Genomic DNA, 57,671 nt, shown 5'->3' on the forward strand with positions numbered 1-57,671 from the left:
ATGAGTATATTAGTTATTATAACAATAAAAGGATAAGATTGAACTTAAATGGAATGAGCCCGGTTGAATACCGGGCACAAGTCTTAAATAATTAATAAGTTTGTCCAACTTTTTGGGGGCAGTCCAAAAGAATGTGGACTGCACAAAAAATATTGGCCACCTCAGTTACCTGATCAAGTGGGTTAATTTAGTATTGTTGGTTTAAACCTCGCAGATTTTAAAAACCTGCGAGGTCTGATTTATTAATCTTTAGTCAATTCGCCGCGTAACGATTCTTCCATCAGTTTACAGCTTTCTTCAACTGATAAACCTATGCCCATTACAAACATCAGCTTGGTTACGGTAGCTTCGAAAGTTAAATCATAACCACTTAAAACGCCCATTTTTAACAGTTCTCTACTGGTTTCGTAGCGGCCAAGCTGTACCGAGCCTTTTTTGCACTGCGAAATGTCGATAATGATTTTTCCATTTAAAATGGCCTGATGCAAGCTATCTAAAAACCATTGTGCTGTAGTGGTGTTGCCAGAGCCAAAAGTTTCCAAAATAATGGCATCTACTTTAGAGTCGGTAATGGCCTGAACAGCCTGCGGGGTAATTCCCGGATACAATTTAAGTACACCTATATTCGAATTAAAATTGGTATGCAATTTTAATTCACCCCCTTTAGCTTTCAAGATATAATTTCTGTGGAACTGCAGGTGCACCCCAGCCTCGGCAAGTACCGGGTAATTTGGCGAACGGAAAGCTTCAAACTTTTCGCTATTGTATTTTATAGATCGGTTACCCCTAAATAATTGTGCATCAAAATAAATGCAAACCTCCGGGAATAATGCTTTGCCATCTTCTTTGGTTGCGGCAATTTCCAATGCAGTAATCAAATTTTCTTTGGCATCGGTCCTGATTTCTCCGATAGGCAGCTGCGATCCGGTTAAAACAACAGGTTTATCCAGGTTTTCGAGCATAAAACTCAGTGCCGAAGCAGTGAAGGCCATGGTATCAGATCCATGCAAAATCACAAAACCATCGTATTGATCATATTTATGGTAAATAAGCTCGGCCAATGTTTTCCATATTTCAGGATCCATGTTTGATGAATCCAACACCGGATTAAAAGAGTGTACATCTAACTGGTAATCTAATCGGCCCAGTTCCGGAACGTTTTCTTGTATCTGCTCGAAATTAAACGGAACCAACATCCCGTTTGTAGGATCGTTAACCATACCGATGGTGCCACCGGTATAGATTATAAGTATTTTGGTCATTTGGTTTAGTGAAGGTTGCTCAATACAAAGAAACTAAAAATTTACAAATGACCAGGCGATATTTTCAAATTAACAACAAAAAAGCTAAAAAACATTAATATTTTACCAAAATAACAAAATTATAGCCAGTATTTTGCAATACAAGAAATTAACACACAGATATTATACTGGAGATGCCTCAGCAGATTTCTCCATTACGCTCAGCTTCAGTTGAAATGACAAATGGCCGAAACCGAACTAATGACTTCAGACTTAGAACTTCGCACTCAATTCTAAACTCCAAATATCTTTTTCGAATTTCCGGTAGTTATTGCTGCTATTTCTTCAATAGAAATGCTGTAAATATCAGATAGTTTTTGTGCGATATAAATCAGGTAACTGCTCTCATTGGGTTTACCACGAAAAGGAACAGGGGCCAAATAAGGAGAATCTGTTTCTAAAACCAGGTTAGTTAAAGGAACATCTGCCAATACCAGATCCAGGCCTGCTTTTTTATAGGTTACCACACCGCCAATGCCAAGGTAGAAATTCAGATCAATAGCCTGTTTTGCCTGGGCTAAATTTCCGGTGAAACAATGAAATATCCCCCTTAATTTCTCGTCTCTTTCACTTTCCAACAGCTCAAAAACTTCATCAAAAGCTTCCCTGCAATGAATTACAATCGGCAAACCCAACGCTTTTGCCCAGCCAATCTGTTTACGAAAAGCATCTTGCTGGATTTCAAGAGTGGTTTTATCCCAGTACAAATCGATCCCGATTTCACCAATGGCATAAATTTTCCGCCCGGCAATGCTTTTATATATTTCGTCCAACAGCGCCAGGTAATCTTCCTTTACATCGCAGGGATGCAGGCCCGCCATTGCAAAACAGTTTTCAGGATATTTCGCCACCAGGTCATCAATCATGGCGATTGATTTTACGTCAACATTAGGCAAAAACAAGCGGTTCACATTGTTTTCAAAACAACGTTCCATTAACTGAGCCTGTTTCTCGGCATCCTGCTCGTAATATAAATGGGTATGGGTATCTGTGAAAAGCATTTTTTGATGTATGATGGATGATGGACTTTAAATGCGTCCTTCGACAGGCTCAGGATGACAAATTGGTTATAACTTATGCTTTTAGTACTACTTTTTCTTTTTAGCTGTGCTTTTCTTAGGCGTTTTAACTTCTGACTCCGGACTTCCGACTGCGGACTCTAGACTTCCGACTTGGGACTGAGGATTCCATTCCATTTCCTTTTTCAAAAACTTTCCGGTTAGGCTAATCGGGTTCTGGATCAAACCTTCGGGTGTACCTTCAAACAAAATCCGTCCGCCGCCAGCGCCACCTTCTTCCCCTAAATCGATTACCCAATCGGCAACTTTAACCACATCTAAATTATGTTCGATCACCAAAATGGTATTCCCCTTATCAACCAGCTCTTGTAATACACCCAAAAGCACGTTAATATCTTCGAAATGAAGCCCGGTAGTTGGTTCATCCAAAATATAAAAGGTTTTTCCGGTATCTTTTTTGGAAAGTTCGGTAGCCAGTTTTACACGTTGTGCCTCGCCACCCGATAAAGTAACTGACGATTGTCCCAAAGTGATATAACCTAAACCAACATCTTTTAAGGTTTTGATCTTTCTATAAATGATCGGGATATTTTCGAAAAAAGCACAGGCATCTTCAATACTCATATCCAACACGTCGCTGATTGATTTTCCACGGAAACGCACTTCTAAAGTCTCCCTGTTGTACCTTCTTCCGCCACACTCTTCGCAAGGTACCTGAACATCAGGCAAGAAGTTCATTTCAATTACCTTTAAGCCTGCTCCCTGACAGGTTTCGCAGCGGCCACCCTTTACGTTGAAAGAGAAACGGCCGGGTTTGTAACCACGGATTTTTGCTTCAGGCAACTGAACAAATAAATTCCTGATATCGGAGAAAACTCCGGTATAGGTAGAAGGATTGGAACGTGGTGTTCTGCCAATCGGTGCCTGATCTATCTCGATTACCTTATCGATCTCTTTTAAGCCATTGATTTTTTCGTAAGGCAAAGGTGTTTTTTTGGCCCTGAAGAAATGGTGATTTAAGATCGGGTATAAAGTTTCGGTAATTAAGCTCGATTTACCACTCCCCGAAACGCCGGTTACGGCAATAAATTTACCCAAAGGAAAATCTACCGAAACCTCTTTTAAATTATGTCCGGTGGCTTTAATCAGCGATAGTTTATGCCCATTGCCTTTTCTTCTGGTTTTTGGTATTTCTATGCCTTTTTTACCGTTCAGATAATCAGCGGTCAGGGTATTCGATTTCAGGATCTGTGCAGCTGTTCCTTCGGCAACAACCGTACCGCCATGAATACCGGCACCTGGCCCTACATCAATTACCCAATCGGCCTCCAAAATCATATCCTTATCATGTTCTACCACTAGAACGGTATTTCCAAGATCCCGCAGGTTTTTAAGGGCATTGATCAACCGTTCATTATCGCGCTGGTGCAAACCGATACTTGGCTCATCGAGAATGTACATCACGTTCATCAGCTGCGAACCGATCTGTGTGGCTAAACGGATGCGCTGTGCCTCGCCTCCCGAAAGCGTACGTGCAGTCCGGTCTAAAGTTAAATAGGTTAAACCCACATCGGTTAGAAAGCCGATCCTCGCTTTAATCTCTTTTAAAATTTCTTTGGCAATAATATTCTGACGGTCAGACAAACGTTCATCAACTTTTTCGAACCATTGATGAAGATTGTTAATATCCATCGATGAAAGCTCGAAAATGTTCTTGCCGTCGACTTTAAAATGCAAACTTTCTTTTTTCAACCGGGCGCCATGGCATTCCGGACAGGTTTTCAGCTTTCTGAACTCGTCCATATCGTCAGATGCCGATTCGCTTCGCTTCTCGTTCTGCTCTTCGAGCATTTTAATTATCCCATCGAAAGTGATATTATAATTCTGGACGTTCCATTTATTGTATTCAACTTCAACCTTAATCAGATCTGGCGAACCATTTAAAATGATGTCGATCACTTCATCGCTTAATTTTTCAATTGGTGTAGAAAGCGAGAAACTGTATTTCTTGGCCAGCGCTTTTAGTACCTGGAACATCCAGATATCGCGGTACTCGCCCAATGGCGCCAAACCACCATTTAAAATACTCAGTTTCGGGTTTGGGATCACTGATTCTTTATCGACCACGAAAATATAGCCTAAACCGTCGCAACGTTCACAGGCACCATAAGGCGAGTTGAAAGAAAAACTGTTGGGCTGAGGCTCATCATAAGAAATACCCGTGGTTGGGCACATCAAAAATTTACTGAAATGTGCCACATTATTATCCTTATCGCTGATTTTGATAACGCCTTTGCCCATTTTCATCGCAGTTTGCAATGAATCAAGCAGGCGTTTCTTATCTTTTACATCGATAATCAGGCGATCGATCACCACTTCAATATCGTGGATTTTATACCGGTCTACCTGCATTTTAGCCGTAATATCCTTAATCTCTCCATCTACGCGAACTTTTACATACCCCTGTTTACGGATCTGCTCAAAAAGTTCCCGGTAATGCCCCTTCCTGCCTTTGACAACCGGTGCAAGGATATTTACGGCAAGCCCATCAAATTTGTTAAAAATATTCTGCAGGATCTGATCTTCGCTCATGCGTTCCATTTTCTCGCCGGTGTTGTAAGAATAAGCATCAGCAACACGCGCATAAAGCAAACGCATAAAATCATAAATTTCGGTAATGGTTCCCACGGTAGAACGCGGGTTTTTACTGGTCGTTTTCTGCTCAATGGCAATAACCGGACTTAAACCGGAAACTTTATCTACATCGGGACGTTCCATTCCGCCCATAAACTGACGGCTATAGGCGCTGAAGGTTTCCATATAACGGCGCTGTCCCTCCGCATAAATGGTATCAAAAGCCAGGGAAGATTTACCGCTTCCGCTCAGCCCCGTAATGACCACCATTTCGTTACGCGGAAAACGAACGTCTATATTCTTTAAATTATGTACCCTCGCACCGTATACTTCAACATCCTTTTGCTCACCGAGGTCGATAGATTTATTGCTCATATTTATTAAAAATTGTGGATGGAACCAAGCTTTAGAAAAGACCGGATTTCAATCCGCAAAAATGCTAAAAATTTTATCAAAAAGAAAGTCTAATGCAATCTGTATTAAGGATTAAATGTCATAATATAAAAGCCATCTTCCGAAATAAAGTTTTGGCTTTTTCCAATAGCCTAAACGTTGTGAAACAGGTAATGGTTTTGTATTTTTAGAGAATGTATTTTTTTGAAAATCGCTTGATGGATGAATATAAATTTATCTTTTGGTGATCAAAAGATAAGATAATTGTCCTAAGTGGTTAATTATATATAAAAATGATTGGCTTATAATCTCAAAGTACAATAATGAATGAAAAAAATGTCGGACACAACTTGCCCGACATACATTTTAATTTTCCTTGAATTAGTTATAGACTAAAATTATCATTTAACCACTTCTTAATATTCGCATGACTTCTTATTGTTCCCGGAAGTTTGTCACGCAGTACATTCTCTAATTTGTTTAGGGTAGCCTGACTAGTCCATCCTTTGTCATCCATATACCTATTGAGAAAAGGAAGGACTTCATATCCTTCATGTCTATCAAGAAGTACATTGTCGGGGAAACCCGTAATTTTAGCATTGTCGTTTTCCGCAGAAGCCGTCCAAGAGTACGTGAGTTTTAAATCACTCTTTTTAAAATTTGCCATGTTATTGTTTTAAATTGATATGCTCGAAAATATCCTCTCTTAACAATAAAACTCTACGGGAAACCGGAATATAAGAATTATTCTGAGTTGATTCTCTTACACTTAAATCGGTCTTCTTCACTTAGATACAGGATGAATGACGACATCTAGATTCATTAACCATTTAACAGATCTCTCGGCTCCGTTATTCTCCGCTCGAGATGACGATGCAACGATGAACCACTCTAATCAATGAGCCCGTAAACAATTGAACCAATGACCAATGAACAACCTTACCACACTATTGTTGTTCCATTCTCGGTGGGATGACCGGTGCAAACCAACACCCTGCCCCTTTCTAATTCATCATCAGTAAGCACTTCATTATAATCCATCCTCACGCCACCTTTCGTGCAATTGGCTGCACAGGTACTGCACACCCCCCCACGGCAGCTATACGGAAGTTTGATTTTATTTTCGAGCGCAACATCCAGAATTCTCTTTGGCCAAGGAATATCAAGGTGATACGTTTCGCCTTGAAAATGCAGTACAACCGAATAGTTATTTTTATCGACAACTTTTTCAGAGCTATCATCTTCATCAACCTCATCTTCGGGCAATACAAAAGTTTCTCTTTTGATCTGTTTAATATCAAACCCCATGCCCAATAAGGTAATGCGGCATAAATCCATATAAATTATTGGCCCACAGCTATAAAATAGCGCATCATTCCGATTGAAATGCAAATGTTCCTTAATTAATTTTTCAATATAGAACTTGTTCAGCCTGGCCGTCATCAGGTTTTTGCTGTTGCTAAAAACCCAGACAATTTTTAGCCTTTCGGGATATTTTAGCTGCCATTCGATCAACTCATCATAAAACAGGGTTTCTTCTTTCGATCTGTTACTGTATATCAATGTAATCAACGATTTTTTCTCACGCACCAAAGCCGTTTTCATAATGGAGAACAAAGGCGTAATACCTACCCCGGCGGCAAAAAGAAAAAGATCGCGTTCTAAATTTTCTTCCGGGATATAGCTGAATAGTCCTTGTGGCTCCTGGGCAAAAAGAATATCGTTCACCGAAGTCTTATGATGCAAAAACCTCGAAATTTCACCATTCTCTACGCGCTTTACGGTAATAGCCAAAGGTTCGTCCACATCAGGCGAACTGTTAAACGAATACGATCTTCTGATCTCTTGGTGCGCACCCTGAAAAACCAACGACAGAAACTGCCCCGCCAAATACCTGGGATATTGCCCATCTATTTCCTCAAATTGAAAGGTAATGTTATCGCCAGGCTGGTTGATGATTTTATTGATCCGCAGTTTGAACATAATACAAAGAAAGGAAATTGGTTTATTAGTTCAGTTGTTCATTGGTCATTTGTTCATTGGTTAGCATGGTGTAGAATTTCACGCACATTAAACTAAAAATTGCCAACTGGAAATTGTTCATTGGTTCATTGGTCATTTGTTTATTGGTAACCGCAAATTGCCAACTGGAACCGTTAGCTAGCGTGGTGCAAAAAATGAATCTGGGAAATCACTTTTCCAAAAAAAAGCGTCCCGATTATGAAACCGGGACGCTTTACCAAATGCTTGTCTTTATCTTAATTTTATTATCCGCCGTTATAGGCCAATAATACTCTCGGTTTGTTGTAACCGTAACGTTTCGGATGCTCCATAATCTGTTTCATCGAAATTACCTTGTAAACATAGCCACCGGTTTCGCGGTTCAGCTTCATTTTGTAGTAATTGTCCTGATTTTGATTATTGATCTGCTTGCGCAGGCGTCCGTCGCCAACATTGTAGGCCGCAGCCACCAATGTCCAGCTTTCTAAACCCTTATACATTTCCTTAATGTATTTGCAGGCTGCAATGGTTGATTTGCGCAGGTTATAACGCTCATCAACATTTCCATTCACTCTTAATCCATAGGTACGGGCTGTTCCCGGCATAAACTGCCAGATTCCGGCTGCACCTTTTGGCGAAGTCCCTTCAGTCATTCCAGATTCGACCAAAGCCAAATACTTGAAATCGTTCGGAATACCATAAGCGGCAAGTATCGGTTCGATAATCGGGAACCATTTTGCTGCTTTTTGGTGCAAAAGATTGGTTTGTGTGTTCTTGTAAGTGTGTGCGGCCAAGATTTTTCTCATTTTTCTTTCCACCCTTTTATCGCCTAAAGGCAGGGTTTCGTCCGCGAAATTTAACTGGGCCATTAAAGTAAGAGGTTTCGCAACGTCTTCAACTTTTGTGCTATCAGTTTTTGTTATTGTAGAGCTTAATTTTTCTTCCTTAAAAAGACTTTTTTTCGTTAAGGGCATTTGGTAAGTGAACACTTTTGCCAAGATAAATAGTGTTGCCACTACTGAAAATGGTACGATGTGTTTCTTTAACATTCTCCTCCTTTTTTTGGTGAAACTTAAATAAAAACGTCGGCAAAGCTAAAAAATAATAAGCACACTATCAAATAGTTACAAAAATAAGCGTAAAAAACAGCCTCTAAAGTGCTTTAAACGCAGATTTTAAATTTTGATTTTTGATCATATTTTATTATTTTAGAGGCTATTTTTTTATCCAATTTTTCCGGTTTTAAAATTGTTATGTTCAGCATTTTTTCATAAATTTGCAGCCCGCATTTTTAATGCGTTAAAAGCGTATCATGATAAATAAAAACAACAGGAACAGTCGGGATGACAAGTCCAAACCAGGCAGTCGGAGAACGGAAGGCAAAAGTAGCTCAGCCGGATCCGACAGAAAAAGATCAGGCGACAAAGACAATAAATTCAAAAAATCATCCGATTCAAAAGAAGACTTCAGACCCAGAAGCACAGACGGTAAAGATTTCAGATCAAAATCGTTCGGAGATAAAAAAGATTTCAAACCAAGATCAGGCGGTCGTGATTTCAAATCAAAAGATTCGGAACCACAGGGTTTCAAATTTGGTGATCGTGAGTTCAAATCAAAAGATTCTGCAGATGACCGTGGTTTTAAATCGAGAGATTACAAATCAAAAAGCGGTGGCAGGGATTTTAAAGCAAGAGAAAGTGGCAGAGATTATAAACCAAGAACAGGAGAACGCGATTTCAGATCTAAGGATGGAGATTCGCGCGATTTTAAACCGAGAGAGGGCGGTTATAAAGATTACAAATCAAGGGGAAAATCAGACTTCAGGCCAAGTGCAGGAAGTTCTAGAGATGTAAAACCCAGGGAGCAAAAGGATGGCGATACCCGTCCGTTCAGAAAACGCGAGGAGCTGAAACAGCGGGATACAGAATTTAACCGCCCGCAGCGCACAGTTGTTGCGCCAGCCCGTAAAACCAATGAAGATAAAGGCTTAATCCGCCTAAACCGATATATTTCAAATGCAGGGATCTGCTCACGCCGTAAGGCTGATGAACTGATTACTGCAGGTATTATTACCGTAAATGGTGAAGCTGTAACTGAACTGGGCTATAAAGTAGACCCGGCGAAAGACCTGGTACGCTACAACGGTGAACTATTGAAACGGGAGAAAAAGGTTTACGTTTTATTGAATAAACCAAAAGATTACATCACCACTACCGACGATCCGCAGGAACGCCGTACGGTAATGCAATTGGTTGATAAAGCGAGCCGCGAACGCATTTATCCGGTGGGCCGTTTAGATCGAAATACGACCGGTTTATTACTGATGACGAATGATGGTGATTTAGCTGATAAATTATCACACCCTAAAAACGGAATTACCAAAATCTATAATGTTGAATTAAACAAGGCTTTATCACAGGGCGATTTAAATAAAATTGCCTTTGGTTTAGAGCTTGAAGACGGCCTGATCAAACCCGATAACATTTCATATGTAGCCGGTGGAACGAAAAAAGAAATCGGCATCCAGATCCATAGTGGAAAAAACAGGATTGTACGTCGTATTTTCGAACATTTGGGATATAATGTAGAAAAATTAGACCGCGTAGTGTACGGCAATTTAACCAAAAAAGACCTGCCACGTGGCAGATGGCGTTATCTTGAAGAACATGAACTGGTTCAGATTAAGCATTTAATTAAATAAGACATGAAAGCAGCCAATTGGCTGCTTTTTTTATTGAACATAGAAGAGGTTGTCATTCTGAACGCAGTAAAGAATCCTTATTCAATGAGAGTCAAACACCTAACTTCTAGTGACCAAAGATCAATTTAGTCATCAACCATCTGCGCAAATCAAGAAAAGATTCTTCACTGCGTTCAGAAGGACAGTTATCTCTTTTACATTAAAATTTTCTCATATTTGTTAAAATCAAGATCATCTTTTCATGAAAAAAATCAGTTCCTTGTTTATACTCACCATACTATCCGGTTTAACATTTGCACAAAAAAACAATTACAACCTTATTATTGGCACTTACACTGCACCCGGAAAAAGCGAGGGGATTTATACCTATAACTTTAATTCTGCAACAGCTGCTACAACACTAAAAAGCATTACCAAAAACACCGCAAATCCGAGTTATGTAACCGTTTCCCCTGATCAGAAATTCATCTATGCGGTTAATGAAACAGGAGCAACAAGTACCGTTAGCGCGTTTAAATATGATGCAGCCAGCGGCAATTTAACTTTTCTGAATAAGGTTGATAGCCACGGTGCCGATCCATGTTTTATTACAGTAGATACCAAAAATGTAATCGTGGCCAATTATAGCGGAGGCAGCCTGGCTGTATTCCCGCGCAAAGCCGACGGTTCTTTAACCGAAGCCATCCAGGTAATCAAACATACCGGGAAAAGCATTGATCCTAAAGGCCGGCAGGAAAGCGCCCATGTACACATGGCCATATTTACACCAGATCATAAGTATTTAATTGTTAACGACCTTGGTGAAGATCAAACTTATATTTATAACTACAACCCGGCGGCAAAAGAAAAAATATTAACCGTAAAATCGGTTCTTAAAACCCATGCAGGTACTGGTCCGAGACACATTACCTTTAGTCCGAATGGAAAATTCGCCTATTTAGCGCACGAATTTAATGGCAGCATTACCGCTTTTGCCTATACCAATGGCAACTTAACAAAGCTACAGGAAATCGGTACCACACCGGAAAATTTCACCGGCAGAATTGATGGAGCAGACATCCATATTTCTGCCGATGGCAAATTCTTATACGAAACGAACCGTGGTGATGCAAACAGCATCTCTGCTTTCTCAATTTTACCTGACGGGAAACTCAAATTCATAGAAACGGTAAGCACATTGGGTAAAGGCCCCAGAAACTTCAGTATTGACCCAACAGGCAAGTTTTTATTGATCGGACATCAGTACAGCAATGATGTGGTTATTTTTAACCGCGATAAAACAACAGGAAAATTAACCGACAGTGGCAAAAGGATTGAAGTTGGGGCTCCGGTTTGTTTAGTTTTTAATTAAGCACCAAAATAAAGCCATGGAAAATTTCGATTGGACCACATTCACAATCAGAATTGCCATTAAAGCAAAACTTGATGAGATCTACAATGCCTGGACACAGGCCAGCGAAATTGAAAAATGGTTTTTAAGTGATGCTTCATTCTCTGATGAAAATGATGTTCTGTTGAGCAAAACACAAAATATACTTAGAGGCGACCGGTATAAATGGACCTGGTACCTTTATGATGATATAGAGAATGGCACCATCACCAAAGCGAACGGTAAAGATCAGCTCCAGTTCACTTTTGCAGGCGATTGCCTGGTTGATATTAAACTCCGGGAAGAATTCGAATACATTGTGGTAGAACTTACCCAAAAAAACATCCCTGAAGATGAGAATTCTAAAAGAAATATCCGCTTAGGCTGCCACAACGGGTGGAGTTTCTACCTGGTCAATTTAAAGTCTGTTTACGAAGGTGGCTTTGATTTAAGAAACAAGGATAACCGTTTTAAACCCATGTTGAATAATTAGAAAGTAATAGGTTGATTTTTAGTTACGAACTAGTTAAATTGCATGATAGATACTGAAATAAATTCAGTACGACGGATTAATAAAACAAATTCGTTAGGAAAAACTAGGATTTGATCGTCACCCTGAACTTGTTTCAGGGTCTAACATGAAAGTACTTATCATAACAAAAAGATGGAACGAGGTGGCTGTGTTTACATTTTAACCAATTATACCCATACCGTCCTTTACATTGGCGTTACCTCAGAATTATATTTCAGAATAGTAGAACACAAAGAGAAAGAGCATCCGAATTCATTTACCGCCAAGTACAATTGCAGTAAACTTGTTTATTACGAACAATTTGATTCTATAGAAGAAGCCATCGCAAAAGAAAAGCAATTAAAAAACTGGAAAAGAGCCTGGAAGATAAATCTTATTAACAAAAACAATCCTTACTGGAGTGATCTGTTTGACACTTTACAGGATGATTAAGTTTTTTGTGATTAGTACTAATGACAGTCATGATAGATGCTGAAATAAATTCAGCATGACGGAAATGAATCGGGTAAGCTCATTACATCAAAGTAAAAGTCCCTCAAGATCGTCGCCCTGAACTTGTTTCAGGGTCTGATGACAAAGAAAATCAAATGATAGTTGCCGACCACGTTAAATATTAAACCATTAAAAAAACAATAAAAACGGCTAATAAAATAAATTCAGCGTGACGACATGGCAAATACTTAAACAAAAAAGTTCCCGATTTTCATCGGGAACTTTTTAAATATATTTATCAATTGCATTAAGCAGGTTCTGCTACCCTTGCTACATTACGGTAAGGGAATTCGTTAAAGATGTGTCTGCGGGCGAAACGACCCGGCGAATCAGCATTTACCAGCTTAATGTAAATTGCTCTTGGCACATCAAAATATTCGTAAGCACTTCCATCAAAAAACTGGATATTTAAAACAGATTGTTTGTATTCGAAATCCTGGATATTAGACAAAGTTGTGGTTTGTGTATAAGCTTCGATATGCTGTTCGCGTGTTTCAGGTGCAATGCTCACTAAGAAATGGTAAGCTTCTATAATCTCCTTACTTCTTGCTTCTGCTTCCAGCTTCTCTTCTTCCTGCTGAAATTTATCGGGATGACAATCTTTCATCAGCGTACGGTATACCGATTTAAGCTCTTTTAATTCAGCATTTTTATCTACGTTCAAAAGCTTTCTATAATCAACTATTTTCTTCATTGGGCTAACCTTTTTAATTTAGGTGAAACTATTTTAGAATTTTCAATCTGCCAAAACCGTTTCGAGCCGCAAAGATACGATTTATAATCATTTGATTTTGAGAAAGTTTTGTTTTGACAAATATTATCAAAACAGAAGAAATATTAACCACAGATGCGTACAGGTCAATACAGATTTCCCACATCTGTATTCATCCTTTTTATCTGTGGTTAAATTATTTGGCCGAAGTGCAACCTTAAAGAAATATTAATACTTAGCCTGTAAAGAGTTTTCGATTACCTCTTTGTAATAATTGATATAAGCTGGCAAAATCTTTTTCAAATCAAAATCCTGTGCCCTGGTAAAGGCATTTTCTTTAAAACGGTTCAACGTTTCGTCGTCCTTTAAAATTTCGATCGCATGGGCTGCCATTGCATCAACATCACCAACATTACTCATGTAACCACAAAACCCATCTACATTAAGTTCAGGCAGTCCACCGGCATTAGTGGTAATAATCGGTACTTTGCAAGCCATGGCTTCTAATGCAGCCAAGCCGAAACTTTCCGACTCTGAAGGCATCAGGAAGAGATCTGAAACAGACAATATTTCTTCTACTGCATCCTGTTTACCCAAAAACCTTACATTTTCGCAGATATTAAGCGAGCGGCAAAGCTGTTCGTTATAAACACGTTCCGGGCCATCGCCAACCATTAACAGTTTAGAAGGAATTACGGCCTGTACTTTTTCGAAAATCCTGATCACATCTTCCGTACGTTTTACTTTCCGGAAGTTACTGGTATGGATTAAAATACGTTCGTTATTGGGCGCAATTGCTTTTTTGAAATGATCTTTCGCCTGTAAACTAAAACGGCTGAAATCAATAAAATTAGGAATTACCTTAATTTCCTTTGTAATTTCAAAATGGCGGTAGGTATCTTCTTTTAAATCTTCCGAAACGGTTGTTACACCATCACTTTGGTTGATCGAAAAAGTTACCACAGGTTTATAGGTCGGATCTTTACCCACCAAAGTAATATCGGTACCGTGAAGGGTAGTTACCACCGGGATATGAATACCGTAACTGGCCAAAATTTGCTTCGCCATAAAAGCAGCAGAAGCATGTGGAATGGCATAATGAACATGCAATACATCCAGTTGTTCAAAGCGGACCACATCAACCACTTTGCTGGCCAATGCCGATTCGTAAGGAGCGTAATCAAAAAGCGGGTAATTCCTTACCGAAACTTCATGGTAAAAAAGATTTTCAGAAAAGAAATCGAGCCTTGCCGGCTGACTGTAAGTGATAAAGTGAACCTGGTGCCTTTCATTAGCAAGTGCTTTACCAAGTTCTGTTGCAACTACTCCACTACCGCCAAAAGTGGGGTAGCAAACAATTCCTATCTTCATTATAATCGTATTGTTGTTACCGCAAATGTAGCCGATTTTAATCTATTATGCGTGTCGGTTTAATGTAATAACATTCGCTTATCACTTTCCCCTTTACAATCGATACAATAAAGGGCATTTTATTCAGAAAAGCAGGTTCATGCCCTCTTTTTTAAAAGCGAAAAACAGGGACAGAAAATTGGGCAAACCGGGAGTAAAAAATGAAATTATTTAAGGCTGCGCATTTCTTCTTTTATGACAAGAAAAAGTTCATTAGGCCTTTGGGTACCGATAAAATACTCCAAGCCATCGCGATCGGTTAAAACAACCGCATCCTTACCAGATGAATAAAAACGGATAGTGCCTTTGGTGTGCAGGTTGTAAACCGGGTTATTAAAAAAATAGCGGCTGTAGGTAGCCTTGCGTACATCCACAATGCTGTTTAAATCTATCTTAACACGCTTGGTGGTCCACAGTCCATCTAAAATCATGCTGCCGTTATCCACTACAATTTTATACTGGATCAAAAAAAGCAACAGCATCGAAACGCCGATAATACCGAAACCCACCACGAGAAAAAGATCCTGCGTATTATCACGGTCGCGTTCGTAAACATACGCCGCAAAACAGAATGCAGCCATAATCAACCGGATGAAAATGCGGACATAATCGCGGCCAATGTACTGTTTTTCGATATAGGCGTACTTGCTTTCCACTTATTTAATTTTGAGTTCGAATATAGCAACTTTTTTGGTTGCAGTTGTTAATTTATATCGGTTATCCTGCCGCATCCCTACAATCCAGATGATTTCGCCATTTCCATTAACCAGAATCGGTGTAGTGGCTTTCAAATGTAAGGGAACTTTTTCATCAATAAAATAATCACTCACTTTCTTCAGGCTCCGCATTCCTAACGGAATAAACTTATCGCCATTTTGCCAATTTCTCAGTGTTAATGGAAAAATCAACTTATCGGCATTTACAAAAGCTTTATCCAGCTCTGTCGCAAACTTTATTTCTTCAGTAAAGGTTAAAAATATTTCATGATTGGCAAAAACAATACTTTTGTTCGTTGGATGGATAAACTGGTTTGCCGTAACAAGTTTGTTTTTTTTAACAATTACCAGGTCATTCCGGTTAATAATGGCCTGATGTGTGGCACTAAAAAAATGTGTTCCCGACAGGGCCTTTAAGCTATCCAAAATTTCCTGTATGAGGTTTTCGTTAAAACCAAAAGGCTTAAGCAGTTCGTAAAGCAATAACTTTTGTGGGTTTAGCCGCGCAATTTCCGCTAAAGGAATATAAACACCATCTCCACGCCGATCAAAAATTTCGCTGGCCAGTTTCTGAACCTGTATATTTAAAAAAGCCTCCAGTTCGGCAAAGCGTGAAATATTTTCGGCAAAAGTTTTTTCGAGGTTAGGGTTGATTTCCTGTAAATGCGGCACCACCTGTAACCTGATCTTATTCCTTGTATAATGGGTACTGGTATTCGAGCTGTCTTCCACAAAATCAATATTGTTGGCTGCTACCAATTCCTCAATCTGCTGCCGGTTTAAAAATAACAATGGCCTGATCAACCGATCACGTTTGGGTAAAATGCCATGTAATCCGCTAATTCCCGTACCACGGCTAAGGTTGATCAATACGGTTTCAACTGCATCATTCTGGTGCTGCGCCAGGGCAATATAATCGTAATGCTCTTTATCCCTGATTTCTTCGAACCAGTTATAACGGAGATCCCGCGCGGCCATCTGTGTGGAAATTTTATTCTCTGCCGCATATTTTTTAGTATCAAAATGCGTTACGTAAAATGGTAAATCCAGTTTTTTGGCCAGTAGTGCAACAAAACTTTCGTCACGTTGTGCCTCGCCTGCCCTTAAATTAAAGTTACAATGTGCAACACCAACATCAACACCTATTGCTTTAAACAAATGCAACATTAATACAGAGTCTTTTCCTCCGCTTACGGCCAAAAGAATCCGGTTGCCTTGCAAAAACAGCTGTTCTTGTTCAATAAAATCGCGAAATTGCTGCAAGGGTAACATCCATCAAAAATATTTAATTTTAACTGGTATTCCGAACGTTCGGAACAAAAAACTAACTTTGTAGTGTGCAAAAACTATTTGTCTTTTTATTTCTCTTAATCAGTCCAGTATTTTTATTCGGTCAGCAACCTGCTTCGAAAATTAAAATTGTTTCGTACCGGCATATCTCTGGCGATACAAAGAAGAAAGCAACCTATCTTAATTTTGTAGTTTTTCAACAGGATAATGCTACCCTTGCCTGCGATAGCGCTGTATTTTATAGCGAACGTAACTATTTTGAGGCTTTTAAAAATGTGCACATCAACCAGCTTACCACCGATATTTATTCCGATCAGCTCGAATATGATGGAAATAAAAAACAGGCACATTTAACAGGGAACGTAAAAATGGTTGACCCTACTTCGGTTTTAACCACTAATATACTTGATTACAACACCCTTACCAAGATAGGAACTTATACCAGTGGCGGCAAGATTGTAAATAAGGATGTAACGCTTACCAGTAAAAACGGTTATTATTTCAGTCAGAGAAATGTTGCTTATTTTAGATATGATGTTGTGGTGGTTACACCCCAATCGGTCATCAAATCGGATACCATGAGTTACAATACCGAAGATAAATGGACCTACTTTTATGGACCAACCAATATCAAGGGTAAAGACGACAACCTATACACCGAAAATGGCCAGTACAACACCATGACAGAAGATGCCTTTTTTGGCAAAAAAAATCTTTATACGCAAGGTACACGATCTTTAAAGGGAGATAGTTTATATTATTATGGTAAACTGGGGGTTGGTAAAGCGGTTAAAAACATTGTTTTTTCCGATACGAAAGATAAGTTGAAAATGTTCGGCGATTTAGGCTATTATTACAAACAGGATCAGCGGACTTTGGTTACCCGAAATGCCTATCTGGGAATAGGTACGGAAGACTCCATAATGGTGAAGAATAAAAAAAGACCGGACAGTTTATGGATGGGAGCCGATACACTGGAAACGCAAATGGTGCTGCAAAAAAACCTAAAGTTAATCCCTAAAATCTCGATCAAAGCTGATAACCAGGTTGGGGAGGATGATGAAGATGGCGGAAAGAAAGGAAAAGGTGAGCCAAAATATAAACCCGAAGCTGAATCAATCCAAAAAGAAAACCGGAATAAGCGTAATACGAGAAACAGTAAGGCCGATAAGAAAAAAGGCAATGCCGAAACGGAAGAGCCGCTTAACCCGAAAGATAAAAACATTGACAGTTTAAAAACGAAAATAGATTCGCTGAGCAAAGGGCTGCCCAAAATTAGTACTGATAGTTTGCAAAAAGGCAATATTTTAAAGGGAAAGGCCGATTCTATCATTAAAAACCTGCCCGCACTCAAAACAGATAGTTTACAGAAAAAAATAGCAAATAAAGTTGGTACTGTTATAAAAGACGTTTCAAAAACGAAGGCCGATAGTTTGCAAAAAAAGATTGCCGAAAAAACTTTTCCCATTGTAAAGGATATTTCAAAAGCCAAAGTCGACAGCCTGCAAAAGAAAATAACAAAATCTGGTGCTAATAAAGATAGCTTAACAAAAGTTTTGGGGAACTTAAAACCCGATGGTTTAAAGACTGATACTACTAAGTTTAATCCGGCTGATACCGTTCAAACGCGTATTATTAAAGCATACCATGGCGTTAAAATTTTCAAAACAAATATTCAGGCCAAAACCGACAGCCTTTTTTACACCAGTGCCGATTCTACCCTGCGCTGTTACAGCAACCCGATTATATGGTCGGAAGGTTCACAACAGGTTGGCGATACCATTTATGTACAGTTCAAAAACAAAAAGCTGAATAATTTACAGGCCATCAGAAATGCTTTTTTGGTAAATACCCCAGCCGATTCGCTCAGGTTTAACCAGATAAAAGGTCGATTGATGACAGGTTTCTTTTCTAACGGAAAATTGAAAACCCTCTATGTTGATGGTAATGCCGAAAGTATCTATTACACCCAAGACGACAGCACTAAGGTTTATAAGGAAATGAACCAAACCTTAAGTAGCAGGATAAAATTCATTTTTAAGAACAAGGAAAACGCAATTGAGGATATTGTATACATTAAAGGCGTAGAAGGGGCCTTAAATCCTGAAAATGAAATTGCGAAAGACCATGCTTTAAAAGGCTTTTCATGGAAACCCAGCGAACGGCCAAAATCTAAGAAAGATGCTGTTGGCTCAGCGGGTAAGCCTAAGTCTAAAATAAAGGCTAAAACAGTTGCCGGCAAAGCGGTAGCGGGTACAAAAACAACTGTTACACCGGCTAATCCAGCATCAACTGTTCCTGTTACCAAGCCCAAAATTACGATTGGCAAAGACAGCTTGAACCTGGATAAAAAACTGCCTTCAACTAAACCGGCAGATACCGCTAACTTCGGCATTAAACCGATTTTACCTAAAAAAGATACCACTCAGGTGAAAAAACCGGTTGCTAAAACGTAGTTTGTTCTTAGAGTTGTCTTTACGAACTGAAGAAAGGGTTTTGCGCAGGAGTGAAGCACCCGCGAAGCGAGCTTGAATGCCATTAAAGCAATAAGCTACAAATGAAAAATCTTTTTGATGATAAATTACATGATAGATTGCTTCGGCTCGTTGATATGCCACCTTGCAATGACGAAACACAACACAACAATCTGATATTCAAATATTAATACCAAAAATTCACACTAAATAAATTGCAAGATAGATTTCTCCAATGTGGATATGATGCTTAACAATTACTATTAAGCTATTTTTCTCCTAAGCCTTCAAAAACTCAATCATTTTTTTCAGCGCAATTGCCCTGTGGCTGATTGTATTCTTCAGCGCCATATCCATTTCTGCAAAGGTAACATCGTAACCATCGGGCTGAAAGATTGGATCGTAGCCGAAACCCTTTGATCCGGCAATTTCTTCCCTGATTGTGCCCTCAATTACACCCTCAAAAATATGGTTCTGCCCGTCTTGCATTAACGAGATTACGGTTTTAAACCTGGCTTTTCTGTTATTGTTTCCCTGCAGGTTTTTCAAAACAAGCCTGATGTTTTCTGCGCTATCCCTGCTTCCCGAATACCTTGCCGAATAAACGCCCGGTTCGTTATTTAAAGCCTCTACTTCCATGCCACTATCATCAGCAAAACAATCCAAATTGAAATGCGCTACGACATAACTGCTTTTCAGACTAGCATTCCCCTCGAATGTATCGGCTGTTTCGGGTATATCCGCAAAGCAGCCAATGTCCTGTAAATTCAATACTTCATATTCACCTGCGAGAGCGGCACGTATTTCTTCTGTTTTATGTTGGTTATTGCTGGCAAAAACAAGTTTTTTCATTTGGGTGTAAGGTGTGAAAGATTATCCGTTTTTTTATTACCGGCTTATTTAATTTTCTGAAGATGTCCCCAAAGCGTTTTCTTGGCTGTTATATCACTATCGAGATGGTGGAGATTCGGTGCAAAGATAATTTTTGTGTTTTCGTGGATAATAATCTCGTTCTGCCAGGTAAGGTTTAGTTTTAACGCTGCAATCTCTACCCCGAAAGATAACATGATAACAGGTTTAAAAAAACGGTTCAGTTCCACATAATCTGTCCCCTTATAATTTGCGTAGTTCAATACTGCAAAATCGGGTGTTCCCAGGTCAATGGCCTTAACAATTTTCCGTAGCAGCTCCCTACCCTGTTCGGTACTTACATCATGCTGTTGATCGTTCACTAAAATCAGCACTGATTTCTTATTCCCACCTAAAAATTTAAATACTTTTTCAGGCATCGGCTCCTCTGCAATATGCGGAATTTCAGTTGTTTGTGGGTAAACTTTTGGCGACTGTGTTGATTTAATTTCAGGAATCCGGGCAATTTCTGCACTTAAAACAGCTTCCTTTTCTTCTGCAACAGCAATATTTCCGGCAGCAAAAACGGGCTCTGCATTACCCAAAGGCCGCTTTTGCACACTTTCATCTTTCACCACAAAAACCTCATCGGTAAAAAATAAACGTAAAGCATTCGCATTGTTGGTAACCTGGTTTTCCATTCGTATTTTTGCTGGATAATAATTTCTGTTAAAATTAGTTAAATATCTTATAATAGCGCCGCTAATTGTTACTTTTATCCCTTAAAATTTATAGAGTACTCTGTGTGAGGAAAGCTTATTGCTTATTTGTTTTCAGCTTTATATACGGCATTTCATTTGCACAGAATGTTGCTGTGGTTAATGGTAAATCAATAAGTACCAAAGAGTTTATGTGGGCATATAAAAAAAGCCACAACGGAAACATGAGTACTGCATACGATACTTTACAAACTTATTTAAACTTATATATAAATTTTAAACTTAAGGTTTTGGATGCCCGCGATATGGGATTGGATAAAAGTGCCAGTTACCAGGAAGAGATCAAAACTTATGAGGATGCTTTAAATGCGCATAAAAAAGTTGGGGTAAGCAACAAAGACCGTGATTTTTTATTGAATGAATACCGGGAAGGTGTGTTAATGTTCAATGTCTCGGAACAGAAAATCTGGAGCAGGGCACAGGAAGATGAGCAGGCCATAAATGATTTTTACAACAAAAATCAGAAAAATTATAGCAAACCTTTAAATGAAGTTAGGGGTGAAGTAATTGCTGATTACCAGCAAAATTTGGAAGAAAACTGGCTGAAAAGCCTTAAACAGAAATATCAGGTAAGGATTAACGAAAATGAACTTAAAAAACTCGCCAGGTTATAACCAAATGGATAGAGTTGACCATAAGTATTAAATTTGCAAAATATAACAAATAGAATGAAGAAAGTTTTTTTAGTAGCAACCGCTTTAATTAGCCTGTTTTTAAACAGTTATGCCCAAAATAAGCATACTGTAGATAAAGTTGCTGCTGTTGTAGGAAACAATATTATCCTGCTGTCAGATTTAAATCAACAATACACACAATATCTTTATCAGGGTAACCCTCCCAATGATGAGATCAAATGTAAAATTTTACAACAGACCTTAACCCAGAAATTACTTAAACAACAAGCCGAAATCGATTCGGTAATGGTTGAAGATGGAGCGGTTGACGATGAGGTGAACAAACGCATGCGTTACAGTATGCAGCGGGCAGGTGGTCAGGAACGTTTAGAGCAATTCCTGAACAAATCGGTTCTTCAGTATAAAGATGAAATCAGACCATCGGTAAAAGATGAACTGATTGCGCAGAAAATGCAGCAAAAAATTACCGAGAACATCAATGTTACCCCTATGGAGGTAGAAAAATACTTCAAATCATTGGGCGATAGTATTCCAGAATTCAATACCGAGGTTGAAGTTGGTGAGATCATTTTAAACCCTCAGTTAACCAGGGCCGAAAAACAGAAATTCCGCGATAAAATAGAAGCACTCCGTTTGAGGGTTAAAGCCGGAGAAGATATGGGCGTATTGGCAAAAACCTATTCGGAAGACCCGGGTTCTGCATCTGATGGCGGCGACTACGGTTTTATCGACAGAAATACCATGGTAAAGGAATTTACCGCATGGGCGTTTAAATTAAAAGCAGGAGAAATCTCACCGGTTTTCGAAACAGATTATGGTTTCCACTTTTTACAGGTACTGGAGCGTCGTGGCGAACAGGTACACGTAAGGCACATCTTAATTATGCCTAAAACCACCCCTGAAAGTTTAACCCGTTTAAAACTTCATGCAGATAGTATCTATAATAACATTATTGGCAAAAAATTAAGCTTTGCTGCCGCTGCTAACTTATATTCAGACAACAAAGAAACCAAGTACAATGGTGGTATGATGCTGAATGCCGAAAATGTTCAGGCAAGAAGTACCTTTATCCCGGTTGATAAATTGGATCCATCGGTATTTTTGGTAATCGACAGCATGAAAATTGGTGGTGTTTCCAAACCTGGCTTATTTACTGCAGCCGATGGAAAACAGGGTTACCGTATTTTATATTTAAAATCGAAAATACCTCCTCATAAGGCAAATATGAAACAGGATTTCCCAAAAATCAGGGATGCTGCACAAAGTGATAAAATTAATCGTACTTTAAGCGAATGGTTTGAGAAACGCCGCGAAAATACTTACATCAAAATCGACGACGAGTTCAATAACTGTGACGAATTAAAAATCTGGACAAAAACCACAGCCGCAAAATAACGCCAATGCAGTATAAGAACGAAGTAGAAGCTGTTGATGCACTTCACCAATCTTTCAACAATATTAAAGCCGAAATAAGTAAGGCCGTAGTTGGACAGGACGACATCATAAAATCTGTTTTAATCGCCATTTTTAGTAACGGACACTGTTTGTTGGTTGGCGTACCCGGATTAGCTAAAACTTTACTTGTACAAACTGTGGCTGCCGTTCTGGATCTCGATTTCAACAGGATCCAGTTTACGCCCGATTTAATGCCAAGCGACATTATCGGTGCCGAAATTTTAGGAGAAGACAGGCACTTTAAGTTTATAAAAGGGCCTGTTTTTTCTAATATTATCCTTGCGGACGAGATTAACCGTACTCCTCCAAAAACCCAGGCAGCCCTGTTGGAGGCCATGCAGGAGAAATCGGTAACCGCAGCCGGACAAACGCATACCCTGCCAAAGCCATTTTTTGTGCTGGCTACACAAAACCCGATTGAGCAGGAAGGAACATATCCTCTACCCGAAGCTCAGCTAGACCGTTTCATGTTCAATATTCAATTAAACTACCCTGCTTTTGCAGACGAATTGAACATCGTAAAAAATACTACCGGTAATAAAGCCCTTCAACTGCAGAAAATTATCCATGCAGATGATATCCAATATTTTCAGAAACTGATCCGCGATATCCCGGTAACTGACAATGTACTGGAATATGCCGTAAAACTGGCAGCGAAAACCCGTCCGAACACAGAATTTGCTACTGATGCAGTAAACAAATATGTGAGCTGGGGTGCAGGCCCGCGTGCATCGCAATTTTTAGTTTTGGGCGCAAAATGCCATGCAGCAGTAACCGGAAAATACTCTCCGGATATTGAAGATGTAAAAGCCGTAGCTGAACCCATTTTACGCCACCGTATTGTACGGAACTACCGCGCCGAAGCCGAAGGTTTGTCAATCGAAAAAATCATTAAAGATTTATTATAATAGAATCATCATCTCGACTGAAACGCAGTGAAACGGAGAGATCTATTGCAGCAGATTTCTCGACTTCGCTACACTCCGCTCGAAATGAAGATAAATCCAGGAAATTCCGACCAGCAAATTGGTTACCTTTTTACATTCCCCGCATTAAGAATAAAAGTGGCAAATGGAAATCGTAAATCCCATCCTTGCATTTATGTGGCGAAGAATAATTTCATTAATATTCATAAGCTTCTACCTTGTTAACTGGGTATATACTTTCGCATTTTTTCATACCCTACCGGCGAGTACAAGACCAAGATGCGGCATGCCCGATTTTGGTATGATTGTAGGCATTCTATTCCTTACATTTATCTATTTCATTACTTTTTTGGTCATTACCCTGGTAAGTAAAGGCCGTTCAAAAAAAGAATTCCTTATTTTTTTGGGAATAGTTACTTTACCGGTCTATATAGCTCTTATTGACATATTGACTTAATTGATTAGGATTTTTTGTAATGCCGGATCACGATTCCTATTATCGCAAAGAATTGTTAACCAAAGCAGAAAACCGCTAAAATCAACATTATTCAAAAAAACAGCTTGCAATTCACTGGAAATAAATATCTTTGCATCAAATTTACAGCAATGCTACGTCAACTACATATCCAAAAAATGAACTTTAGCCAGTCTTGTGGCATAAAGGGTTTGGGTATTGATGTAAATTTACTTCCCAACCCTTAGTGTTTTTTTGCCATCAGCGCATAAAACCCAATTTTAAAAATCAATTTAATTACCCATTTGCTAAGCAATTACTGCTTATCAAAATTTAACATATCTGTTATGGACATTTATACTACTGTAGAGGAAAAATATCTACAGGCCATTGAAGAGCTGCACTGGGGCGAACTGCCTAAAGCACTTCAGTATTTTAATGAGCTGATTACTTTCGACCCTGATTATGCCAGGGCCTATTTTCAGCTGGGGAATATTTACCACAACCGTTTTAAAGACTATAGAACAGCAGGTTATTATTATAAACGTTGCACGGAACTTGACCCCGATTTTCCTGAAGTTTACGTCCCTTATTTAAAACTGGTGATTACGCTTAAAATGTATAAACTGGTAAAACAAATTGCTGATAAAGCTTTAAAGGTTGCTGGTGTTTGCGAAGCTCATATTTATGAAAGCCTGGGTTTATATGCCGAGCAACAGCAAAATTTTGTGGAAGCAGCCAGCTATTTCAAAAAAGCTGAACTTTTCAATGCCATCCAGGATGAGCACAATGCATTGCTCGAACATCAGGACCGCATTAAAAGCAAAATGAACAGCACCAAAAAAATGATTTATGAGCTGCAGGGATAAAGGGTATAACCTTTATCCCATGCTTTTACATACAAATTGCCTTTTAATCTTTTTATTTTAATTTTGTTATTATCTTTACCACACAATTACAAAGCATAAATTTTAAAATCAAAAATATTCGATATGTCAGCTCACGATTCACATGCGCCTGTTCAGCAAACTAAAGGCATTTGGGCATTACCATTAACGGCTTGGATTATTGTTTTAATCCTGCTTGTGGCTTTCACCAGACCAATTTTCCCAGGTCATGAAAAAGCTGCTTCTCACGGTGAAACAGAAGGTCACCAAACAGAAGCTGCCGAATCGCACCACTAGGCATTATTAGTAAAGTCATAAAAAAAGCGCTGAAATCAGCGCTTTTTTTATGTTACCTCTTCTACTGGTTGGTGTCACACCAACCAGCTAAACTTTTATTTCGGTCGGTGAGACACCCACCTATAGACTAAGACTAGTTATCCAATTGTCCCATAATATTAGGATAATCGGTAAGTACACCATCTACACCTAAATCCATAAAATATTTAAGCTCTTTAACTGTATTTACCGTCCAGGGGATAATCTTAATGCCCATGGCATGACAGCGGTCTACCAGGCCTTTACCCACCAATACCGAATAAGGGCTATAAATAGTCGGTTTAAAACCCAGTTTTTCGATATAATCCTCAAAGGGTTCTTTTTCATCTATCAACAGCGATGTTTGTATTTTAGGGTATTTTTCATGAAGATATTGCAACGTACGCATATCAAACGATTCGATAATGACTCTTTTGCTCAATTTTTTTGCATTAATGATTTCCATAATCAGGTCTACAAATTCTGCAGGTTCAGGGTGAAATTCATTATCGCCATTTTTAATTGTTTTCGTTTCAATGCTGTACATGGGCTTGGCCAGTTTATGTTCTTTAACATAGGCCTCAACCGCATCAATTGTTTCAGTAAGTAATGGCTTATACGCTTTAAACTTCATTTGTCCCGGAAAACGGCTATGCACCTTACTGCCTACGTCAAACTTTTTAACCTCCTCATAATCCATCTGATAGATATTGAAATTCTTTTGGTCTTTTAATGTGATGGGTTTTCCATTAGGCTGTAGCGATATTTCATTATTAAAATAAGGCTCCTGCGAGAGTACCACCTGTTTATCTTTAGAAATAACGGCATCCATTTCGAGGGTAGTAACACCTAAATCAAGTGCTTTTAACATCCCCTCGATGGTATTTTCGGGCATAATACCACGTGCACCGGCTTTACCCTGGATATCGAATTTCTTTTTCTGTGCCGAAACATTGAAACATAATAAAGCGAGAGCAGAGAAGAGAAGTAATTTTTTATGCATAGATTTTAAACGTAAAATGGACAATTTTATTAGAAAAATTTCTTTTTGAAGCGCAAAAACTGTGCTGTTTTTAGCGTTTGTTCCCGCTTTCCACTATATCCCCGATGAAAAATCGGGGGATGCCGCTTCAATCGGGGCTAAACTGGAAAGGAACTTCAGGTAAAGGCAAAGTGCCGACATAAAAAAAGGGCCTCTTTTTATCGATAGCCCTCTTTAATTCACATTGTTATTTTATCTTTCTGCCGGTACAAAAGCCTGTACAATTAAGTTCCAGCTTGCATCCGCTGCTTTTTCGTAAACGAAAACATAATTAAAGCTCTCACGTAAATCGGCCTTATAATCAATTGTGGCTACACCATAAGTATAAGCCAAATCGCTACCTATCGCCTTATCTACTCCTGTGGTTTTTAAGTTGATCTTACTAATCATGCTGTTATAAAAAGCAATAATTTTTCCTTTTCCATCAATGGCTTCATTACCCGGGAAGAGTAAACGTGCATCGTTGGTTAAAAAGCCACCAAATGCCGCAATACCGTGTGTTTTAAGCAAGGTATTTAATGTTTTCTCTGTAGTTAAAATGATATCCCTGCCTGCTTTAATTTCTCTTTCATTTAAAAACTTCGGTGCTACGTGGTCTTTTGGTTCAACAAACGACTGGCTAACTTTTGCCAAAGGTTTGTTGCTTTCTGTTCCAAGATCAATCGCCAGTTTCCACCTGCCATTTTCTGATTTCCAGATGGAAAGGTATTGACCATATTTTTTTTCTGAAGTACCGATTTCGTATGGTCCGGTGGTAAAACCCAGATCACCACTGCGCGATACCTTTGCCAGGTTTGCTGTCCAGCTGATATCATTTTGAGCTTCTGCCTTACCTGTATAAAAAGTTTTGGCATTAACCGGGTTGGGTCTGAACACTAAGGTTGTTGCAGATGAATAATCAAGGAAAGCTTCTTTATCTCCATTTTTGGCAACTGATTTAGCAAATTCCTTTTCGGTATTTACTAAAGATTTGGTTGTTCCATCACTCTTCTGGGCAAAAACACCCATGGCTAAAAGTGAAACTACAACAGTTGAAAATAGTTTTTTCATTATTGACTAGGATAATATTGTTTGGCGAATATAAAATTTTCTTTGGTGTATGGTCTTAAAAATAATTAACAATTGAACATTGTTACCTATTATTTTTCCCTGTATATGGTTTCCAGAACTGTTTGGCCGGTTGCTTTTAGGGTGTTTTTGTCAATATTTGCCAAGTTATCCAATTGAGTATGCCAGTTGATGTAAAAACCGCTGTTATCGTTATAATGGATAATATCAATAGAAGGAATGCCAGCTTTATTCATCCAGAAATGATCGTCAACCAATTTGCCGCTCGGGATTTTGGTAAAGTAAGAAGAATAACCAATTTCGTTCCCGGTATCCCACACCTTGTTTGCCACATCCGGCGCAGCCTGACGCGAAATTTCATCCTGGGTAAATTGCGCATTACCACCACCAACCATATCGAGGTTAATACCATACAGGGCCTTGTAACCGGAAGCAACAGCTTTTTTGGCCCAATATTGCGAACCTAAACACCAGGTGGTTTCATCGGGTGTTTCATCATTGGCTTTACCATAATCTTCAAGGTCCCAAAGCACAAAATCGACCCCAACATTTGGCTGCTTCTGTTGAATCTGGCGCGCCATTTCCAAAATTACAGCCACACCACTTGCGCCATCATTTGCTGCATCGAAAGTCTTTGTGTGGTTTTTTGGGTCGGGATCCTGATCAGAAAAAGGCCTGGCATCCCAATGTGCAGTAATTAAAACTCTGTTTTTTTGTTCGGGATTAAAAACAGCAACAATATTTTTTAACTGGAAACTTTTACCATCGTAAGTGGTTGTTTTTTCTCCTTGTACTTTAACATCTGCACCGAACGATTTTAGTTTGGCCACCAGGTAATCTGCACATTTTTGGTGAGCTGCAGTTCCCGGCACCCGCGGACCAAAATCTACCTGCACCTTGGTATAGGCATAAGCACTATCCGCATTAAATTCGGGCGAAGAAAGCTTTAATGGAACCTCTTTCCCACTATCATCAGTATCTGGCTTTGTTTTATTCTGGCATGCCTCAAATCCTATTAAAGCTAACAAAGGCAGTATTAAAAGTTTTTTATTCATTTTCATTCCTTGCTTTTTCATCCCCTGCCCCGTTTAAAAGGGGAATGAACTTCCAGACTACCTAAGCCTTACTCCAGGTAGTTCCTTCTTTACCATCCTTAAGCTGAATACCCAAGGCCTGCAAACCAATACGGATACGATCAGAAGTTGCGTAATCCTTATTGGCTTTTGCTTCTGTTCTTAAATTAATAACCATTTCTAATACGCCATTTAAGTCGTTTCCTCCGGCGTCTTCATCCCTCAGTCCTAAAATATCGAATACGAAATCATTGATCAGTTGTTTTAACTTTTCTAAGGCATCAGCAGAGATTTTGCCTTTACCATCGTAAACCGTATTGATAATTCTAACGGCCTCAAAAAGTTCTGCAACTAAAATCGGACTGTTAAAATCATCATTCATGGCTGCAATGCATTTCTCTTTCAATGCATCGATATCGAAGTCATTCTGTTCAGAAACCGGTAGTTTATCCAACAGGCCAATTGCTGCCATTAAGCGGCGAAAGCCTTTTTCTGAGGCATCTAACGCATCGTTAGAGAAATCAAGGGTACTACGGTAGTGTGCCTGCAACATAAAAAACTTTACTGTCATCGGGCTATAACCTTTTTTCAGTAAAGGATGATCTCCGGTAAACAATTCTAAAGGGAGAAAACCATTGCCAGCCGATTTAGACATGCGCGTACCGTTTACCGTAAGCATGTTGGTGTGCATCCAATAACGTGCTGGCTGTTTATGGCTGCAGGCTTCAGACTGTGCAATTTCGTTGGTATGGTGTGTTGCAGCCAAATCCATTCCACCACCATGAATATCAAATTCGGCGCCCAGATATTTGGCACTCATAGCCGAACATTCAATGTGCCAGCCCGGAAAACCCATGCCCCATGGCGATTGCCATTGCATTAAAGTTTCGGGTTTAGCTTTTATCCAAAGTGCAAAATCCAACCTGCCACGTTTATCATCCTGCCCGCCGAGTTCGCGGGTATTGTTCAGCATATCTTCAAGGTTACGGTTGGTTAATATGGTATAATTATATTCTTTACTGTATTTTTCTACATCGAAATATATATTGCCATCCACTTCGTAACCATAACCGTTGGCAATAATCACTTTAATCATTTCAATCTGCTCAATAATATGCCCGGTAGCGGTTGGCTCAATGCTTGGCGGTTGCGTATTGAACATGCGCAATACATCGTGGAAACCTAAAGTATATTTCTGTACAATTTCCATCGGTTCAAGCTGCTCAAGCTTTGCACGTTTTGCAAACTTATCATCGCCTTCATCCCTATCGCCTTCCAGGTGACCTGCATCGGTAATATTACGCACATAGCGAACCTTATATCCCAAATATTTAAGATACCTGAAAATTAAATCAAACGAAATAAAAGTGCGGCAATTACCCAGGTGCACATCGCTATAAACGGTAGGCCCGCAAACATACATCCCAACATTGGGTGGATTTAAAGGTTGAAAAAGTTCTTTTTTGCGCGAAAGCGTATTGTAAAGCTGTAAGCCAGTATTCATATTGCAAATGTAAGATTTAGTTAGAAAGTTGAAACCCTTAAAATTGCAATGTTTAGCTTATGATTTTTAACTAACATTTACAGGCGGCATTTATCTGTGCTGTCAGGATGTTACCATTTTGACAGTAAAACAATATTTATTTATAGCATTGATTTTTCTCCAACAGGAGGAAAGGCACACTACTGCTCATCGGTAACGGTAGCCCCTCTTTCCGCTGTAGCTTCGCCGAAGGGGCTCAGGCTGCCGCTTCAATAGGGTTTAGTTTGGTTATTGCTGTACTTTTGGCTTATAAACCCATAGAACGAATTTAAATCCCTATTTTAGATTTACCTATCAAATGTCAATAAATGGTTCAAATAAGAGAAATTTCGGAACAAGATACAGAAAGTGTGGCCGGGCTATCCACACAGCTGGGATACGAAAGTAATATCAAGCAAACATCAGCCAGGATAAAACACATCAATAACAATAAAGAAAATTGTGCTTATGTAGCCCTACTCGAAAATAAAGTAGTAGGTTGGATCCATGGTTTTTATACTTTAAGGATAGAATCAGGTCCTTTTGTCGAAATCGGGGGGTTGGTTGTCGATTCTGCTTACCGTAATTTAAAAATCGGGAAGCAATTAATAGAAAGTATAAATCTTTGGGCAAAAAAACACCAGGTAAAAAAATTAAAAGTGAGATGCAATATCAACCGTACCGAAAGCCATAAATTTTACAAATGAGTTGGTTTTGAAGAAAATAAACGGCAGGTTGCTTTTGAAAGAGACCTTTAGCCCAGCATGCTTGCGAAGTCTGCCAGTGCAAAGACCAGTCCCGACTTCGCAAGTCTCCCTCCCACTTTGCAGGTTGCTCACAGTTAACCAATTTAAACAATTAACCAGTTAACCATACATAGTATTTATTACAACCCTCAAACATTTCGGCATTGCAACAATTCAATCCTATTCATTAACTTTGTAGCATGATTGATTTACCTGTAGTACCTGCTGTAACTGAAGTTAAACGTAAACCAGATTGGTTGCGTGTAAAATTACCTGTTGGTAAAGAATATGCACAGGTTCGCAGTTTAGTAGACACACATAAGCTGCATACCATCTGCGAAAGCGGAAATTGTCCTAATATGGGCGAGTGCTGGGGTGCAGGTACGGCAACTTTTATGATTTTGGGTAACATTTGTACCCGTAGCTGTTCTTTTTGCGCAGTTGCAACAGGTCGCCCGCTGGCAGTTGATGCAGATGAGCCAAATCGTGTAGCCAACTCGGTAAAATTAATGGGTGTTAAACATTGTGTAATCACATCTGTTGACCGCGATGATTTAAAGGATGGCGGATCGATCATCTGGGCCGAAACGTTACAAGCCATCCGCAGGGAAAGCCCGATTACCACCTTAGAAACTTTAATTCCTGATTTTAAAGGCCAGTGGGATAATTTATACCGCGTTTTGGAAGAACGTCCGGAAGTGGTTTCGCATAATATGGAAACCGTTAAGCGTTTAACCAGACAAGTGCGTATACAGGCTAAGTACGACAGAAGCTTAGAAGCTTTAAAAAGAATTTCGGAGTTTGGTTTAAGAGCAAAAACAGGTATTATGCTTGGCCTGGGCGAAACCGAAGAGGATATTTTCGAAGCCATGGACGATTTAGTGGCCAATGGCGTTCATATTTTAACCTTAGGTCAATATTTACAACCTACCCGCAACCATCATCCGGTGGTAGACTGGATACACCCTGATACTTTTGCGATGTATAAAGAAGTTGGTTTGGCCAAAGGCCTTAAATATGTAGAAAGTGGTCCGCTGGTGCGTTCGTCTTACCATGCCGAAAAGCATCTTTTCCCAATTGATGGGATTAAATAGTGCACTTATATCGTGAGAATTTAAAATGTTTTATGCTTTACTCCATTTGAGAATGCGTTTATAAAACATTTTTTTGCTTTTAGTGTTCTGTATTGTATCTTAGTGACCATAGTGACTGCATTAAAAAAATTAACCCTAACCGAGCCAGAACTTGTTCAAGCACTGCAATCGAAAGATCCAGCGGTTTTGAAAACACTGTACAGCATGTATTCATCAGCTCTTTATGGCGTTATTTCACGTATTATTACTCACTCAGAACTTGCAGAAGATGTTTTACAGGAAACTTTTGTAAAAATATGGCAGTCTGCAACACACTATGACCAGACCAAGGGACGTTTGTTTACGTGGATGATGAATATTGCCCGCAATTTATCAATCGACAAACTTCGTTCTAAAGATTTTAAGAATTCACTCAAAAACCAAGATATAGAAAATAACGTAAGTTTCGTTGATGAACAAAACAAGGTTACATTTAACCCCGATATTGTTGGTGTTAAACAACTTGTAGATAATCTTAAACCAGATTTACAAGCAGTTCTTGATTTAGTTTATTACAAGGGCTTCACTCATGTTGAAGCCGCAGAGAAGTTAGATCTGCCATTAGGTACGGTGAAAACCCGGATCCGGCTGGCTATTATTGAATTGAGAAGGAATTTTAATTGAGCGTGGAAAATTTAAAAGCATATATCGAATCTGGAGTACTTGAGCTGTACGTTTTAGGTGATTTATCACCTGAAGAAACGTTGCAGGTTGAGGAAATGGCATCTCAATACCCCGAAGTAAGAGATGAAATAGCTGCTATTGAGCAGGCTATGGAGCAATATGCAATGCAAAATGCTGTAGAGCCATCTGCAGATGTAGAAACAAGATTATTCGAAAAGTTAGGATTAAGTGAGGTTGAAGAGAATGTGAATGTTCAACCCGCACCAATTTATACTGAAGAACCAAAAATTATAGCTTTGGATGGAAGTGATGCTAAAGTGAGGGTATTACGGTATGCTTTAGTAGCTTGTATAGCTTTATTGATAATCAGTACAGCAGCATTGTTTATTACTTACAATAAGTTAAGTGATGCACATGATCAGATTGCAAACTTAAACCTTGACAAACAAAAATTTGCCGGGGTGGTAAGCAAACTGGAATTTGAGAACCAGGGGCTGAATAATATAGCGGCCATGGCCGAAAGTAAGGAATGGGCAACCATACGCATGACTGGTCAGCCGTTTAGCCCTGCTTCTAAAATGAAGGTATTTTGGAACAAAAAAGATAAAAGTGTACTGATCAATTATGTTGCCATGGATTTACCAAAGCCTGATGCCGAACATGAATATCAGTTATGGGCACTGGTAAACGGCAAACCGGTAAGTTTGGGTGTTTTCGGAAAAACCGATTCAACTAATAATGAGGCACTGGTAAAAATGCAGGCCATCCAGGAAGCACAGGCCTTTGCCGTAACTTTAGAGCCTATGGGCGGAAGTGTTAACCCAACAATGGAAAAACTTACCGTAATGGGTGGTGTTTAAAATAAAAATAACAAATTAATATATTCAATCCCGGCATTTCATCAATGCCGGGATTTTTTATTTTCAAATCATAATCTAATTACAAGAAGATTTTCTCAGCCGAAGGCCAACCTCTATTTCGGAGAAGCAATTTAAACGGCCAACCGTTTGGCTAAAAGTTTTGCTCCCAGCAACCCTGAATAGAATGAGTGACCATGCCCCCTAAACCTGGCAATAGCGAACACCGAACGCAGAGAGGTAAAGCGGGTGGCAGGACTATCTTGGCCTAAACACTTCTGTATGCGCTTTTCAAAAAACGGACATATTTTACGCAATTAAACTAATTTGGAAACGAGTGTTTTAATTTCTCTAGCAATGCTTACCGCTACTTGCGATGCCGTAACCACGAAATGATCTTTTGCCAGCTCATCGCCAGCCTTTCCATGAATATAACAGCCCAAAACGGCTGCATCCGCTGCAGTATATTGCTGTGCCACAAAGCCCGCAATAATCCCGGTTAAGGTATCGCCCATCCCCCCCTGCGCCATTGCGGGGTTACCCGTTGGATTAATGAGTATCTTACCGGTTGGCGGGCAGATAAAAGTATATTGGTTTTTAAGCACAATAACGATTTTTAGTTTTTTTGCCTGTTCTTTAGCCGATTGTACCCTTTCCCACCAGTTAGTATGCTCACCGAATAAACGGTCAAATTCTTTCATGTGAGGAGTTAAAATAGTATTTGGCGCAAGTTTATCGATCAGATCTGCCCTTTCGCCCAAAATATTTAAGGCATCAGCATCAATAATTAAGGGTTGATTGGCCAGGATTAAATTTTCCAATAGTTTTTCATTTTCGGGCATTGTCCCTAAACCTGGTCCGATAGCAATGGCCTGATATTTCTTAGGATTATCGATCCGGGTATATTCATCTCTTGGCAATGCCATTACTTCAGGCAAGCTGGTATTTAAAGCCATTAATCCACTCTGTGGGATACATGCGGTAGTTAAACCCGCACCTGTATGTAAACAAGCCATTGAGGAGAGTAAAGCAGCGCCCATGGTATTGGTATTACCGGCTATAATCAGCGCGTGCCCGTAGGTGCCTTTATGGCTGAACAATTTTCTTGGATGGAGGGCTTTCTGAATATCGCTTTCTTCAATCAAATAGAAACCAGCATCCTGTTTCTGGATAAATGATTCATCGAGATCAATATCCACTACATCGAACCTTTCGGTCGCGGCAGCCGATTCGGGGAAAAAAAAGTTGATTTTTGGCCGTTGAAAAGAAATGGTTTTATAAGCTTTTATGCCATTATAATCTTCAGGCAGCTTTCCTTCAGCAAAAAAACCTGTAGGAACATCTACAGCGTACACCTTTTTTTGCTGTTTGTTAATAAACTGAACCAGTTCCTGATAGTCGCCAGCCAGGGCTTTATTTAAACCTGAGCCTAAAATGGCATCGATAATTAAATCTGCCTTTAGGCTTTTCAGTTCTGAAGGGTGGTTGATTACTGTTTTTTTGCACCTCGATTCATCAATCCGTTGCAGGTTGATGGTAAAATCGTCGCTTTGCTTTTTACTAAAGTTAACAAGGTAAACTTTAATATTTTCATAGCCGTTGGCCAGCAGCAAATGGGCAATAGCTAGTCCATCGCCACCATTATTGCCTTTTCCACAAAAAATAGCCACGCTTTTATTGGTGTCAAATTCTTCCCTCAAAAAGTACTGAACAAAGGCCCTGGCAGCTTTTTCCATTAAATCGATTGATGCAATGGGTGTATTGGCAATGGTAAACTGATCGGCACTGCGCATTTGGGCAGAGGTAAGCAACGTTCGCATATCACTAAGATAAGATTATAAGCTATAATGCGAAATATTGAATTTTGTTTGGTTTTATGTCAAGCATTTAATATGGTTTTTGAAAATAATTTAACTGGGTTTCTTTTAATTTTTATACCTTTTGCCAATCTTTAACTTTTTGTAAAGAATTAAATTAAACCTCTAAACTATGAATCAAAAACCATCAAATGCATTTGTGGCAGCAGCCTGGATTGCATTAGGCATAGGAATGATCGGCTTCATTGTAGGGCTGTGGCGCTCTGATATGCTTCTCAACGAAAAAGGATATTATTTTACCGTATTGATGTTTGGCCTTTTTGCTGTAATCTCTTTACAGAAAGCTGTCCGCGATAAACTGGAAGGCATACCCGTAACTGAAATTTATTATGGCCTTAGCTGGTTCTCTACCCTGTTAACCATTACTTTATTGGTAATTGGTTTATGGAATGCCACCTTATTGCCAAGCGAAAAAGGTTTTTACGCCTTTGCCTTTTTACTCTCGCTTTTTGGTGCCATAACGGTGCAGAAAAATACGAGGGATAGCCAAACGGTAAATAAAAACCGGGATACGGAATAATTTTAAGGCCGGTAGCTTAAATGGTTACCGGCTTTTTATTTGCTGTTGAATTTACTCCTTCTAAAGTTACCTGAAAATCAAGCAATCTTTTCTTCGCATTAAAATTTGTATCGTTAATGATTTTCGCAAATAAGCGGATCGAATCAAACAATTCGTCTACTTGAAAATTAAAATAGCTGCCTCCTGCAAAATAGTTATAATTTGAAGCTATAAATTTTTCAATCTGTTCTTTATCTATTGCCGTTATGTGTTCACCATACAAAGGATTTGTTAGCAATTTTAATAGCTCTTCTTTAAATACTATTTCCTCATCCTTAACAAGGTACATCTGCTGTTCAATGGTTTCAACAGCTGTTCGCGTATGCATAAAGGAGGTAACCTGGGTGATTTTATTATGGCAGTTGTTCTGACTTTCCAAAAGTGTACGGATGGCTTTATAATGATTGTAAAAATTTACAAATTCTTCTTTTCGCCCCTGCTCTAAGGCCAGGTATAGAAAATATTCAAAAATCTGGGCATCTAATTTTTTCAGTTGATCATCTAAATCTTTTGATTCACTTTCTAAGCGCTCAATTAATTCGGAACAATCTTGCTGAGTATACCTTTTTCCATCGTAATCAAAGGTTTTAACCTCAAAAACTTTATCCTCAATTTGTTTCAATGTATTTAAATCTTCGTTAATACCGTCCAAAAGGTATATCAAACTTAAATTTTCATCACTAAAAAAATTATTGGCATGCAAATGAATAGATAATCCAGGTTTTTCAAAGTCTTCTGAATTCAATTCGTTTAATGGATTTCTAAAATCAAAATAGCCGTTGTATAATTGATGAAAAGTATTTTGTCGCTGGTTTTCTAAAAAATCTTCTTCAAACTTGCCTGCGTCTGAAATTATTGGTGAATTACCATAGTCAATTGCATCGAAGAGCTTTTTTGTCACCTGTTCAAAAACGGTGTCTTTATTTACCAATAAGTCAATTGCTATGCCGGTTCCATAACTCTTTAACGGATAATTCAGCTTTCTGAGGTGTTCTACCCTATCTGCGGTTCTTGGATGAGAAGACCATTGATCTTTCAGTGTCAGTTTACTTTTATTGAATTTGCTGTAATGTTCTTCCGATACTATTGGAAGATGATTCTCTATTTTTATCTTTTGAAGGCCAGCATAAAAATCCATTACAAATTTTTGCTGTGGAAAAATGTTATTGGTTTTTTCCTTATCCTTTATTTTGCCATTATAGTAATTAAAAACATTGTTTAACGAGTAATCTGCGAGTTGTAAACGATGGAGTGCCGTAATCAAAGCATCAGACCCTGCAACACTTGCAGCTACGGTGTCTGCATGAAATTCCATTTCCCTGGAGAGTGCCAAATGATTCAGGTTAACAACATCATAAATCTTTTTTAAGATAAACTGGACCCCACTAATAATCTTACCGGCTAAAACAACAAAAATTGCAAAGTAATTGCTTATACCTGCTAACTTCTGTGCAAAATTACCATAGCCTTCATTTTCGTAAAGGGTATTGTAGATTACTTGATTAACATTGTACACATAACTCCCTGTACGCATACTTTTTTGAGAAAAGTGTCCAAACTCATGTGCAAGAATCGCTTTTAGCTCATCAATAGATATGGTATTCATAAGCCCTAGGCCAATATGAAGATTTTTCCTCACCGGGAGAAACATGCTCCAAAAACTGGAATCGTAGAATACAGATGCATTTACTTCTGAGGAGAAGTAAACCTTTTTAGGGAAATCAGTGCCTACTTCTGCAACGATTTCATCTATCATTTTAAAAAGCCCAGGCTGCTCCTCTTTTGTAACCAGCGTTAAATGAGACCGGTCAATTTTATTAACCTTGAATATAAACTTCACCAGGAAAATTAAAATTAAAACACCAAAGCAGATCAAACCGCCTCCCAACATAATGGTAATAAACATTGGTTTGGCTGCAATTAACATAAGACCTGCAAATGCAGAAAGTATTGTCAAGCCAACTGCTGCAGAAACTAATAAAAGGTAGGTTAATACAAATAGCCAGATAGCCTGTACAGACCTGGCAGCCATCTTCTTAAAATTTTCAGAAGGCTGGAGAGCGTTTTCGTTCATAAAGATATCGTTTGGTGATGCAAGATAACAAAACTGCTAAATGCCCAAAAGCGCTTTAAAAAAAAATTAACAATAAATTATTGCAGCAATCGCAAGTGGTAGTGAAATGATTCGAAAATAATCACTACTTTAAACATCAGATACCAAGGCTAATAGTTTATCATTTTCGAGCAAATTTTATAAACCTATTTAAATCTTGTAATCCTGCCCATGGAACAAAAAGATGGCTTAAAGAAAACGCTTACCCCTTTTATGCTATGGGGGCTTGGCGTAGGTTATGTAATTTCCGGAATGTATTTCGGCTGGAATTTAGGCCTCGAAAAAGGCGGTACCCTGGGTATGGCCATTGCTACCGTTGCCATTATGATCATGTATGTAACCTTTAGTTTCAGTTATGCCGAACTTGCCTGTGCCATACCAAAAGCCGGTGGTGTTTTTGATTATGCCAATAAAGCGCTTGGAAAAAACATTGGTTTTATTGCTGGTATTGCACAAATGGTCGAATTTATATTTGCGCCTCCGGCCATTGCCTTTGCCATCGGCGCTTATTTTAATGCATTTTTCCCCCAGGTACCCATTCTTACCAGTGCAATTGCGATATACATCATTTTTACGGCATTAAATATATATGGTGTTAAAGCTGCGGCATCATTCGAGGTGGTTATTACCATTTTGGCCGTTGGCGAATTGCTTCTCTTCTCTGGTATTACCTTACCTAAATTCCATGCAGAAAATCTGGTGTACAATAACTTTCCAAATGGTTGGGGTGGTGTTTTTGCCGCTATTCCGTTTGCCATCTGGTTTTTTCTGGGCATAGAAGGTGTTGCCAATGTGGCCGAAGAAACCAGGAACCCGCAACGCGATATCAGTAAGGGCTTTGGCTGGGGCATATTTACGTTAGTGGTATTGTGTATACTTGTTTTTATCTCTACCATTGGCATAGGTGGGTGGGAAGCCATCGTTTATAAAAACGGGAAATCGGGCGAAACTTCCGATTCGCCTTTGCCCCTCGCCCTTTCCATGATTACCGGCGATAACCACTTCATGTACCACTTGCTTATTACCATAGGCCTGTTCGGCTTAATAGCGTCGTTCCACGGATTGGTTTTGGCAGCGGGGCGTTCAACTTACGAAATGGGAAGGGTAAAAAGCATACCGGCAATTTTGGGCAAAATCTCGCCAAAGTTCCAAACACCTGCCAACGCACTAACAGGTAATATGGTAATTGGGATCATCGCACTTTTATCAGGCAAAACTGCCGAAATTATTATCATTTCGGTATTTGGAGCGCTAACCTTGTATATCATCTCGATGATTTCGCTAATGGTACTTAGAACAACCAGTCCGGAAATGGCAAGGCCTTTTAAAACCCCGCTTTATCCGTGGTTTCCCATCATTTCTTTGATTATTTCCTGTGTTTCTTTTATCGCAATGCTGATTTATAATCTTAAATTAGGTTTAATTTATTCGGGCATTGTTTTAGGTATATTTCTTCTATATAAAATCTTTAAAAAGGCAGATTAATGAGTACCAGTAAAGAAATTCTTGATTATGTAAAAAATCATCACTCCGGAAAAGTGAAATTAGCCGTAGCCGATATCGACGGCATTTTAAGGGGAAAATACGTTGCTGCCGAAAAATTTGCCTCACTGGTTGAAGGCCGTTTAGGTTTTTGTGATGTTACTTTCGGTTGGGATGCCAGCGACGCGGCTTATGATAGCGGAAAATATACAGGCTGGCATACCGGTTACCCTGATGCACAGGTTAAAATTGATTTAAATACTTTCCGGAAAATCCCCTGGGAAAATGATGTTCCCTTTTTCCTCGGTGATTTTATCGACGACCAGGAACGGGCAAATGAGGTTTGTCCGAGACAATTGTTAAAAAAACTGATCGCCGATTGTGAAAAAGAGGGTTTCTCGCCCATTTTTGCACAGGAATTCGAATGGTTTAACTTTTTAGAAACACCAGAAACCCTGAACGAAAAGCGTTTTAACAATTTAAAACCTTTAAGCCCGGGTATGTTTGGTTATTCTATTTTAAGGAGTAGCTACCAGAATGCATTTATGAGCGATCTGTTTGAACTGCTCAATAAATTTGATGTCCCCATTGAAGGTTTACATACCGAAACCGGTCCGGGGGTTTACGAAGCTGCCATTAAATATGCCCCGGCCCTGCAGGCAGCCGATCAGGCCATTCTGTTTAAAACAGCTGTAAAAGAGATTGCCTATAAACATGGTGTTTTAGCCACTTTTATGGCTAAAATAAGCGAAAATTTACCCGGTTGCAGCGGGCACGTACACCAGAGCCTATGGGATAAAAACAATAATACCAACCTTTTTTATGATGAAAAAGAACCCGATAAGATCAGCCGGGTCATGAAAAGTTATATCGCCGGTCAGTTGCATTGCCTGCCATACCTCTTACCGATGATTGCCCCCACCATAAACAGCTACAAACGTTTAGTAGAGGGTGCCTGGGCGCCAACCACCGTAACCTGGGGAATCGATAACCGTACAACGGCATTACGTGCGCTCCCCGGGAGCAAAAAGGCTTCACGTTTGGAAACCAGAATTGTAGGGTCAGACACCAACCCATACCTGGCCCTTTCTGCCTGTTTGGCTGCCGGAATGTACGGCGTTAAAAACAGCCTGGAATTAACGCAGCCTTTAACCAAAGGGAACGGATATACCGATTTATCAAATGGCGTATTATCCCGTAATTTATTCGAGGCTACCCAAAAAATGAAAAATTCTGACCTGGCCAAAACTTTACTGGGGGCAGATTTTGTTGATCATTTCACCATGACCCGCGAATGGGAATGTAAACAGTACGCAAAAGTGGTAACCGACTGGGAACTGAAAAGATATTTCGAAATTATTTAACAATTGCCATGCTGAACCTGATTCAGCATCTCTACAAAATAGAGAGAAATAAATTACTGAATAAAACAGAACCTCATGATATTTGATAAAATCCATCAGTTTAATTTTCCAACAACCATCCGGTTTGGTGCAGGTGCAGTAAAAGAATTACCGGCTTATTTAAATAAAAACCAATTAAAAGCCCCTTTAGTAGTTACTGATCCTACTATTGCTCAACTTCCGTTTTTTAAAAGCATCGTAAACGATTTAAAAACAAAAAACATTTCAGTTGAGGTGTTTAGCGACATACACAAAAACCCGGTAAAAAGTGATGTTTACAAAGGTACCGATGCCTGGGATGCTACCCAGCGCGATAGCATTATAGGCATAGGAGGTGGTGCAGCTCTGGATGTTGCCCGTGCCATTGTGCTGCGTGTTAACCACCGCGAAGATTTATTTAAATATGATGATTTAATCGGTGGTGATATTTATGTAACCAACGATGTACCCCATTTTATTACCATCCCAACCACATCAGGTACAGGGAGCGAGGTAGGCCGCAGTGCCATTATTGCCGATGATGAAACCCACCAGAAAAAAATCCTGTTCTCACCAAAGCTAATGGCTCAGGTAGTTTTTGCCGATCCGGAATTAACCATGGATTTACCTCCATTTATTACAGCAGCAACAGGGATGGATGCCCTAACCCATAATATGGAGGCTTATCTGGCCAAAAATTTCCACCCGATGTGCGATGGAATTGCCTTAGAAGGCATTTCATTGATCAAAGATTCGTTGGAACGCGCCACCCGCAAACCTGATTTAGAAAGCCGCAGCAAAATGTTAATGGCCTCAATGATGGGTGCCATTGCCTTTCAAAAAGGTTTGGGCGTGGTCCATTCGCTGGCACATCCCCTTTCTTCCCTTTTAGATACCCACCATGGCCTGGCAAATGCGGTTAATATCCCCTATGGCATGCAGTTTAATATTGCCGGTTTTGAAGACCGTTTTAAAAAAATTGCCCGGACACTCGAGCTTAAAGAGGAAAATGGTGAAACTGTTGTAAAATACCTGTTCGATTTGAATACGAAAGTAAATATTCCGCACAAATTGAGTGATATTGGCGTTAAAAATGAACACATTGAAACACTTGCCGATTTAGCATTTGCTGATTTTGCACATCCAAACAATCCTAAACCGGTAAGCAGGGAAGATTTTAAACAATTGTACTTAAATGCGCTTTAGAGCAGGATTAAAAGATTATGGGATGTTAGGATTTACAGCTATGAATTTAAAATATATTAATCTAAAATCGTTATAGTCATTCCGAAGAGAAAAAGATAAATCAGTGGAATTAATTAATATGTCTGATAAAATAATAATCGGTGTAACCGACTGCAGCAAATTCGATATCTATCGCAACTGGGTATTATCTTCCAATAAAAATATAGAAGTCATCCAGCTCGGATACAAGCTTAACAATTTCGACGACATCGAAAAATGTGAGGGCATTGTTTTAACAGGAGGAGAAGATGTTCATCCGCGTTTTTACAATCAGCCTGAATATTATCCTTATTGTTACGATGATGATATTGATGAAGAACGTGATGAGTTTGAATTTAAGGTTTTAGCTTATACCGAAGCCCATTCTATTCCTGTTTTAGGTATTTGCAGAGGTATGCAGGTGGGCAACGTATTTTTTGGCGGTACTTTAATCCCAGACATCCCATCCTGGGGGAAATTCGATCATTCGAAAATGCATAATAAATCAGATCGCTATCACGAAATTATAGTAAATCCTTCTTCGTGGCTGAACCAGATAGTGAATACCGATAAAGGATTGGTCAACAGTAACCATCATCAAAGTACCGATAAAACAGGAAAAGGATTGGTCGTGAGCGCAATTTCACCGGATGGGGTTACCGAAGCCATGGAACGGCTGGAACCAGAAGGGAAATCATTTTTATTATTTGTACAATGGCATCCTGAGCGTTTGAAAGATCAAAACAGTCCATTTAGCAAAAATATTCATGAGGCTTTTATTAACGCTATAAAATTAAATATCAACCACAGCTAAAAAGGATAAACACAGATAGAGATCGGTAAGATATTTAATACTAAACCCTTTATAAAATCTGTGTTCATCTGTGAAAATACGCAGTAAGAAAATTAGAAACATGCAGATCATCAACCCCGCAACAGAAGAAACTATTACCAGCCTGGAAGAAGATTATTCATCCACTCTTCAACTCAAATTTGATGCTTTAAACCAGGCGCAACCAATATGGGCAAATAAAACGCTGCAGGAAAGGATGTCCGTAATCGCGAAGTTCAGTGATTTATTGGAAGCGGAGATCGAAGCACTGGCTTTAGTATTAACCAACGAAGTAGGCAAACCTTTACAACAGTCGCGTAATGAAATTAATGGTGCAAGGGCCCGTATTAAATGGATGCTCAGCAATGCCGAAAAGTATTTGAGTGATGAAGTGATGGTTGATGAACCTGGTTTAAAAGAAATCATTAAATATGAGCCATTGGGGGTAATCTGCAATATTTCGGCTTGGAATTACCCTTACCTGGTTGGTGTAAATGTTTTTATTCCGGCACTTTTAAGTGGTAATGCAGTAATGTACAAACCATCAGAATATGCTACTTTAACGGGGTTACAGATCGAAAAACTATTAAAAAAAGCAGGCATACCAGCCCCTGTTTTCCAGGTTGCCGTTGGTGCAAAAGAAACAGGAGCGGCCTTATTGGAAATGAATTTTGATGGCTATTTCTTTACAGGTTCCTACAAAACAGGAAAATTGATCTATGAGAAAGTCGCATCTAAAATGGTTCCCTGCCAGTTGGAATTAGGTGGAAAAGACCCTTTGTATGTTGCCGATGATGTTACCGATATAGCCGCGGTGGCGGTTGGCACAGCTGATGGCGCTTTTTATAATAACGGACAAAGTTGCTGTGCTGTTGAACGCATTTATGTACACGAAAAATATTACCAGGATTATTTAACTGCCTTTGTTACCGAAGTTAAAAGCTGGAAAAGTGGTTTGCCCCTGGCCAACGACACTTATATTGGTCCCTTAACCAGGAAAGAACAAATTTCGGTTTTGGAAAATCAGGTTGTTGACGCCTTAAATAAAGGTGCAAAATTATTAACAGGTGGTAAAGCGATTGAAGGTAAAGGTTATTATTTTGAACCGACCGTATTAACCGATGTTACCAATGATATGCTGGTAATGCAGGAAGAAAGTTTCGGACCAATTATAGGTATCATGAAGGTAAAAGACGATACTGAAGCCTTAATGATGATGAAAGATACCGATTATGGATTAACTGCTTCTGTTTATACAGCGAACCAGGCAAGAGCAGAAAAAATACTTGCACAGCTTGATGCCGGTTCAGGTTATTGGAACTGCTGCGACCGGGTGAGTGCAGCCTTACCCTGGAGTGGCAGAAAATATTCAGGCATTGGCGCTACTTTATCGCATCAGGGATTAAGGGCTTTTACCAAACCGAAAGGTTATCATTTAAGGGGATAAATATGGGAGAAGATAGGGATAATCAACTTATCGAAGGCGAAATAGCCGATTATTTGTTAACCGATACCGGGATACTGATTTCGTACAGTAAAAGCGTTTTACGTACTGTAGAAAATATTTCTGCCAACGTTGCACTGGTTAAAAAAATTACCGGGAATAAGAAAGTACCGGTGTTAATTTATTTGAAAAATTCGCCGGTTCCGGATAAAGAAACACGCAAATTTTCGACCGGACAGCTCCCCCAGATTTATACCGCCATGGCCATGGTTTCTAAACCAGGTTTGGCGCAGTTCATTATGAGGATTCTTTTTAATTTTCAAAACCCGCCCATACCGATAAAGTCATTTACAGATGATAAAAAAGCGATGGAATGGCTAACGCAGTTTTTGTAAATCAAAAAAGGTGGGATCCTGGGCATGTCGAAGGACATTCTTTCTAGAATTAACTAAATATGGGACAAAACAACTTTCCCGCAGATCAAAAAAAATTTCGCAGATGATGACTTTCTGCGAATTTTGGTGGAGTCTTCGACTCCGCTCAGACTGACAAACTCCTAATAATATCATAAATTCAATTACGATTTTTATCCAGCGCTAACCGCTATGCGCTCCGCGCTCGCTTCTTGCGCATTTCCTTCTATACAAATACCGCTCATTAAAATCTTTTTTAATAAATTGCGGATTATACTTATCCGGTTAATCCGTTTTAATTATTTTAATGAAAAGACTATTCCTGATTATCTCCTGCTGTTGCATTGCAACCAGCATATACGCTCAAAACATTGTTACAGAAACCGAAGCCGGCGATGCAGAAAGCATGATTGCCCAAACACCTATTGCCATTATTCCGGAACCGGTTTCATTGGTAAAAAAAGCCGGAAGCTTTACATTACCCGAAAATGTAATTGTACAAGCTGTTAAAAGTGGTGCACTAAAGCAATCTATTGCTTACTTATCAGACCGGATTAGCACCGCTACAGGGAAATTTGTAAGCACAGTGAGTAATTCGAGTCATCCAACCATTAAGCTGCTTTTAAACACTCAGGAAGATACTCAACTTGGTAAAGAAGGTTACAAACTCAATGTGAACCCTACCCAGGTGGTAATTACTGCAAACCAGCCAGCGGGTATTTTTTATGGCATACAATCTTTACTTCAGCTTTTTCCTGCCGAAATCGAGAGCAAAGAACTGATAAACGATGTTAAATGGAAAATACCCTGTGTTGATGTAGTAGATTATCCGAAATTAGGCTGGAGAGGTTTAATGTTCGATGTGGCCCGCCACTTTTTCACTAAAGAGGAAGTAAAACGGTTTATTGATGATATGGTGCGCTATAAGTTTAACCTGCTGCACTTGCACCTGGCTGATGATGAAGGCTGGCGCCTTGAAATTAAAGGCTTGCCTAAACTGACTGAAATTGGTGCCTGGAATGTTAAAAAAACAGGAACCTTTGGCGATTTTATCCCGCCAACACCTGATGAACCCCGTAACTATGGCGGTTTTTATACCCAGGAAGATATTAAAGAACTCGTTCAATACGCACAGGAGCGCTTTGTAAACATATTGCCCGAAATTGATGTACCGGGCCATAGTTTAGCAATTATCGCTTCTTATCCCGATTTATCCTGTACCCCTGATGCAGCGAATTATAAAGTACGCTCTGGCGAAAAAATTATGGACTGGAGCCGTGGTGCACCACCAATTGCCTTGGTTGATAACACACTCTGTCCGGCAAATGAAAAAGTTTATGGCTTTTTAGATACCGTAATTACGCAGGTGGCCAAGCTTTTCCCTTTCGAATACATCCACATGGGAGGCGATGAGGCTTCGCATAATTTTTGGGAGAAAAATGATCAGGTTAAAGCTTTAATGCTTCGCGAAGGCTTAAAAACCATTCCACAGGTTCAGGCTTATTTCGAAAAGCGCGTAGAACAGATTGTGATTTCGAAAGGCAAAAAATTTATGGGCTGGGACGAAATTCTTGAGGGTGGTGTATCGCCAACAGCGGCAGTAATGAGCTGGAGAGGAATGAAATATGGCATCCAGGCGGCTAACGAAAAGCATAACGTAGTCATGAGTCCAACCGATTTTGCCTATTTGGATTATATGCAGGCAGACCCGATTACCGAACCAAAAGTGTATGCCTCGTTAAGATTAAACAAAGCCTACCAGTTTAATCCTGTGCCGGCAGGCGTAAATGCACAGTATGTTATAGGAGCGCAGGCCAATCTTTGGACGGAGCAGGTATTTACCTTCCGTCAGGCAGAGTACATGGTTTATCCTCGTGCATTTGCCATTGCAGAATCGATCTGGAGCCCAATTGAAAAGAAAAACTGGACAAATTTTGTTGACCGTACGCAACAACATTTTAAACGCCTGGATTTTGCAGAGATTAAATATTCACCAGCCATTTACGATCCTATTTTTACCGTGAAACGCAGTGCTGATAAACAGCTGATGATAGAACTGACCACAGAAATTGATGGCTTGGATATTTATTACAGTTTTGATAACTCTACCCCCGATCGTTTCTACCCGAAATACACAACGGCCTTGCAGGTACCTAAAGATGCCAGCATGTTACGTGTAATTACCTACCGCGGCAAACAGCCTATCGGAAGATTAATCAGCATGCCAGTTGCAGATTTACAGAAAAGGGCAAGATAAAATGGGAAAAGAAATAGAGCGCAAGTTTTTAATCGATCAGCAGAAATGGGATAACCTGGGTAAACCGGAAGGTAAACTTCTTAGGCAGGGTTATCTACTCACGGATAAAGATAAAACCATACGGGTAAGGGCAACTGAAAGCAAAGGATTTTTAACCATAAAAGGTCAAACCATTGGTGCCACACGATCGGAGTATGAATACGAAATCCCTGTTGCCGAAGCCATAGAGTTATTGGATAATTTTTCGGTTTCAGAACTTTCCAAAACACGTTATGAAATTACATTTAAGGGTAAGCTTTGGGAAGTGGACGTGTTTTTAGGCGACAATAAAGGTCTTATTGTTGCCGAAATTGAACTGGAAAGCGAAGACGAAACTTTCGATCTGCCAGATTGGGCAGGTGTTGAAGTAACCGGAGAAGAAAAATATTATAACGCTAACCTGACCGTTAGGTCTTTTAAGGATTGGGCTTAGATTTTATTTAAACAGACCTTATAGATTTTTTGAAACCTATAAGGTCTTATTTTTTATTTAGCCAATGGCGCAGCTGTATTTGGCTTGCTGATGCCTTTCAGTTCTACATCGAAAACCAAAGGGGTGAATGGATTAATTGGTCCGCCGCCGTTTTCGCCAAAGCCCAATCTGGATGGTAAAATCATTTTAATCTTACCGCCTACCCCAATCAGCTGGATTCCCTGTATAACACCCTGTGGCAATTGCCCTAATGGCAAACTACGTGGTACATATTGTACATTTTCTGAGAAAATTCCAGCTTCTTTTGCAATTTTGGCATTCGAAGTATCGAAAACATTTAATGCCCCATTTGATTTTTTATTGGTAAACTGGCCTGTGTAGTCTATTAATACCGTATCTGTCAAAGTTGCTCTTTCTGAGTTGCCCGGGGCAGAAATTACATACTGCAAACCAGATGGCGCAGTAGTTACTTTCAGATTATTCTCTTCAACATATTTGGTAATTTTAACAGGTTCTATCTTTTTATTTTTCTCGTTTAAAGCTTTGTATTCTGCTTCGAAAAATAGTCTTTTCTTTGCTTCAAAAATAGAATCAGGATCCTTTCCTTTATGTAAAACCTTTTCAATTTTGATGGTAAAGGAAGCAATGTTTGATTTTAGTCCTTTTGGTTTCGGCTGACCAGAATATTTTTCCATCGAATCTAAATTCAATTTAAAAACAGCACTATCTCCCTCTCCAAGCAGTTTTAGCCCCGAAGCCAGATCCCCTTTGAACATCGATTTGCTGATCGCAAAAAAAGCGGGACGCTCATTGTCGTAGGTATTTACCATAACCGAATCGGGGTTGGTATTGGTTTCTACTGTTTGAACGCCATTTAACTTTACATAGTCGCCATCCTGAATTTTTGGCTTACCTTCACTTTTATAGATCTTGTAAGTCATATCTCCCTCACCCTTTTCGAATTTGTTACAGGCAGATAGTCCTGAAGCTGCTGCCAAGAGAATAATTATTCCTTTTTTCATTTAATATTTTTATTAAAAATCAGCCTTTTAATCCATTTTGGATCTTGGGCCATTTTATTAGATCAATACAAAGATAGGTTATAATAAGTTTTTACGAATTTTTGTAAAGTTTTATTTCTTGGTTATACGTCAAAAAAAATCCTGCTTAAATGAATAAGCAGGATTTAAAATATGTTTCAAAAAGCTATTTCTTAACCGGGGCAACAGCTGTAGGGGCTGGAGTTGCCGGGGCTGGTTTTCCTTTGATAATATCTTTAATCTCAAGATCGAAAGCAATCGGGCTGAAAGGCATAATACCAACCTGTGGTGCACCTTGCTCGCCGTAACCTAAGTTAGAAGGGATGATTACTTTAATTTTACCACCTTTACCGATTAACTGTAAAGCTTCGGTAAAACCCGGGATTGTACCACCAACCGGCATTTTTTGAGGGCCGTAAGGTTTACCTGGTTTAAATTCGTTTTCTGCTTTAGCCAGTTTTTCATCACTTGTATCGAAGATTTTATATTTACCATCTTTACCTTTTTTGGTAACCCTACCGGTATAATCAATCAATACTGTATCGCCTAAAGCTGGTTTTTCTGCGCTACCTGGTTTTTCGATAATATAGTGTAAACCGCTGGCAGTAGTTTTGGTTGCCAGTTTGGTATCTTCTAAATAAGCTTTCAATTTAGCAGGTTCTGCAGCTTTCTTTTTTTCTGAAGAAGCTTTGTAATCAGCCTGGAAAAACTCTGTTGCTCTTTTGTTAAAGGTAGAATCGGCTTCGCCAGCTTTTTTCTTAAATACTTTTTCAACTTTTACCGTAAAAGTAAGGTATTTATCGTTTTTAAATTGCTCTGGTTTTGGTTGTTTGCTATGGAAAGCCATAGTATCCAGGTCGATTTTAAACGTAGCGCTATCGCCTTCGCCAAACAAAGTCAATACATCGTTCATATCACCAGCGTACATTTTTTTCTGTACAGGGAATACTGCCGGGGTTTCGCTATCGAAAGTGCTTGATAAAACAGAATCTTTACCGTTTTTCTGGATAAAGTTCATTTTAACGATGTCACCTTCTTTTATTTTTTCGTTACCTGCTGAGTGGTGAATGGTATACAATAAGCCACCAGCTCCCTTTTTTTCTTGTTTACATGCCGCTAAGCCTAAAGTAGCTGCTGCTAGAATAATAATTCCCTTTTTCATTTATTAATTTGACTTTTAAATTTTATTGTTTGTTTCTTGCCCTTAGGCGATCAATTGTTCTTTATATTCTGCTAATATCGATTTAAATTCGTTAACTACATCAGTTAATTCTTTTTCTGATGCACCACCAGCAGCATTTCTATGTCCGCCGCCATTAAAATATTTCTTGCAGATTTCGTTTGCCGGAAAATCGCCTGTAGACCTCACCGATAGTTTAACTTTATCGGTACGCTCAATAATTAAAGCGGCCAAACGGATTCCATTGATAGATAAGGCATAATTTACCACGCCCTCAGTATCGCCCGTTACGCTATGGTATTCGGCCAGTTCTTCTTTGGTAACCGAAATAATCGCAGTGTTGTATTCTCTTAAAACCTCCAATTTGTTCGATAGGCAGTAACCTAAAAAGCGTAAGCGATTTTCGCTGGAATTATCATATACCAATTGATGGATTTTCCAGTGCTCAGCACCTAAATCGATCAGGTTTGCAGCAATTCGATACACTTCTGACGTTGCAGATTCGAAACGGAAAGATCCTGAATCGGTCATGATGCCCGTATAAAGACAAGAAGCTACGTCTTTATTAATGCCAGCCTGATCTTCCAGCTGGTTCACAATAAAATCGTATACCAGCTGCGCAGCCGCACAGGCATTGATATCCCAATGGCGGTAATCGTCAAAATCCTCCGGTTCGAGGTGATGATCGATCATAATTTTTTTTGCACCTGCTGCCCTTACCAATTCGCCCAGTTCGTTAATACGGCTTAGGGTATTAAAATCAAGGCAGAAAATAATCGAAGCTTCGTCTACCAGTTTTGCAGCCTGTTCTTGTTGCTCGGTAAAGATAATAACATCCCCATTGTTCGGCATCCAGTGTAGAAAAGTTGGATAATCGGTTGGCGTAATTACTCTTACGTGATGGCCTTTCTGAATTAAATATCCATATAAACCAAGGGATGAACCCATTGCATCGCCATCGGGTTTATGATGTGTAGTGATCACAATCCGTTGTGGTGTAGCCAATAATGTTTTTAATTCAGTTAGTGTAAGCATATTTTATAGCGGTGCAAAGCTAGCAATAAATAGTAGATAACAAAAACCGACATTATTCAATAAAAGAAAGTTGACTGCTAACTTTTTTAGTATTTATTTTTCGACTAATTTTGTTCTCCACTTATTGGGGATTATCCAAAAAGTGGCCACCTGTTTTTGAGTAAAGCGGCCACTTTTTCGATATAATTTGATCACGTATTTCGCATAAAAGTGGCAATTCGGCTTATTTTAAGCAGTTTTAAGGTGTATTTATAGCCCGAATGACATTGGTTGTTTTATTGGTTTACGCATTCTACTAAGCCCCTAAGGTGCTTAAAAATGATTTTCTTCCTCACAGTCCTTCCCGGTTTATTAAGTTTACCAGCATGCTGCCATATCTATCCCACTTTTTGTATGCCCAGTCATCTACCCCTACGGCCTTAAGCTGTCCTAATGGAGGCAGAGGCGCTTTGTGGATCAGTCTTAGTAAAGTAGAATCACTAACAGGCATGGATAATGTACTGCAAATGCACTCTGCAGGTCTCCCGTCCATTTCCAGGGCAGCGGTTAATAATTTCTCATCCAACCTTTTTGTCCGTCGCTTACACGGTTCGAAATGATCATCAAAGCGTTCCGTGAAAATCTTTCTCTTACATTCTGTTTTAATGCATCGGAATTTTCTGGATTGAAGGTATATATTACATGATTTCCCAACGTTGGCAGGTCACAGAATTTTCTTAAATAATAGCTATGAAGCTTCTTTGAAGAACTTAGGCAATCCGGACAACAGCAGATTCGTTGCTTGCTCTGTACATAGATATTAACAAAATCGGCCTGGTTATCTACCGAAACAACTTTAAAAGGATCACTTGATGAGAAAATCAGTTTAGACAGATTCATTATTTCTTAACGAATAACAACCAGACTTATCATGGAAAACCACCAAAATTAGGGAAGAACCACCATTGCCGAAATCCCCAGACAAATGATAATATCCGGCAATTACCCGATATTATTCAAGGATTAATTGTTAAAAACTGTGAAAATTTCATTTTTTCAAAACTTTTCCACATTTATATGATTGAATTAATATACAAATTGTATACTTTTGGCGAACGCTTTTCAGACCCATATGCAAGATAAAACGAACGTAACCGAGATTACAGGCATATCTTATTCTGCCGTTCTAATTTGGAATAACGCATTGAATACTTTGCCGCCTCTGTCACAAGAATTCTGTCAGACCATTTTTGGATCTAAAAGTGAATCCAATTACTCCTTAGGACGAAATGGCATTAATGTTATTACTCCGCCACGTTTCAAACAAATTGATAATAGATTAATACCTCAAATTGTTCCGGTATTTCAATTTGGTTTTGACAGAATGGTTATTACATCACCCACATTAGATGGCTTAATAAGCGCATATAGCAAAATTGAGAATGAGATTAAAAAACTAAGTTTTCAGTCTCTACTATCAGTGGCAGTAATGGGGATAAATATTGAATATGAAGTTGGTTTTGATAAAGGACATGTGCAAAAATATCTAAATCAAAGATTTTCAGCGCCGATTTTGGATGAAAATTTTAAAGATGGATCAGTTATTACAGAGTTAAAATTGTCCTTATTAGAATCGTCGAAGGATCAGAAAGTGGTTAATATTACAATAGCTCCCAGATTAGCAGATCCTAAGAAATTTTATATTAAATCAAACGACCATTATCAAAAAGTAGCATCGTCGGCTTTTTTATCAATGGAAGAGTTGAGTAAATATTTCAATGAGTCTATAGAGAAATTTGAACGCAAAGTTATACCATCACTAAACTTATTTAACAATGGCAAATAACAGAACCTCACTTCCATCTTTCAACAAATCAAAGCTATCATCTAATCCATTTATACTGTTTGGATTTGCAACGGTAGGATTGGTGACGGATGCCCCATCTAACGCTAATAGATTGCCTGATACAAAGATAGATACCTCATACACTCCAACAGTTTTTATCAAAAAAGATGAAGACTATGATGGATGTTTGAATGCTAACGACTTTATTATTAATACTTATTCTTCAGCAATATCTACATTAAATAGTCATTTAGAAACAACTCTTTCTGGTAATGAGCTGCGCTCCGCTATTGACAATGCTGGAGATGTATCCTATGCACAATTTTTAACTAAATTTGATATTCAAGCTAGCAAAACGCCTACTTTTATAACAATTGGTTTGGATCGTGCTCGTGCGGCTTTTGAAAAATCTGCTAGGGCTTTAGCTAAAATACCATTTGAGGCATCGTCTGTTGATTTGTTACCTAGCGATGGATTCAAGATTATATTAAAGATGTCAGATTCAAAGATATTAATAGCGTCACAATATATGGTTGACTCCGACATTCCTGCTGAAAATGTGGTTTATTCAATATACCAAAATAGGACATTGGTTGAGTCAAATATTTTGTCGGTAAGCAAGTTAGCGGAACAGTTATCCGCATAGTCTAGTTATTAAGCTCTCAATGAATAAATGTACAAAAATTCTCTACTTCCAAAACCAGAGTATGTTCCAAAAATAAGTACTGAATGTTTAATTGAATATGGTGATTTCTATGTAATAAGATGGGCAGAGGGTGAATACAACGATTTGGTTGATGAACTTGGTTTTGCTAGATCGACAGTATTTATCACTACAATACCTCCTGATCAAAAAATAATCGAATTACCAGGGCTTAGTGTAAATCTCCTTTGTAAAGAATCAGATGAAGAGTCTACTTCTTATCGTGCTATTGGCAGGGCTATACCAGAATGGGATAGGGTTGAGTACGTAGAAAGTGGAGAATTAGAATCTCTTTATGAAAAAAAGGATGGTCATATAAATTTTTTCATAAGAATATCTGACATTCATCAAACCGAATTCGATTTAAGGATTGTAAAACAACCTGACACTATAAAAAACCTTAAAGGGAGAGAATTCATAGAGAAAAATGAATTTGATAAAGAGGGAAAAGAGATTTCTGTCATTTATACAAAAGGCGGGGGAATATTTCAATTTGTCCACACTCCAAACCTAATTAATTATTGGCATTTTGAGCTGCATTGTATAATTGGAGACAAAACCGTAAAGAGATCCACAAAGTCAAAAACGGATAGATCATCATTGGAACTGGCACTAGTTAATAAATTTACATGGAATACTTCTGCGATAAGGCCTGAAGGATTAAAAATTCTTGATCCCGAAACTTGCTATAAAAAAGCGGTGTAGTTCTAAAAAACAAGGTTTTGGCATTCATTAAAAGAAGTGGCGAATAGGTAAGCGAGATAATAGAAAAAAATGGATACATCCCGAGCCAGGTTCTATTACCAAATTAAAGCTAATCCTATGAAACAATCTTTTATTGATAAATTCAAAGAGGTTACCGGCTCCAATATATTCAGTGTAATAAATGTGGAAATTCTATAAAGACTTACACTATACTAATATTGATAAAGTGCGATAAAAAATCGTTATCGTATTTTGCGGTGCAAAGCTAAGTAAATTTAGATTAGGATTAAAAGATTTTAGGATTAGTAGGCTCATCGTTCTAAAAGAGGTGGAGATTAACCAGGTTATATGACCTAAAAAGCCTCAATTCGCCATTTAAAGCTAATTATCTATTACTAAAATAGATTTTTAAACCGAAACTAAGGCGTATTGATTATTCATCAATTAAAACGTATTTTTGCAAAAAATTTGATATTAAAGCACGATGAGCACTAACAGAACTTTTACCATGATTAAGCCAGATGCAGTAGCAAACGGCCATATCGGATCGATCATTAACGACATTACCAATGCAGGTTTTAAAATCATTGCATTAAAATATACCAAACTTACTGAAGAAACTGCCGGTCAGTTTTATGCAGTACACGCTGAGCGTCCATTCTACAAAGATTTAGTAAGCTTTATGTCTTCAGGACCAATTGTTGCAGCAATTTTAGAAAAAGACAACGCCATTGAAGATTTCAGGAAATTAATCGGTGCCACTAACCCGGCTGAGGCTGCTGAAGGAACAATCCGTCAGAAATATGCAAAATCTATCGACGCTAACGCCATTCACGGCTCAGATTCTGATGAGAATGCAGAAATTGAAGGTAACTTTTTCTTCAAAGCAGACGAACGTTTCTAATTTTCAGGTACAGAACATTTACTTAAAACCCCGGATTTTCGGGGTTTTATTGTTTTATCTATTTTGTATCTTACGGCCTTTAAAATAATCAACACTATAAAATAAATAATGAAAAAAATTTTCTTAGCGGTATGTTTATCGGGTATGGCTGTTGCCTCTCAGGCGCAAACCAAAACAGCAGCAAAAAAAACTGTTGCCAAAAAAGCTACTGCAACAACTAAAACGTCAAGTTTGAAATCTTTTGGCTTACACTCGCCTTTAGATTCTACCAGTTATGCCTTCGGTACCTCTATCGGTACAGGTTTAAAAACAACCGGCCTATCTACCTTAAACTACGATGTATTATTAAAAGGCTTAAAAGATGCATTTACTGGTAGTAGTACCGTTTTGACCCAGCAACAGGCACAACAATGTATCAACGAAGCATTATCTAAGGCATCATCAGCAAAATATAAAGCAGAAGCCGAAGCAAATAAAATTAAATACGCACCAATTATGAAAGAAGGACAGGATTTCTTGGAACAGAACAAAAAACGCGCAGGCGTACAAACAACTGCAAGTGGCTTACAATATGAAGTTTTAACTGCCGGAACGGGCATTAAACCACAGGCTACCGATTCGGTGCTGGTGCATTACAAAGGAACGTTACTAAACGGTAAACAATTTGATAGTTCTTACGACAGAGGTGAGCCGATCTCTTTTCCTTTAAACCAGGTAATTAAAGGCTGGACAGAAGGTGTTCAGTTAATGCCTGCAGGTTCTAAATATAAATTCTTTATCCCTTACAACCTGGCTTACGGCGAACGTGGTGCAGGGGCAGACATTCCTCCTTACAGCACGTTGATTTTCGAGGTTGAGCTATTAAAAGTGAACGGAAAATAGTCTGTGAGGTAATAATGGAAAATGTTTGATGGAAGATGTAAAATTGACCATCTTAAATAAATAAAGGATAGGTCGTCATTTCAAACTAAGCATAGCGGAGTTGAGATGGCGACCTTTTTTGATGATTATGCAGGAGAGATCCATCACACTGATCCGATAACTGTCGGATTTATTTCAGGTTCTTGCATGCAAATTTAGATCCCCTATTCCACTTCGTTTCGGTCGGAATAACCTCATCTCCTCATCGTCGTCTGTAAATGGTAACCGCGCATTAGAAAAAAGAACTTCTTTAGATTCACGCTAAATAAACCTTCCTCCAAAACTTTCTTAAACATTCAATGTTAGGTATTACAAATTATATGAATATGAAAAAAGTATTTCCTTTAGCACTGATTGCATTTTTATGCACTACCTTAAGCAGTTGTGAACTCGTAGAAGGTATATTTAAAGCCGGGGTTTGGGTAGGCGTTATTGTTGTAGTGGTAGTGGTTGCACTACTGATCTGGATTTTTGCCAAGATCTTTGGGGGAAGAAGTTAATTGGGAGTTTGTTTTTTAGTTTGGACTCCAAAGTCTGAATTCCTGTTAAAATATAAAGGGCATGAGTTTTAAACTTTTGTCCTTTTATAATGCCTTATAAAAACACCATTTCGGTAATCACTTCGCTGCCAACGTGTTCATTTAGTTTTTGGATGATTCCCTGGCGAACCATAATCAGTTCGTTCTTGATTACTGATGATTCTATCCTTAAAAACAATTTCTTATCGTGAATATAAATCTGTTTGGTTCGGTTGGCAATTGCGGTACCCATAATCTCCGGCCAGATCGATAAGATAGAAGTTTCGTCAAATTTACGGCGCAGACGGTACACATCCAGCATTTTGCTGATGGCATCTTTTACGGTAACGTCATTAGGTTTACGCATGCTGTATGGTTCCGTTATCAACTTCAAACAAAGTTACATCAACTTCTATTTTTTCAAAAATTGTTTTTATCCTTTCTTTACCGGTATCTGTAATAAATATCTGCCCAAAATCATGGTGAGATACCATTTGCATCAGTTTCTGAACACGCTGATCGTCCAGCTTATCAAAAATATCATCCAATAACAGCAAGGGTTTAAATCCTTTATTTTTGGCGAGGTAAGCATACTGGGCAATTTTTAAGGCGATTAAAAAGGATTTCTGCTGGCCCTGTGAACCAAATTTCTTTAAAGGCATGCCACTGATTACAAAAGCAAGTTCATCCTTATGAATCCCTGTGGTAGTCCGTTCCAATACGCGATCTTTTTCAACCGATTTCTTCAACAATTCTTCAAAAGTGGCCTCATTCAATTGCGATTGATAATTCAGCTCAACAACTTCCTTGTTTTCGGTAAGGTAGGTATAATACTGGTTAAATAATGGAATAAATTCATCCATAAAGGCTTTACGGATGGTAAAAATTTTATTGCCCGCAATAACCAATTGTTCATCCAGAATTTCGAGCAGTGCCGGATCATATTTTCGGGTAAGGGCAATTTGTTTCAATAAGGCATTGCGGTTCAGCAGGATGCGGTTATAGGTAATCAGCTGATCGAGGTAATGTGCATCAGTCTGCGAAATCACATTATCAATAAACTTTCTCCGCTCCTCACTGCCCTCCATAATCAGGTTTACATCATAGGGCGAAACCATTACCACCGGAAAAAGCCCAATGTGATCGGCCAGTTTATCGTATTCCTTTTTATTGCGTTTAAACTGTTTTTTCTGGTTACGTTTTACTCCACAGGAGATTTTTTCGTTTTTTTCATTTCGTTCAAAATCGCCCTGGATCATAAAAACCTCTTCGTTGGTTTTAATCTGCTGACTATCGATAGGGTTAAAATAACTTTTACACAGACAGAGGTAATGGATGGCATCGAGCATATTGGTTTTGCCCGAACCATTATTACC

Annotated in this window: 54 protein-coding genes (1 of these 54 running past the window's edge); 30 read left to right on the plus strand and 24 right to left on the minus strand. The window is 38.9% G+C overall.

Features of this window, described 5'->3' with window-relative positions; all coding sequences use genetic code 11:
- Positions 1–95, plus strand: a 95-nt coding sequence (locus ACFSR6_RS19065; RefSeq protein WP_379073649.1) for an IS3 family transposase, incomplete at its 5' end; no start/stop codon positions are given.
- Positions 96–242: 147 nt separating this feature from the next.
- On the opposite strand, the gene ACFSR6_RS19070 is transcribed toward ACFSR6_RS19065, so the two are convergent.
- From ACFSR6_RS19070 to ACFSR6_RS19095, 6 genes are all read right to left on the minus strand, one after another.
- Positions 243–1,262 carry an asparaginase gene (locus ACFSR6_RS19070; protein WP_379081830.1) on the minus strand — a complete coding sequence of 340 codons (1,020 nt, stop codon included), beginning with the start codon at positions 1,260–1,262 and terminating at the stop codon, positions 243–245.
- Between the two features lie 272 nt (positions 1,263–1,534).
- Positions 1,535–2,302: a TatD family hydrolase gene (locus ACFSR6_RS19075; protein WP_379081832.1), complete on the minus strand. Its 768-nt coding sequence runs from the start codon at positions 2,300–2,302 to the stop codon at positions 1,535–1,537.
- 87 nt (positions 2,303–2,389) lie between these two features.
- Positions 2,390–5,329 (minus strand): excinuclease ABC subunit UvrA, encoded by a 2,940-nt coding sequence (gene uvrA, locus ACFSR6_RS19080; RefSeq protein ID WP_379081834.1) that lies wholly within the window; start codon positions 5,327–5,329, stop codon positions 2,390–2,392.
- 403 nt (positions 5,330–5,732) lie between these two features.
- Complete coding sequence (locus tag ACFSR6_RS19085) at positions 5,733–6,014, minus strand: hypothetical protein (protein WP_379081836.1); 282 nt, start codon at positions 6,012–6,014, stop codon at positions 5,733–5,735.
- 272 nt (positions 6,015–6,286) lie between these two features.
- Entirely contained in the window at positions 6,287–7,330 is a 1,044-nt protein-coding gene (locus tag ACFSR6_RS19090) for a 2Fe-2S iron-sulfur cluster-binding protein (protein WP_379081837.1), read from the minus strand.
- Between the two features lie 284 nt (positions 7,331–7,614).
- Positions 7,615–8,397 (minus strand): lytic transglycosylase domain-containing protein, encoded by a 783-nt coding sequence (locus tag ACFSR6_RS19095; protein WP_379081839.1) that lies wholly within the window; start codon positions 8,395–8,397, stop codon positions 7,615–7,617.
- 263 nt (positions 8,398–8,660) lie between these two features.
- Here ACFSR6_RS19095 and ACFSR6_RS19100 point away from each other — a divergent pair, with 263 nt between their 5' ends.
- The 4 genes from ACFSR6_RS19100 (at position 8,661) to ACFSR6_RS19115 (ending at position 12,382) form a co-directional block, all read left to right on the plus strand.
- The gene (locus ACFSR6_RS19100; protein ID WP_379081841.1) at positions 8,661–10,049 is read left to right on the plus strand and encodes a pseudouridine synthase; all 1,389 of its coding nucleotides are present in this window, start codon (positions 8,661–8,663) and stop codon (positions 10,047–10,049) included.
- Positions 10,050–10,290: 241 nt separating this feature from the next.
- A complete protein-coding gene (locus ACFSR6_RS19105; RefSeq protein ID WP_379081843.1) occupies positions 10,291–11,400 on the plus strand; it encodes a lactonase family protein in 1,110 nt (369 codons plus the stop codon).
- Between the two features lie 16 nt (positions 11,401–11,416).
- Entirely contained in the window at positions 11,417–11,911 is a 495-nt protein-coding gene (locus ACFSR6_RS19110) for an SRPBCC family protein (protein WP_379081845.1), read from the plus strand.
- A gap of 171 nt (positions 11,912–12,082) precedes the next feature.
- Positions 12,083–12,382, plus strand: a complete 300-nt coding sequence (locus ACFSR6_RS19115) for a GIY-YIG nuclease family protein (RefSeq protein ID WP_379081847.1) — start codon at positions 12,083–12,085, stop codon at positions 12,380–12,382.
- A gap of 307 nt (positions 12,383–12,689) precedes the next feature.
- On the opposite strand, the gene ACFSR6_RS19120 is transcribed toward ACFSR6_RS19115, so the two are convergent.
- The 4 genes from ACFSR6_RS19120 to tilS all read right to left on the minus strand — a co-directional run bounded on the left by ACFSR6_RS19120 (position 12,690) and on the right by tilS (position 16,552).
- Positions 12,690–13,136, minus strand: a complete 447-nt coding sequence (locus ACFSR6_RS19120) for a KTSC domain-containing protein (protein WP_379081849.1) — start codon at positions 13,134–13,136, stop codon at positions 12,690–12,692.
- A 246-nt stretch (positions 13,137–13,382) separates the two neighbouring features.
- Complete coding sequence (bshA, locus tag ACFSR6_RS19125; protein ID WP_379081851.1) at positions 13,383–14,525, minus strand: N-acetyl-alpha-D-glucosaminyl L-malate synthase BshA; 1,143 nt, start codon at positions 14,523–14,525, stop codon at positions 13,383–13,385.
- Positions 14,526–14,731: 206 nt separating this feature from the next.
- Entirely contained in the window at positions 14,732–15,220 is a 489-nt protein-coding gene (locus ACFSR6_RS19130) for a hypothetical protein (RefSeq protein ID WP_147230762.1), read from the minus strand.
- Positions 15,221–16,552, minus strand: coding sequence for a tRNA lysidine(34) synthetase TilS (tilS, locus tag ACFSR6_RS19135; RefSeq protein WP_379081853.1), 1,332 nt, complete (start codon positions 16,550–16,552; stop codon positions 15,221–15,223). It abuts the gene before it with no gap.
- Positions 16,553–16,617: 65 nt separating this feature from the next.
- Between tilS and ACFSR6_RS19140 the strand changes: the two genes are divergently transcribed.
- Entirely contained in the window at positions 16,618–19,026 is a 2,409-nt protein-coding gene (locus ACFSR6_RS19140; RefSeq protein WP_379081855.1) for an OstA-like protein, read from the plus strand.
- Positions 19,027–19,323: 297 nt separating this feature from the next.
- On the opposite strand, the gene ACFSR6_RS19145 is transcribed toward ACFSR6_RS19140, so the two are convergent.
- Complete coding sequence (locus tag ACFSR6_RS19145; RefSeq protein ID WP_379081858.1) at positions 19,324–19,896, minus strand: non-canonical purine NTP diphosphatase; 573 nt, start codon at positions 19,894–19,896, stop codon at positions 19,324–19,326.
- A 44-nt stretch (positions 19,897–19,940) separates the two neighbouring features.
- Positions 19,941–20,594, minus strand: coding sequence for a hypothetical protein (locus tag ACFSR6_RS19150; protein ID WP_379081860.1), 654 nt, complete (start codon positions 20,592–20,594; stop codon positions 19,941–19,943).
- Between the two features lie 242 nt (positions 20,595–20,836).
- Here ACFSR6_RS19150 and ACFSR6_RS19155 point away from each other — a divergent pair, with 242 nt between their 5' ends.
- From ACFSR6_RS19155 to ACFSR6_RS19175, 5 genes are all read left to right on the plus strand, one after another.
- Positions 20,837–21,286, plus strand: coding sequence for a hypothetical protein (locus tag ACFSR6_RS19155; protein ID WP_379081862.1), 450 nt, complete (start codon positions 20,837–20,839; stop codon positions 21,284–21,286).
- 54 nt (positions 21,287–21,340) lie between these two features.
- On the plus strand, positions 21,341–22,702 hold the full coding sequence (locus ACFSR6_RS19160; protein WP_379081864.1) for a peptidylprolyl isomerase: 1,362 nt from the start codon (positions 21,341–21,343) through the stop codon (positions 22,700–22,702).
- Between the two features lie 5 nt (positions 22,703–22,707).
- A complete protein-coding gene (locus ACFSR6_RS19165) occupies positions 22,708–23,670 on the plus strand; it encodes an AAA family ATPase (RefSeq protein WP_379081867.1) in 963 nt (320 codons plus the stop codon).
- A gap of 819 nt (positions 23,671–24,489) precedes the next feature.
- A complete protein-coding gene (locus ACFSR6_RS19170; protein ID WP_379081869.1) occupies positions 24,490–25,011 on the plus strand; it encodes a tetratricopeptide repeat protein in 522 nt (173 codons plus the stop codon).
- A 123-nt stretch (positions 25,012–25,134) separates the two neighbouring features.
- Complete coding sequence (locus ACFSR6_RS19175; protein WP_379081871.1) at positions 25,135–25,326, plus strand: hypothetical protein; 192 nt, start codon at positions 25,135–25,137, stop codon at positions 25,324–25,326.
- A gap of 133 nt (positions 25,327–25,459) precedes the next feature.
- Here the strand turns inward: ACFSR6_RS19175 and ACFSR6_RS19180 are convergent, their stop codons facing one another.
- From ACFSR6_RS19180 to cysS, 4 genes are all read right to left on the minus strand, one after another.
- Complete coding sequence (locus ACFSR6_RS19180; protein ID WP_379081873.1) at positions 25,460–26,347, minus strand: glycerophosphodiester phosphodiesterase family protein; 888 nt, start codon at positions 26,345–26,347, stop codon at positions 25,460–25,462.
- A 231-nt stretch (positions 26,348–26,578) separates the two neighbouring features.
- Positions 26,579–27,436, minus strand: a complete 858-nt coding sequence (locus tag ACFSR6_RS19185) for a nuclear transport factor 2 family protein (protein WP_379081875.1) — start codon at positions 27,434–27,436, stop codon at positions 26,579–26,581.
- 89 nt (positions 27,437–27,525) lie between these two features.
- A complete protein-coding gene (locus ACFSR6_RS19190; protein WP_379081877.1) occupies positions 27,526–28,530 on the minus strand; it encodes a M28 family peptidase in 1,005 nt (334 codons plus the stop codon).
- A gap of 40 nt (positions 28,531–28,570) precedes the next feature.
- Positions 28,571–30,031, minus strand: coding sequence for a cysteine--tRNA ligase (cysS, locus tag ACFSR6_RS19195; RefSeq protein WP_379081878.1), 1,461 nt, complete (start codon positions 30,029–30,031; stop codon positions 28,571–28,573).
- A 347-nt stretch (positions 30,032–30,378) separates the two neighbouring features.
- Here cysS and ACFSR6_RS19200 point away from each other — a divergent pair, with 347 nt between their 5' ends.
- The 4 genes from ACFSR6_RS19200 (at position 30,379) to ACFSR6_RS19215 (ending at position 33,412) form a co-directional block, all read left to right on the plus strand.
- Positions 30,379–30,756 (plus strand): GNAT family N-acetyltransferase, encoded by a 378-nt coding sequence (locus tag ACFSR6_RS19200; RefSeq protein WP_379081881.1) that lies wholly within the window; start codon positions 30,379–30,381, stop codon positions 30,754–30,756.
- A gap of 239 nt (positions 30,757–30,995) precedes the next feature.
- On the plus strand, positions 30,996–31,889 hold the full coding sequence (lipA, locus tag ACFSR6_RS19205; RefSeq protein WP_379081882.1) for a lipoyl synthase: 894 nt from the start codon (positions 30,996–30,998) through the stop codon (positions 31,887–31,889).
- A gap of 111 nt (positions 31,890–32,000) precedes the next feature.
- A complete protein-coding gene (locus ACFSR6_RS19210; protein ID WP_379081885.1) occupies positions 32,001–32,552 on the plus strand; it encodes an RNA polymerase sigma factor in 552 nt (183 codons plus the stop codon).
- Positions 32,553–32,554: 2 nt separating this feature from the next.
- On the plus strand, positions 32,555–33,412 hold the full coding sequence (locus tag ACFSR6_RS19215; RefSeq protein WP_379081887.1) for an anti-sigma factor: 858 nt from the start codon (positions 32,555–32,557) through the stop codon (positions 33,410–33,412).
- A 314-nt stretch (positions 33,413–33,726) separates the two neighbouring features.
- Here ACFSR6_RS19215 and ACFSR6_RS19220 read toward each other — a convergent pair whose 3' ends face one another.
- On the minus strand, positions 33,727–35,229 hold the full coding sequence (locus ACFSR6_RS19220; RefSeq protein WP_379081889.1) for an NAD(P)H-hydrate dehydratase: 1,503 nt from the start codon (positions 35,227–35,229) through the stop codon (positions 33,727–33,729).
- 169 nt (positions 35,230–35,398) lie between these two features.
- Here ACFSR6_RS19220 and yiaA point away from each other — a divergent pair, with 169 nt between their 5' ends.
- Entirely contained in the window at positions 35,399–35,806 is a 408-nt protein-coding gene (gene yiaA / locus ACFSR6_RS19225; protein WP_379081891.1) for an inner membrane protein YiaA, read from the plus strand.
- Positions 35,807–35,822: 16 nt separating this feature from the next.
- Here yiaA and ACFSR6_RS19230 read toward each other — a convergent pair whose 3' ends face one another.
- On the minus strand, positions 35,823–37,919 hold the full coding sequence (locus tag ACFSR6_RS19230) for a M48 family metalloprotease (protein ID WP_379081893.1): 2,097 nt from the start codon (positions 37,917–37,919) through the stop codon (positions 35,823–35,825).
- 210 nt (positions 37,920–38,129) lie between these two features.
- Here ACFSR6_RS19230 and eat point away from each other — a divergent pair, with 210 nt between their 5' ends.
- From eat to ACFSR6_RS19270, 8 genes are all read left to right on the plus strand, one after another.
- Complete coding sequence (gene eat, locus ACFSR6_RS19235) at positions 38,130–39,443, plus strand: ethanolamine permease (protein ID WP_379081895.1); 1,314 nt, start codon at positions 38,130–38,132, stop codon at positions 39,441–39,443.
- Positions 39,443–40,804: a glutamine synthetase family protein gene (locus tag ACFSR6_RS19240; RefSeq protein ID WP_379081897.1), complete on the plus strand. Its 1,362-nt coding sequence runs from the start codon at positions 39,443–39,445 to the stop codon at positions 40,802–40,804. The genes eat and ACFSR6_RS19240 overlap by 1 nt, the downstream gene beginning before the upstream one ends.
- A gap of 75 nt (positions 40,805–40,879) precedes the next feature.
- Positions 40,880–42,028: an iron-containing alcohol dehydrogenase gene (locus ACFSR6_RS19245; RefSeq protein ID WP_379081899.1), complete on the plus strand. Its 1,149-nt coding sequence runs from the start codon at positions 40,880–40,882 to the stop codon at positions 42,026–42,028.
- Between the two features lie 118 nt (positions 42,029–42,146).
- Positions 42,147–42,860, plus strand: coding sequence for a gamma-glutamyl-gamma-aminobutyrate hydrolase family protein (locus ACFSR6_RS19250; RefSeq protein ID WP_379081902.1), 714 nt, complete (start codon positions 42,147–42,149; stop codon positions 42,858–42,860).
- 70 nt (positions 42,861–42,930) lie between these two features.
- Positions 42,931–44,325 (plus strand): aldehyde dehydrogenase family protein, encoded by a 1,395-nt coding sequence (locus ACFSR6_RS19255; protein WP_379081904.1) that lies wholly within the window; start codon positions 42,931–42,933, stop codon positions 44,323–44,325.
- Positions 44,326–44,327: 2 nt separating this feature from the next.
- Complete coding sequence (locus ACFSR6_RS19260; protein WP_379081906.1) at positions 44,328–44,717, plus strand: DUF7793 family protein; 390 nt, start codon at positions 44,328–44,330, stop codon at positions 44,715–44,717.
- A gap of 325 nt (positions 44,718–45,042) precedes the next feature.
- Positions 45,043–46,992, plus strand: a complete 1,950-nt coding sequence (locus tag ACFSR6_RS19265) for a beta-N-acetylhexosaminidase (RefSeq protein ID WP_379081908.1) — start codon at positions 45,043–45,045, stop codon at positions 46,990–46,992.
- Between the two features lies 1 nt (position 46,993).
- On the plus strand, positions 46,994–47,464 hold the full coding sequence (locus ACFSR6_RS19270) for a CYTH domain-containing protein (protein WP_379081911.1): 471 nt from the start codon (positions 46,994–46,996) through the stop codon (positions 47,462–47,464).
- Positions 47,465–47,517: 53 nt separating this feature from the next.
- On the opposite strand, the gene ACFSR6_RS19275 is transcribed toward ACFSR6_RS19270, so the two are convergent.
- The 4 genes from ACFSR6_RS19275 to ACFSR6_RS19290 all read right to left on the minus strand — a co-directional run bounded on the left by ACFSR6_RS19275 (position 47,518) and on the right by ACFSR6_RS19290 (position 51,284).
- Positions 47,518–48,486, minus strand: a complete 969-nt coding sequence (locus ACFSR6_RS19275; protein WP_379081913.1) for an FKBP-type peptidyl-prolyl cis-trans isomerase — start codon at positions 48,484–48,486, stop codon at positions 47,518–47,520.
- A 184-nt stretch (positions 48,487–48,670) separates the two neighbouring features.
- Positions 48,671–49,666 carry an FKBP-type peptidyl-prolyl cis-trans isomerase gene (locus ACFSR6_RS19280; RefSeq protein WP_379081916.1) on the minus strand — a complete coding sequence of 332 codons (996 nt, stop codon included), beginning with the start codon at positions 49,664–49,666 and terminating at the stop codon, positions 48,671–48,673.
- Positions 49,667–49,708: 42 nt separating this feature from the next.
- Entirely contained in the window at positions 49,709–50,719 is a 1,011-nt protein-coding gene (locus tag ACFSR6_RS19285) for a DHH family phosphoesterase (RefSeq protein WP_379081919.1), read from the minus strand.
- Between the two features lie 331 nt (positions 50,720–51,050).
- Positions 51,051–51,284, minus strand: a complete 234-nt coding sequence (locus ACFSR6_RS19290) for a hypothetical protein (protein ID WP_379081921.1) — start codon at positions 51,282–51,284, stop codon at positions 51,051–51,053.
- Positions 51,285–51,830: 546 nt separating this feature from the next.
- Between ACFSR6_RS19290 and ACFSR6_RS19295 the strand changes: the two genes are divergently transcribed.
- The 6 genes from ACFSR6_RS19295 to ACFSR6_RS19320 all read left to right on the plus strand — a co-directional run bounded on the left by ACFSR6_RS19295 (position 51,831) and on the right by ACFSR6_RS19320 (position 56,277).
- Positions 51,831–52,544 carry a hypothetical protein gene (locus tag ACFSR6_RS19295; RefSeq protein ID WP_379081924.1) on the plus strand — a complete coding sequence of 238 codons (714 nt, stop codon included), beginning with the start codon at positions 51,831–51,833 and terminating at the stop codon, positions 52,542–52,544.
- Positions 52,534–53,190 carry a hypothetical protein gene (locus ACFSR6_RS19300; RefSeq protein ID WP_379081926.1) on the plus strand — a complete coding sequence of 219 codons (657 nt, stop codon included), beginning with the start codon at positions 52,534–52,536 and terminating at the stop codon, positions 53,188–53,190. Before ACFSR6_RS19295 ends, ACFSR6_RS19300 begins: the two co-directional genes overlap by 11 nt.
- 27 nt (positions 53,191–53,217) lie before the next feature.
- A complete protein-coding gene (locus ACFSR6_RS19305) occupies positions 53,218–53,952 on the plus strand; it encodes a hypothetical protein (RefSeq protein ID WP_379081928.1) in 735 nt (244 codons plus the stop codon).
- 484 nt (positions 53,953–54,436) lie between these two features.
- Positions 54,437–54,856, plus strand: a complete 420-nt coding sequence (locus tag ACFSR6_RS19310) for a nucleoside-diphosphate kinase (protein ID WP_183765182.1) — start codon at positions 54,437–54,439, stop codon at positions 54,854–54,856.
- A gap of 108 nt (positions 54,857–54,964) precedes the next feature.
- Complete coding sequence (locus tag ACFSR6_RS19315; RefSeq protein ID WP_379081930.1) at positions 54,965–55,738, plus strand: FKBP-type peptidyl-prolyl cis-trans isomerase; 774 nt, start codon at positions 54,965–54,967, stop codon at positions 55,736–55,738.
- Between the two features lie 365 nt (positions 55,739–56,103).
- Positions 56,104–56,277 carry a hypothetical protein gene (locus tag ACFSR6_RS19320; protein ID WP_229685115.1) on the plus strand — a complete coding sequence of 58 codons (174 nt, stop codon included), beginning with the start codon at positions 56,104–56,106 and terminating at the stop codon, positions 56,275–56,277.
- Positions 56,278–56,371: 94 nt separating this feature from the next.
- Here the strand turns inward: ACFSR6_RS19320 and ACFSR6_RS19325 are convergent, their stop codons facing one another.
- Both ACFSR6_RS19325 and recF read right to left on the minus strand, forming a co-directional pair.
- Entirely contained in the window at positions 56,372–56,662 is a 291-nt protein-coding gene (locus ACFSR6_RS19325) for a DUF721 domain-containing protein (RefSeq protein WP_379081932.1), read from the minus strand.
- Positions 56,655–57,671, minus strand: partial view of a DNA replication/repair protein RecF gene (recF, locus tag ACFSR6_RS19330; RefSeq protein WP_379081935.1) — the 3' portion only. 87 nt of this gene lie beyond the right edge of the window; 1,017 of the gene's 1,104 nt are visible here — the last part of the coding sequence; its start codon lies beyond the right edge, outside the window; the stop codon is at positions 56,655–56,657. Before recF ends, ACFSR6_RS19325 begins: the two co-directional genes overlap by 8 nt.

Origin of the sequence: Pedobacter vanadiisoli (genome assembly GCF_042684385.1) — a bacterium.
Taxonomy (GTDB): Bacteria; Bacteroidota; Bacteroidia; order Sphingobacteriales; family Sphingobacteriaceae; genus Pedobacter; species Pedobacter vanadiisoli.

What these genes read in the sequence shown, in the direction of transcription:
- ACFSR6_RS19105 (WP_379081843.1), top strand. Translation starts at nt 10,291, where the DNA reads ATGAAAAAAATCAGTTCCTTGTTTATACTCACCATACTATCCGGTTTA.
- ACFSR6_RS19175 (WP_379081871.1), top strand. Translation starts at nt 25,135, where the DNA reads ATGTCAGCTCACGATTCACATGCGCCTGTTCAGCAAACTAAAGGCATT.
- ACFSR6_RS19280 (WP_379081916.1), bottom strand. Translation starts at nt 49,666, where the DNA reads ATGAAAAAGGGAATTATTATTCTAGCAGCAGCTACTTTAGGCTTAGCG.
- cysS (WP_379081878.1), bottom strand. Translation starts at nt 30,031, where the DNA reads ATGAATACTGGCTTACAGCTTTACAATACGCTTTCGCGCAAAAAAGAA.
- ACFSR6_RS19220 (WP_379081889.1), bottom strand. Translation starts at nt 35,229, where the DNA reads ATGCGAACGTTGCTTACCTCTGCCCAAATGCGCAGTGCCGATCAGTTT.
- eat (WP_379081895.1), top strand. Translation starts at nt 38,130, where the DNA reads ATGGAACAAAAAGATGGCTTAAAGAAAACGCTTACCCCTTTTATGCTA.
- ACFSR6_RS19180 (WP_379081873.1), bottom strand. Translation starts at nt 26,347, where the DNA reads ATGCATAAAAAATTACTTCTCTTCTCTGCTCTCGCTTTATTATGTTTC.
- ACFSR6_RS19320 (WP_229685115.1), top strand. Translation starts at nt 56,104, where the DNA reads ATGAAAAAAGTATTTCCTTTAGCACTGATTGCATTTTTATGCACTACC.
- ACFSR6_RS19090 (WP_379081837.1), bottom strand. Translation starts at nt 7,330, where the DNA reads ATGTTCAAACTGCGGATCAATAAAATCATCAACCAGCCTGGCGATAAC.
- ACFSR6_RS19170 (WP_379081869.1), top strand. Translation starts at nt 24,490, where the DNA reads ATGGACATTTATACTACTGTAGAGGAAAAATATCTACAGGCCATTGAA.
- ACFSR6_RS19295 (WP_379081924.1), top strand. Translation starts at nt 51,831, where the DNA reads ATGCAAGATAAAACGAACGTAACCGAGATTACAGGCATATCTTATTCT.
- ACFSR6_RS19240 (WP_379081897.1), top strand. Translation starts at nt 39,443, where the DNA reads ATGAGTACCAGTAAAGAAATTCTTGATTATGTAAAAAATCATCACTCC.
- ACFSR6_RS19300 (WP_379081926.1), top strand. Translation starts at nt 52,534, where the DNA reads ATGGCAAATAACAGAACCTCACTTCCATCTTTCAACAAATCAAAGCTA.
- ACFSR6_RS19230 (WP_379081893.1), bottom strand. Translation starts at nt 37,919, where the DNA reads ATGAACGAAAACGCTCTCCAGCCTTCTGAAAATTTTAAGAAGATGGCT.
- ACFSR6_RS19075 (WP_379081832.1), bottom strand. Translation starts at nt 2,302, where the DNA reads ATGCTTTTCACAGATACCCATACCCATTTATATTACGAGCAGGATGCC.
- ACFSR6_RS19190 (WP_379081877.1), bottom strand. Translation starts at nt 28,530, where the DNA reads ATGAAAAAGCAAGGAATGAAAATGAATAAAAAACTTTTAATACTGCCT.
- ACFSR6_RS19285 (WP_379081919.1), bottom strand. Translation starts at nt 50,719, where the DNA reads ATGCTTACACTAACTGAATTAAAAACATTATTGGCTACACCACAACGG.
- bshA (WP_379081851.1), bottom strand. Translation starts at nt 14,525, where the DNA reads ATGAAGATAGGAATTGTTTGCTACCCCACTTTTGGCGGTAGTGGAGTA.
- ACFSR6_RS19085 (WP_379081836.1), bottom strand. Translation starts at nt 6,014, where the DNA reads ATGGCAAATTTTAAAAAGAGTGATTTAAAACTCACGTACTCTTGGACG.
- ACFSR6_RS19310 (WP_183765182.1), top strand. Translation starts at nt 54,437, where the DNA reads ATGAGCACTAACAGAACTTTTACCATGATTAAGCCAGATGCAGTAGCA.
- ACFSR6_RS19265 (WP_379081908.1), top strand. Translation starts at nt 45,043, where the DNA reads ATGAAAAGACTATTCCTGATTATCTCCTGCTGTTGCATTGCAACCAGC.
- ACFSR6_RS19165 (WP_379081867.1), top strand. Translation starts at nt 22,708, where the DNA reads ATGCAGTATAAGAACGAAGTAGAAGCTGTTGATGCACTTCACCAATCT.
- ACFSR6_RS19250 (WP_379081902.1), top strand. Translation starts at nt 42,147, where the DNA reads ATGTCTGATAAAATAATAATCGGTGTAACCGACTGCAGCAAATTCGAT.
- ACFSR6_RS19305 (WP_379081928.1), top strand. Translation starts at nt 53,218, where the DNA reads ATGTACAAAAATTCTCTACTTCCAAAACCAGAGTATGTTCCAAAAATA.
- ACFSR6_RS19185 (WP_379081875.1), bottom strand. Translation starts at nt 27,436, where the DNA reads ATGAAAAAACTATTTTCAACTGTTGTAGTTTCACTTTTAGCCATGGGT.
- ACFSR6_RS19275 (WP_379081913.1), bottom strand. Translation starts at nt 48,486, where the DNA reads ATGAAAAAAGGAATAATTATTCTCTTGGCAGCAGCTTCAGGACTATCT.
- ACFSR6_RS19245 (WP_379081899.1), top strand. Translation starts at nt 40,880, where the DNA reads ATGATATTTGATAAAATCCATCAGTTTAATTTTCCAACAACCATCCGG.
- uvrA (WP_379081834.1), bottom strand. Translation starts at nt 5,329, where the DNA reads ATGAGCAATAAATCTATCGACCTCGGTGAGCAAAAGGATGTTGAAGTA.
- lipA (WP_379081882.1), top strand. Translation starts at nt 30,996, where the DNA reads ATGATTGATTTACCTGTAGTACCTGCTGTAACTGAAGTTAAACGTAAA.
- ACFSR6_RS19260 (WP_379081906.1), top strand. Translation starts at nt 44,328, where the DNA reads ATGGGAGAAGATAGGGATAATCAACTTATCGAAGGCGAAATAGCCGAT.
- ACFSR6_RS19095 (WP_379081839.1), bottom strand. Translation starts at nt 8,397, where the DNA reads ATGTTAAAGAAACACATCGTACCATTTTCAGTAGTGGCAACACTATTT.
- ACFSR6_RS19155 (WP_379081862.1), top strand. Translation starts at nt 20,837, where the DNA reads ATGAGTACTGCATACGATACTTTACAAACTTATTTAAACTTATATATA.
- ACFSR6_RS19100 (WP_379081841.1), top strand. Translation starts at nt 8,661, where the DNA reads ATGATAAATAAAAACAACAGGAACAGTCGGGATGACAAGTCCAAACCA.
- ACFSR6_RS19070 (WP_379081830.1), bottom strand. Translation starts at nt 1,262, where the DNA reads ATGACCAAAATACTTATAATCTATACCGGTGGCACCATCGGTATGGTT.
- tilS (WP_379081853.1), bottom strand. Translation starts at nt 16,552, where the DNA reads ATGTTACCCTTGCAGCAATTTCGCGATTTTATTGAACAAGAACAGCTG.
- ACFSR6_RS19150 (WP_379081860.1), bottom strand. Translation starts at nt 20,594, where the DNA reads ATGGAAAACCAGGTTACCAACAATGCGAATGCTTTACGTTTATTTTTT.
- ACFSR6_RS19120 (WP_379081849.1), bottom strand. Translation starts at nt 13,136, where the DNA reads ATGAAGAAAATAGTTGATTATAGAAAGCTTTTGAACGTAGATAAAAAT.
- ACFSR6_RS19110 (WP_379081845.1), top strand. Translation starts at nt 11,417, where the DNA reads ATGGAAAATTTCGATTGGACCACATTCACAATCAGAATTGCCATTAAA.
- ACFSR6_RS19270 (WP_379081911.1), top strand. Translation starts at nt 46,994, where the DNA reads ATGGGAAAAGAAATAGAGCGCAAGTTTTTAATCGATCAGCAGAAATGG.
- ACFSR6_RS19325 (WP_379081932.1), bottom strand. Translation starts at nt 56,662, where the DNA reads ATGCGTAAACCTAATGACGTTACCGTAAAAGATGCCATCAGCAAAATG.
- ACFSR6_RS19145 (WP_379081858.1), bottom strand. Translation starts at nt 19,896, where the DNA reads ATGAAAAAACTTGTTTTTGCCAGCAATAACCAACATAAAACAGAAGAA.
- yiaA (WP_379081891.1), top strand. Translation starts at nt 35,399, where the DNA reads ATGAATCAAAAACCATCAAATGCATTTGTGGCAGCAGCCTGGATTGCA.
- ACFSR6_RS19315 (WP_379081930.1), top strand. Translation starts at nt 54,965, where the DNA reads ATGAAAAAAATTTTCTTAGCGGTATGTTTATCGGGTATGGCTGTTGCC.
- ACFSR6_RS19200 (WP_379081881.1), top strand. Translation starts at nt 30,379, where the DNA reads ATGGTTCAAATAAGAGAAATTTCGGAACAAGATACAGAAAGTGTGGCC.
- ACFSR6_RS19160 (WP_379081864.1), top strand. Translation starts at nt 21,341, where the DNA reads ATGAAGAAAGTTTTTTTAGTAGCAACCGCTTTAATTAGCCTGTTTTTA.
- ACFSR6_RS19115 (WP_379081847.1), top strand. Translation starts at nt 12,083, where the DNA reads ATGGAACGAGGTGGCTGTGTTTACATTTTAACCAATTATACCCATACC.